49 protein-coding genes and 2 tRNA genes are annotated in these 54,283 nt (G+C 71.6%); 18 read left to right on the top strand and 33 right to left on the bottom strand.

Annotation, left to right across the window (positions count from 1 at the left end):
• Positions 1-426: 426 nt before the first annotated feature.
• On the bottom strand, positions 427-1,125 hold the full coding sequence (locus tag ACHUEU_RS09895) for a demethylmenaquinone methyltransferase (RefSeq protein ID WP_394215866.1): 699 nt from the start codon (positions 1,123-1,125) through the stop codon (positions 427-429).
• Between the two features lie 128 nt (positions 1,126-1,253).
• Here ACHUEU_RS09895 and serC point away from each other — a divergent pair, with 128 nt between their 5' ends.
• Positions 1,254-2,417, top strand: coding sequence for a phosphoserine transaminase (serC, locus tag ACHUEU_RS09900; RefSeq protein WP_394215868.1), 1,164 nt, complete (start codon positions 1,254-1,256; stop codon positions 2,415-2,417).
• A gap of 76 nt (positions 2,418-2,493) precedes the next feature.
• On the opposite strand, the gene ACHUEU_RS09905 is transcribed toward serC, so the two are convergent.
• From ACHUEU_RS09905 to ACHUEU_RS09960, 12 genes are all read right to left on the bottom strand, one after another.
• On the bottom strand, positions 2,494-2,982 hold the full coding sequence (locus tag ACHUEU_RS09905) for a MarR family winged helix-turn-helix transcriptional regulator (protein ID WP_394215870.1): 489 nt from the start codon (positions 2,980-2,982) through the stop codon (positions 2,494-2,496).
• A complete protein-coding gene (locus tag ACHUEU_RS09910; protein ID WP_394215872.1) occupies positions 2,979-4,484 on the bottom strand; it encodes an NCS2 family permease in 1,506 nt (501 codons plus the stop codon). Before ACHUEU_RS09910 ends, ACHUEU_RS09905 begins: the two co-directional genes overlap by 4 nt.
• Positions 4,485-4,555: 71 nt before the next feature.
• A complete protein-coding gene (nagB, locus tag ACHUEU_RS09915; protein ID WP_394215874.1) occupies positions 4,556-5,353 on the bottom strand; it encodes a glucosamine-6-phosphate deaminase in 798 nt (265 codons plus the stop codon).
• Positions 5,354-5,597: 244 nt separating this feature from the next.
• The gene (locus ACHUEU_RS09920; RefSeq protein ID WP_394215876.1) at positions 5,598-6,971 is read right to left on the bottom strand and encodes an NAD(P)/FAD-dependent oxidoreductase; all 1,374 of its coding nucleotides are present in this window, start codon (positions 6,969-6,971) and stop codon (positions 5,598-5,600) included.
• A gap of 63 nt (positions 6,972-7,034) precedes the next feature.
• On the bottom strand, positions 7,035-7,988 hold the full coding sequence (locus ACHUEU_RS09925) for a Ppx/GppA phosphatase family protein (protein ID WP_394215878.1): 954 nt from the start codon (positions 7,986-7,988) through the stop codon (positions 7,035-7,037).
• Complete coding sequence (locus ACHUEU_RS09930; RefSeq protein WP_394215880.1) at positions 7,985-8,521, bottom strand: DUF501 domain-containing protein; 537 nt, start codon at positions 8,519-8,521, stop codon at positions 7,985-7,987. Before ACHUEU_RS09930 ends, ACHUEU_RS09925 begins: the two co-directional genes overlap by 4 nt.
• Positions 8,518-9,195 (bottom strand): FtsB family cell division protein, encoded by a 678-nt coding sequence (locus ACHUEU_RS09935; RefSeq protein ID WP_394215882.1) that lies wholly within the window; start codon positions 9,193-9,195, stop codon positions 8,518-8,520. Before ACHUEU_RS09935 ends, ACHUEU_RS09930 begins: the two co-directional genes overlap by 4 nt.
• 88 nt (positions 9,196-9,283) lie before the next feature.
• Positions 9,284-10,567, bottom strand: a complete 1,284-nt coding sequence (eno, locus tag ACHUEU_RS09940; protein ID WP_394215884.1) for a phosphopyruvate hydratase — start codon at positions 10,565-10,567, stop codon at positions 9,284-9,286.
• 66 nt (positions 10,568-10,633) lie between these two features.
• Entirely contained in the window at positions 10,634-11,491 is an 858-nt protein-coding gene (locus tag ACHUEU_RS09945; RefSeq protein ID WP_394215886.1) for a MazG nucleotide pyrophosphohydrolase domain-containing protein, read from the bottom strand.
• Positions 11,492-11,501: 10 nt separating this feature from the next.
• Complete coding sequence (gene mfd / locus ACHUEU_RS09950; protein WP_394215888.1) at positions 11,502-15,113, bottom strand: transcription-repair coupling factor; 3,612 nt, start codon at positions 15,111-15,113, stop codon at positions 11,502-11,504.
• Positions 15,110-15,724: an aminoacyl-tRNA hydrolase gene (gene pth, locus ACHUEU_RS09955; protein ID WP_394215890.1), complete on the bottom strand. Its 615-nt coding sequence runs from the start codon at positions 15,722-15,724 to the stop codon at positions 15,110-15,112. Before pth ends, mfd begins: the two co-directional genes overlap by 4 nt.
• Before the next feature lie 250 nt (positions 15,725-15,974).
• Complete coding sequence (locus tag ACHUEU_RS09960) at positions 15,975-16,580, bottom strand: 50S ribosomal protein L25/general stress protein Ctc (RefSeq protein WP_394215892.1); 606 nt, start codon at positions 16,578-16,580, stop codon at positions 15,975-15,977.
• A gap of 352 nt (positions 16,581-16,932) precedes the next feature.
• On the opposite strand from ACHUEU_RS09960, the gene ACHUEU_RS09965 reads away from it, so the two are divergent.
• Complete coding sequence (locus tag ACHUEU_RS09965; RefSeq protein WP_394215894.1) at positions 16,933-17,496, top strand: hypothetical protein; 564 nt, start codon at positions 16,933-16,935, stop codon at positions 17,494-17,496.
• Positions 17,497-17,651: 155 nt separating this feature from the next.
• Here the strand turns inward: ACHUEU_RS09965 and ACHUEU_RS09970 are convergent, their stop codons facing one another.
• The 3 genes from ACHUEU_RS09970 to ACHUEU_RS09980 form a co-directional block, all read right to left on the bottom strand.
• The gene (locus tag ACHUEU_RS09970) at positions 17,652-18,632 is read right to left on the bottom strand and encodes a ribose-phosphate diphosphokinase (RefSeq protein ID WP_394215896.1); all 981 of its coding nucleotides are present in this window, start codon (positions 18,630-18,632) and stop codon (positions 17,652-17,654) included.
• Positions 18,629-20,137 (bottom strand): bifunctional UDP-N-acetylglucosamine diphosphorylase/glucosamine-1-phosphate N-acetyltransferase GlmU, encoded by a 1,509-nt coding sequence (gene glmU / locus ACHUEU_RS09975; RefSeq protein WP_394215898.1) that lies wholly within the window; start codon positions 20,135-20,137, stop codon positions 18,629-18,631. Before glmU ends, ACHUEU_RS09970 begins: the two co-directional genes overlap by 4 nt.
• 86 nt (positions 20,138-20,223) lie before the next feature.
• Positions 20,224-20,295, bottom strand: a tRNA-Gln gene (locus ACHUEU_RS09980).
• Positions 20,296-20,601: 306 nt separating this feature from the next.
• Between ACHUEU_RS09980 and ACHUEU_RS09985 the strand changes: the two genes are divergently transcribed.
• The 3 genes from ACHUEU_RS09985 (at position 20,602) to ACHUEU_RS09995 (ending at position 23,718) form a co-directional block, all read left to right on the top strand.
• Entirely contained in the window at positions 20,602-21,210 is a 609-nt protein-coding gene (locus tag ACHUEU_RS09985; protein WP_394215900.1) for a TetR/AcrR family transcriptional regulator, read from the top strand.
• Between the two features lie 37 nt (positions 21,211-21,247).
• Entirely contained in the window at positions 21,248-21,781 is a 534-nt protein-coding gene (locus tag ACHUEU_RS09990; RefSeq protein ID WP_394215902.1) for a MarR family winged helix-turn-helix transcriptional regulator, read from the top strand.
• 65 nt (positions 21,782-21,846) lie between these two features.
• Entirely contained in the window at positions 21,847-23,718 is a 1,872-nt protein-coding gene (locus tag ACHUEU_RS09995; RefSeq protein ID WP_394215904.1) for an ABC-F family ATP-binding cassette domain-containing protein, read from the top strand.
• A gap of 17 nt (positions 23,719-23,735) precedes the next feature.
• On the opposite strand, the gene ACHUEU_RS10000 is transcribed toward ACHUEU_RS09995, so the two are convergent.
• Positions 23,736-25,454 carry an HNH endonuclease signature motif containing protein gene (locus tag ACHUEU_RS10000; RefSeq protein WP_394215906.1) on the bottom strand — a complete coding sequence of 573 codons (1,719 nt, stop codon included), beginning with the start codon at positions 25,452-25,454 and terminating at the stop codon, positions 23,736-23,738.
• Between the two features lie 726 nt (positions 25,455-26,180).
• Here ACHUEU_RS10000 and ACHUEU_RS10005 point away from each other — a divergent pair.
• Positions 26,181-26,675 carry a GNAT family N-acetyltransferase gene (locus tag ACHUEU_RS10005; RefSeq protein ID WP_394215908.1) on the top strand — a complete coding sequence of 165 codons (495 nt, stop codon included), beginning with the start codon at positions 26,181-26,183 and terminating at the stop codon, positions 26,673-26,675.
• A 78-nt stretch (positions 26,676-26,753) separates the two neighbouring features.
• Here ACHUEU_RS10005 and ACHUEU_RS10010 read toward each other — a convergent pair whose 3' ends face one another.
• Genes ACHUEU_RS10010 through ACHUEU_RS10020 form a run of 3 tightly spaced genes read right to left on the bottom strand, consistent with a single transcriptional unit; the run spans position 26,754 to position 29,538 of the window.
• Positions 26,754-27,680 carry a 4-(cytidine 5'-diphospho)-2-C-methyl-D-erythritol kinase gene (locus tag ACHUEU_RS10010; RefSeq protein ID WP_394215910.1) on the bottom strand — a complete coding sequence of 309 codons (927 nt, stop codon included), beginning with the start codon at positions 27,678-27,680 and terminating at the stop codon, positions 26,754-26,756.
• Entirely contained in the window at positions 27,680-28,567 is an 888-nt protein-coding gene (rsmA, locus tag ACHUEU_RS10015) for a 16S rRNA (adenine(1518)-N(6)/adenine(1519)-N(6))-dimethyltransferase RsmA (RefSeq protein WP_394215912.1), read from the bottom strand. Before rsmA ends, ACHUEU_RS10010 begins: the two co-directional genes overlap by 1 nt.
• The gene (locus ACHUEU_RS10020; protein ID WP_394215914.1) at positions 28,564-29,538 is read right to left on the bottom strand and encodes a TatD family hydrolase; all 975 of its coding nucleotides are present in this window, start codon (positions 29,536-29,538) and stop codon (positions 28,564-28,566) included. Before ACHUEU_RS10020 ends, rsmA begins: the two co-directional genes overlap by 4 nt.
• A gap of 330 nt (positions 29,539-29,868) precedes the next feature.
• On the opposite strand from ACHUEU_RS10020, the gene rpmF reads away from it, so the two are divergent.
• A complete protein-coding gene (gene rpmF, locus ACHUEU_RS10025) occupies positions 29,869-30,039 on the top strand; it encodes a 50S ribosomal protein L32 (protein WP_089066067.1) in 171 nt (56 codons plus the stop codon).
• Between the two features lie 123 nt (positions 30,040-30,162).
• On the opposite strand, the gene rsmI is transcribed toward rpmF, so the two are convergent.
• The gene (rsmI, locus tag ACHUEU_RS10030; RefSeq protein ID WP_394215915.1) at positions 30,163-31,002 is read right to left on the bottom strand and encodes a 16S rRNA (cytidine(1402)-2'-O)-methyltransferase; all 840 of its coding nucleotides are present in this window, start codon (positions 31,000-31,002) and stop codon (positions 30,163-30,165) included.
• A 112-nt stretch (positions 31,003-31,114) separates the two neighbouring features.
• On the opposite strand from rsmI, the gene ACHUEU_RS10035 reads away from it, so the two are divergent.
• Together ACHUEU_RS10035 and malQ are read left to right on the top strand one after the other, a co-directional pair.
• The gene (locus tag ACHUEU_RS10035; RefSeq protein WP_394215917.1) at positions 31,115-32,725 is read left to right on the top strand and encodes a dolichyl-phosphate-mannose--protein mannosyltransferase; all 1,611 of its coding nucleotides are present in this window, start codon (positions 31,115-31,117) and stop codon (positions 32,723-32,725) included.
• A 75-nt stretch (positions 32,726-32,800) separates the two neighbouring features.
• Positions 32,801-34,936 carry a 4-alpha-glucanotransferase gene (malQ, locus tag ACHUEU_RS10040; RefSeq protein ID WP_394215919.1) on the top strand — a complete coding sequence of 712 codons (2,136 nt, stop codon included), beginning with the start codon at positions 32,801-32,803 and terminating at the stop codon, positions 34,934-34,936.
• 46 nt (positions 34,937-34,982) lie between these two features.
• On the opposite strand, the gene ACHUEU_RS10045 is transcribed toward malQ, so the two are convergent.
• Positions 34,983-35,456, bottom strand: a complete 474-nt coding sequence (locus tag ACHUEU_RS10045) for an S-ribosylhomocysteine lyase (protein ID WP_394215921.1) — start codon at positions 35,454-35,456, stop codon at positions 34,983-34,985.
• 58 nt (positions 35,457-35,514) lie between these two features.
• A complete protein-coding gene (locus ACHUEU_RS10050) occupies positions 35,515-36,060 on the bottom strand; it encodes a LysR substrate-binding domain-containing protein (protein ID WP_394215923.1) in 546 nt (181 codons plus the stop codon).
• 199 nt (positions 36,061-36,259) lie between these two features.
• On the opposite strand from ACHUEU_RS10050, the gene ACHUEU_RS10055 reads away from it, so the two are divergent.
• On the top strand, positions 36,260-37,501 hold the full coding sequence (locus ACHUEU_RS10055; RefSeq protein WP_394215925.1) for an NAD(P)/FAD-dependent oxidoreductase: 1,242 nt from the start codon (positions 36,260-36,262) through the stop codon (positions 37,499-37,501).
• 177 nt (positions 37,502-37,678) lie between these two features.
• Here ACHUEU_RS10055 and ACHUEU_RS10060 read toward each other — a convergent pair.
• From ACHUEU_RS10060 to ACHUEU_RS10085, 6 genes are all read right to left on the bottom strand, one after another.
• Positions 37,679-37,751: transfer RNA gene (locus tag ACHUEU_RS10060), tRNA-Ala, on the bottom strand.
• 110 nt (positions 37,752-37,861) lie between these two features.
• Entirely contained in the window at positions 37,862-38,755 is an 894-nt protein-coding gene (locus ACHUEU_RS10065) for an inositol monophosphatase family protein (protein ID WP_394215927.1), read from the bottom strand.
• Positions 38,756-38,838: 83 nt separating this feature from the next.
• Positions 38,839-40,149, bottom strand: a complete 1,311-nt coding sequence (locus ACHUEU_RS10070; protein WP_394215929.1) for a D-arabinono-1,4-lactone oxidase — start codon at positions 40,147-40,149, stop codon at positions 38,839-38,841.
• Positions 40,150-40,209: 60 nt separating this feature from the next.
• On the bottom strand, positions 40,210-41,424 hold the full coding sequence (locus ACHUEU_RS10075; protein WP_394215931.1) for an alanine racemase: 1,215 nt from the start codon (positions 41,422-41,424) through the stop codon (positions 40,210-40,212).
• 10 nt (positions 41,425-41,434) lie between these two features.
• Entirely contained in the window at positions 41,435-42,322 is an 888-nt protein-coding gene (locus tag ACHUEU_RS10080; RefSeq protein ID WP_394215933.1) for a hypothetical protein, read from the bottom strand.
• Between the two features lie 36 nt (positions 42,323-42,358).
• Positions 42,359-42,985: a GNAT family N-acetyltransferase gene (locus ACHUEU_RS10085; RefSeq protein ID WP_394215935.1), complete on the bottom strand. Its 627-nt coding sequence runs from the start codon at positions 42,983-42,985 to the stop codon at positions 42,359-42,361.
• A 79-nt stretch (positions 42,986-43,064) separates the two neighbouring features.
• Between ACHUEU_RS10085 and ACHUEU_RS10090 the strand changes: the two genes are divergently transcribed.
• The 5 genes from ACHUEU_RS10090 to ACHUEU_RS10110 all read left to right on the top strand — a co-directional run bounded on the left by ACHUEU_RS10090 (position 43,065) and on the right by ACHUEU_RS10110 (position 46,383).
• A complete protein-coding gene (locus ACHUEU_RS10090) occupies positions 43,065-43,727 on the top strand; it encodes a 5-formyltetrahydrofolate cyclo-ligase (protein WP_394215937.1) in 663 nt (220 codons plus the stop codon).
• Between the two features lie 77 nt (positions 43,728-43,804).
• Positions 43,805-44,134, top strand: a complete 330-nt coding sequence (locus ACHUEU_RS10095; protein WP_394215939.1) for an FmdB family zinc ribbon protein — start codon at positions 43,805-43,807, stop codon at positions 44,132-44,134.
• 123 nt (positions 44,135-44,257) lie between these two features.
• Complete coding sequence (locus ACHUEU_RS10100; protein WP_394215941.1) at positions 44,258-44,890, top strand: SAF domain-containing protein; 633 nt, start codon at positions 44,258-44,260, stop codon at positions 44,888-44,890.
• Positions 44,891-44,953: 63 nt separating this feature from the next.
• Positions 44,954-45,373: a large conductance mechanosensitive channel protein MscL gene (mscL, locus tag ACHUEU_RS10105; protein WP_394215943.1), complete on the top strand. Its 420-nt coding sequence runs from the start codon at positions 44,954-44,956 to the stop codon at positions 45,371-45,373.
• A 5-nt stretch (positions 45,374-45,378) separates the two neighbouring features.
• On the top strand, positions 45,379-46,383 hold the full coding sequence (locus ACHUEU_RS10110; RefSeq protein WP_394215945.1) for an HhH-GPD family protein: 1,005 nt from the start codon (positions 45,379-45,381) through the stop codon (positions 46,381-46,383).
• A gap of 10 nt (positions 46,384-46,393) precedes the next feature.
• Here ACHUEU_RS10110 and ACHUEU_RS10115 read toward each other — a convergent pair whose 3' ends face one another.
• The 3 genes from ACHUEU_RS10115 to ACHUEU_RS10125 all read right to left on the bottom strand — a co-directional run bounded on the left by ACHUEU_RS10115 (position 46,394) and on the right by ACHUEU_RS10125 (position 50,584).
• The gene (locus ACHUEU_RS10115; protein WP_394215947.1) at positions 46,394-46,903 is read right to left on the bottom strand and encodes an amino-acid N-acetyltransferase; all 510 of its coding nucleotides are present in this window, start codon (positions 46,901-46,903) and stop codon (positions 46,394-46,396) included.
• A complete protein-coding gene (locus tag ACHUEU_RS10120; protein ID WP_394215949.1) occupies positions 46,900-47,736 on the bottom strand; it encodes a DedA family protein in 837 nt (278 codons plus the stop codon). The genes ACHUEU_RS10115 and ACHUEU_RS10120 overlap by 4 nt, the downstream gene beginning before the upstream one ends.
• A 265-nt stretch (positions 47,737-48,001) precedes the next feature.
• Entirely contained in the window at positions 48,002-50,584 is a 2,583-nt protein-coding gene (locus ACHUEU_RS10125) for an ATP-dependent Clp protease ATP-binding subunit (RefSeq protein WP_394215951.1), read from the bottom strand.
• A 232-nt stretch (positions 50,585-50,816) separates the two neighbouring features.
• Here ACHUEU_RS10125 and ACHUEU_RS10130 point away from each other — a divergent pair, with 232 nt between their 5' ends.
• Positions 50,817-51,059, top strand: a complete 243-nt coding sequence (locus tag ACHUEU_RS10130; protein ID WP_394215953.1) for a DUF6458 family protein — start codon at positions 50,817-50,819, stop codon at positions 51,057-51,059.
• A gap of 75 nt (positions 51,060-51,134) precedes the next feature.
• Here the strand turns inward: ACHUEU_RS10130 and ACHUEU_RS10135 are convergent, their stop codons facing one another.
• A complete protein-coding gene (locus ACHUEU_RS10135; RefSeq protein ID WP_394215955.1) occupies positions 51,135-51,581 on the bottom strand; it encodes an alpha-L-fucosidase in 447 nt (148 codons plus the stop codon).
• Positions 51,582-51,842: 261 nt separating this feature from the next.
• Here ACHUEU_RS10135 and ACHUEU_RS10140 point away from each other — a divergent pair, with 261 nt between their 5' ends.
• A complete protein-coding gene (locus ACHUEU_RS10140; RefSeq protein WP_394215957.1) occupies positions 51,843-53,333 on the top strand; it encodes a malate:quinone oxidoreductase in 1,491 nt (496 codons plus the stop codon).
• A gap of 81 nt (positions 53,334-53,414) precedes the next feature.
• The gene (locus tag ACHUEU_RS10145) at positions 53,415-54,200 is read left to right on the top strand and encodes a (Fe-S)-binding protein (RefSeq protein WP_394215959.1); all 786 of its coding nucleotides are present in this window, start codon (positions 53,415-53,417) and stop codon (positions 54,198-54,200) included.
• Positions 54,201-54,283 lie beyond the last annotated feature (83 nt).

The raw sequence follows: 54,283 nt of genomic DNA on the forward strand, positions 1-54,283 counted from the left end.
TCATCCGTATACTTGCCATTCAAACAAATGGCATCAATAAACAGACACGCTATTGAGATATCAAGCAACACGCGCACTCGGTGCATCGGACCCTTCCGGGCCATCCGCTCCGAGGCAACTCCGCCAGCCTACTGCGGCCCAGTTCTCCGAGTCAAATCCGTGCGGTGTGATCCGCGCCGCGATCCCCTCTCGGAAGACCAGTCATGCCTGGTCAGTGCGAGAATACTGGTCCGGCGCGCGGGCCGTTCCTGATTCCCGTTGTCCGGGGCACGAGGAAGAACATTACGCACCCCCGACACCCCCGTCAAGCCAGAACGCCCCTTTCCGACGTGGCCTCGACCACATCGTCACCAGCTGGATGTTCGTGCAGGTCACGGCGTCGAACCAGGGTCGAGGACGTCGACTGTGCCCTCGTCGGCCGGGCCGTCATGAGACGGGCACGACACCGCGGTGGAGGGCGACGATCCCGCCGCTGAGATTGCGGTACTGGGTGCGCTCCATGCCGGCCTCCCGGAACCACCCGCGCAGCTGCTCCTGGTCCGGCCACTCGAGGATCGACTCGGCGAGGTACTCGTAGGCATCGACAGTGGTCGCGAACCTGCCGGCGACCGCCGGCAGCGCGCGCAGCAGGTACTTCTCGTACACGGTGCGGAACGGCGCCCAGGCCGGGGTGGAGAACTCACAGACCAGCACTCGTCCGCCGGGACGGACCACTCTGACCAACTCGGCCAGAGCCTGGCGCGGCTCGTGCACGTTGCGCAGGCCGAAGGAGATGGACGCGGCGTCGAAGGAGTCCTCGGCGAACGGGAGGTGCTGCCCGTCGGCACCGACGAAGGGGACCGGGGCTCCGCGCCGCCGGCCCTCGCTCATCATGCCCAGGGAGAAGTCCGCGGCGACCACCCGGGCGCCGGCGTGGGCGATCGCGGCGGTCGAGGTGCCGGTGCCGGCCGCGAGGTCGAGGACCTGGGCACCGGGGTCGATCTCCAGCGCCTGGACCATGAGGTCGCGCCACATCCCGACCTGTCCCATCGCGGCGACGTCGTTCATCAGGTCGTAGCGCTTGGCGATGCCGTCGAACATCGTGGCGACGTCGTACGGCTGCTTCTCCAGATCAGCACGGCTCATGCTCTGATCCTCCCACGTCCGGTGAGCGCCCACGGACGGCTCTCGGCCGATCGCCGCTCCGCTGGAAGAATGGTCGCGGCGCCCCTCCGGTCGGCGCCCTCGGCCCACCCATCATGAGGAGTCTCCGAATGACCGCAGCCAGCACCGCTCGCACCGATGCCCTCCGCGCCCTGTCCATCCCCCAGCAGCTGCTGCCCGGGGATGGTCGCTTCGGCTCCGGTCCCTCGCGCATCCGGTCGGAGCAGATGGAGGCGCTGCGATCCGTCTCGACCACGGTGATGGGCACCTCGCACCGCCAGGCGCCGGTGAAGGATCTCGTCGCTCGGGTGCGCGCGGGTCTCGCTGAGCTGTTCTCCCTGCCGGAGGGCTATGAGGTGGTGCTCGGCAACGGCGGGTCCACGGCCTTCTGGGACGTGGCCGTCTTCGGGCTGATCGAGCGCCGCTCGCAGCATCTCGTGCTGGGGGAGTTCTCCCAGAAGTTCGCCGCAGAGTCCGCCGGGGCTCCTCATCTCGCAGAGCCCGAGGTCCTGCGTTCGGCGCCGGGATCCGTGCCGCAACCGGTCGCCTCCGCCGAGGTCGACGCCTACGCCTGGCCGCACAACGAGACCTCGACCGGCGTGATGGTGCCGGTGCGGCGTCCCGAGGGGGCGGGGGATGACCAGCTGGTGCTCGTGGATGCGACCTCGGTCGCCGGTGCGGCGAGCGTCGATGTCACGCAGACCGATGCGTACTACTTCGCCCCGCAGAAGGCCTTCGCCTCCGACGGCGGGCTCTGGCTGAGCCTCCTCTCCCCCGCCGCGATCGAGCGCGCCGAGCGGCTGGCCCGGGACACCTCGCGGTGGATCCCGTCCTTCCTCTCGCTCACCAGCGCGATCGACAACTCCCGGAAGGACCAGACCCTGAACACGCCCGCGGTCGCCACCTTGGTGCTGCTGGCCGAGCAGATCGAATGGATGCTCGCACAGGGCGGCCTGGTGTGGGCCGACGAGCGCACACGCACCACCAGCGGGATGCTGCAGGCCTGGGCCGCACGGCGGGAGGAGATCACGCCGTTCGTCGCTGATCCGGCCGCGCGCTCCCAGGTGGTGACCACCCTGGATGTCGACGAGTCGATCGATGCCACGGCCATCACCTCGGTGCTGCGCGCCCACGGCGTGGTCGACATCGAGCCGTACCGGAAGCTCGGCCGCAACCAGCTGCGCATCGCGACCTTCCCCGCCGTCGGCGAGGAGGATGTGGCAGCGCTGATCGCGGTGCTCGACCACCTGCTGGACAGCACCGGGGGCGCCTGAGGCGACCCCGATCAGGGACGAGCGGACCGCCCGTCGCCGCGGTCCGGCCGTCCCACCGCGGCGCGGCCGCGAGCGGTCATTCCCGCGCCGGGAGGAGCAGCTCGCGCAGCACCTGGGAGGCACCGCGCAGGGCAGCTCGCTGCGCGGGCGTGGCACCGTCGATCCGCTCGCGGAGCCAGGTGTGGCGGTGCTCCCGGCCCGCGAGCACCAGCTGCTCTCCCTCCTCGGTGAGGGTGACCCTGACCTGGCGCCCGTCCACGGGGTGCGTGGCTCGGCGCACCAGACCGGACTGTTCGAGCCGTCCGAGGCACCGGGTCATCACCGGCGGGCTCACGTGCTCGAACTCCGCGAGCGCACTCGGCGTCGACTCCCCTCTCCGGTGGAGGTAGGCGAGGACCGAGAACTGCGCAGCGGAGACCTCCTCCGAGGCGGTGTGGGAGCGCAGGATCCGGGAGGAGACCAGCAGCACCCGCTGCAGCTCGGCGGCCAGCTCGGCCGCTTCCTCGCCCTCGGCCGCGGAAACGTTCGGCTCCGCCGTCGCGTCCCCGGCCTCGCGCGGGCTCACAGCAGGACGCCCTCGATCGCACCGCGCAGGAAGTACACGACGAACAGCAGCGCGATGAGGTACATCAGCCAGTGGACCTCGCGGGCCTTGCCGCGGACCACCCGGATGAGCACGTACATCACGAAGCCGGCGCCCATCCCGACGGTGATTGAGTAGGCGAAGGGCATCAGGATGATGGTGAGGAAGGCGGGCACCGCGACCTCGACGTCGGTGAAGTCGATATCGGTGATCTGGGTCATCATCAGGAAGCCGACCATCACCAGTGCCGGGGTCGCCGCCTCGTAGGGGACCATCGCGACCAGCGGCGAGAGGAAGGTCGAGAGCAGGAAGAGCGTGCCGACGACCACGGCGGCGAGCCCGGTCCGCGCGCCCTCGGCAACGCCCGAGGTGGATTCGACGAAGCTCGTGTTCGACGAGACGCCGCCGACGCCGCCCGCGATCGCGGCCACCGAGTCGACGACCAGGATGCGCTGCGAGTGGGGGATGTCGCCGCCCTCCTCGAGGAGGTCCGCGGCGGCGGCGACCCCGACCATCGTGCCCATCGTGTCGAAGAAGTCCGCCAGCAGCAGGGAGAAGACGATGACCGTGGCGCCGATGATGCCGGCGGCGGTGATCCCGCCGATCGGGTCGACCGTGAAGAGCGTGGCGAAGTCGGGCAGCCGGACCGGCGAGCCCGTGATCGCCGGGACGTTCATCGCCCAGCCGCCGGGGTTGCCGGGCTCCGTGCCCTCGGCCGGGGCGAAGGCACCCAGGTGCAGCACTCGCTCGATGACCAGGGAGAGCACGGTCGCGCTGACGATCGCGATGAGGATCGCGCCCGGCACCTTGCGGATCCACAGCACCAGCATCGCCAGCAGCCCGGCCACGAACACGACGGTGGGCCATCCGGTCAGCGACCCGTCGTTGCCCAGCTGCACGGGCGTCCCGGCAGCGGTGGTCACGAACTTCGCGTTGAACAGCCCGAGGAAGGCGATGAACAGGCCGATGCCCACCGCGATGGCGGTCTTGAGGAACGGCGGGACCGCGTTGAAGACTGCCCTGCGGAAGCCGGTGAGCACCAGCACCAGGATCACGACGCCTTCGAGCAGCACCATGCCCATGGCCCCGCCCCAGGTCATGCCCGGCAGGGGGACGACGGAGTAGGCGAGATAGGCGTTGAGCCCGAGACCGGCGGCGAGCGCGAGGGGGAACTTCGCCCAGGCTCCCATCGCCAGGCTCAGCAGACCGGCGATCAGCGCCGTGCCGGCGGCGACGGCCGGCAGGTTCGGCTCGGTGCCCCCACCGAGATACATCCCGGTGGAATCCGGGACCGTCCCGATGATCAGCGGGTTCAGCACCACGATGTAGCACATCGAGAAGAAGGTGACGAGACCGCCGCGGATCTCGCGGCCCACCGTGGAGCCCCGCTCGGAGATCGCGAAGAAGCGGTCCAGTCCCGACCGGGGCGAGGTGTCGACCACCGTGGGGAGCGCGGACGGGGAGGAGGGGTCGGCCTGCTGCATGGGAGAGATCGTATCCGCCCGCGGCCCCGGGCACCCTGCGGTGTCCGGGAGGTGCGCGTGCCCGCCCGGGCTCAGCGCTGCGCGAGGAGCGGGTGCTCTGCCTCGAGCCGTCGCGAGTAGCGGTAGTAGTCCGCGAGCTCGAGCTTCGAGGCGGCCGCTTCGTCGACCACCACGGTCACGTCCGGGTGCATCTGCAGCACGGTCGCGGGCCAGCGGGCGCTGATCGCGCCCTCGACGAGCTGGGCGACGGCCTCGGCCTTGCCCTCGCCCGTGGCGGTCAGCACGATCCGTCGCGCCTCGAGGATGGTGCCCAGCCCCTGGCTGAGCGCCCGGACCGGGACGTCGTCCGCGGTGGCGAAGTAGCGGGCGTTGTCCTCGATGGTGGAGCGTGCGAGGCCGATCACCCGGGTGCGGGAGCCGAGCGAGCTGCCGGGCTCGTTGAAGGCGATGTGCCCGTTGGACCCGATCCCGAGAATCTGCAGGTCCACTCCCCCGGCGTCGCGGAGCCGACGATCATAGGACGCCGCTTCGGCGACCGGATCGGCCGAGGCGCCGTCCGGGGAGACGACGGCGGCGTCGTCGATGTCGATGTGCGACGTGAAGTTCTCGCGGATGAAGTGGTGGTAGCTCTGCTCGTGACCGGCCGGCAGGCCGATGTACTCATCGAGCAGGAACGCTCGGCAGTGGGCGAAGGAGAGCCCCTCCTCGCGGTGGCGACGGATCAGCTCGGCATAGGCGGGGACCGGGGAGGAGCCGGTGGCCAGGCCCAGGACCGTGCCCGACTCCCCTGCCTCCTGCAGTGTGCGGACGAAGACGTCCGCGACGACCTCCGCGCCCTTCTCGGCGTTCTCCACGATGTGGATCTCCATGCGGTCCTGCCCTTCTGTCCCGGTGCCGCGCCACGGCCCACCGTTGATCGTTCCTGCATGTTCTCGCGTACATCCGAGCATACCTGGTCACGCGGTGCTCGCCCGGGTGTGCGTCGGCTCATGAGACGGCCGGCTCCCGTCGCCGTGCGCGCACACGCACGAACGCTGCCGCACAGCGCGTGTACGGCAGCGTTCGCTCCCCCGGGGCGGGTGCTCCTGCCTCAGGCGGGAGGACCCGCTCGGCTCACTTCTTCTTGCCGGTGTTCGCGGCGTACTCGAAGGCCGCGCGCGGGGTCTCGGCCTCGGGGATGCCGATGATGTCGCGGCGCGAGATCAGGTTGGTCGCCCAGCCCGCGATCACGGAGGCCTTCCGGCCGAGGGTCGGCATCGCGTACACGTGGTACGAACGGGCCATCACCCATGCCGGCAGGCCGCGGACGTCGATCTCCTTGTCACCCAGCTGCAGCAGGGCCACGCCCTTGTACATGCCGAGGGTGGCCATCACACCGAGGTTCCGGTGGTAGTAGTCCACCAGCGGGCGACCCTGGACGGAGCGCGCGATGTTGTCGGCCACGCGCTTGGCCTGACGGACCGCGTGCTGCGCATTCGGCGGGCAGAACTTGCCCTCGCCCGAGGCGAGGTCCGGCACGGCGGCGCAGTCACCGGCGGCGAAGACGTTGTCCAACGGGCCCTCGGCGCCGTTGACGCGGAGGTCCGCGAGCGATTCGAGCTTGCCCATCAGCGGGCCGCGCTCGGTGACGATCGGGAGATCGGAGACCTCCGGGTCCGCGAGCACCGGGGCCGGCTTCACGCCGGCGTTCCAGACCAGCAGGTCGGACTCGAACTCATCGCCGTCGCTGGTCTTGATCACGCCGTTCTCGGCGGAGTTGAGGAAGGTCTCGAGCTTGACCTCGATGCCGCGCTCGCGCAGCTGGTTCAGCACGTAGGCGCGCTGGTCCTCGGCGAGCTCGGGGAAGATGAACGGTGCGCCGTCGACCAGCACGAAACGGATGTCCGAGGCGTGGAGGTCGGGGTAGTAGCGCAGCGCATCGCGGACCAGGTCCTCGGTCTCGGCGACGGCCTCGCCGCCGGCGAAGCCGCCACCGATGAAGGTGAAGGTGAGCAGACGCTTGCGGACCGCGGGATCCTTGGTGGTCGCGGCCTCGGCGAGGTTCGCGAGGATGCGGTCGCGCACAGCGGTCGCCTCCTCGATCTGCTTGAAGCCGATCGCGTTCTCCGCGAGGCCGGGGATGGGCAGCAGACGGGGGACGGCGCCGAGGCCGACCACCAGGTAGTCGTAGGCGATCTCGAGCTGCTCGTCCTCCTCGAGGTCCACGACCACGGTGTTCTCGGTGCTGCGGATCGCGGAGACCGCACCGGTGACGACCTTGGCCCCGGGCAGGACCTTGCGCAGCGGCGCGAGGACGTTGCGCGGGTCGATGCTGCCGGCGCCGACCTCGGGGAGGAACGGCGCGTAGGTCATGTACGGACGCGGGTCGACGACGGTGATCGCGACCTCGGCACCGAGGGTCTTGCGCAGCTCGGATGCGGTCGTCGAGCCGACGGATCCGCCTCCGAGGATGAGGACATGGGGCTTGCCGCCGAAAGTATTAGTCATATCTACAGAGTAGAACTGCGGACGCCCGGATACAAAAGCGACCGCCCCGTGAGCAGGTCGAGGTCAGGGCACCCGGTCCAGCAGATGCAGAGCGATCCCGTCGAGGATGTCGTGCTCGCTGGTGCGGGCGGACGTGAGCGTCCCGGCCGCCGCGACACGGTCGGCGATGCGCGACCAGATCAGCGCACCGGCACCGATGACGTCCACGCGACCTGGATGGATGGCCCTCCGTCGGGAGCGCTCGGCGCGGGTCTCGGTGAGCAGTGTGCGGCAGATGTCGCCCAGTCCGTCGATCGTCAGGGACGCCCCGTGCGTGACGTCGGGACGATAGTCCTGGATGCCGGCCGCCACGGCCGTGACGGTCGTCACGGTTCCGGCGACGCCGACCAGCGAGGTCGCCCGGTCCAGGGGCACCTCGAGGGCGGCCCGGTCCAGGTGGGCGTCGATCTCGGCGGTGGCGGCGTCGATCTCGGCCGCGGTGGGCGGATCGGTGACCAGATGGCGCTCGGTCAGTCGCACCGAGCCCATGTCCATGCTGATCCGGTGGGTCGGGGTCCCCTCGCCGAGCACCAGCTCGGTGGAGCCCCCGCCGATGTCCACGACCAGCCTCGGCCCCGCGGGCAGGTCCGCGATGGTGCTGACGGCTCCGCGGAAGGAGAGTGCCGCCTCCTCGCCTCCGCTGATCACCTCGGGCACGATCCCGAGGATCTCGTGGATCCCGTCGATGAAGAGGTCGCGGTTGGCGGCGTCCCGGGTCGCGGAGGTGGCGACGAAGCGGATGTCCTGCGTGGCGACGCCATGGTGCTCGATCAGCGCGCGGTACCGGCGGGCGGCCTCCAGCGTCCGTTCGACGGCGACCGGGTCGAAGCGTCCGGTGCGGTCCACGCCCAGTCCGAGCCGGACCATCTCCAGCCGGCGCTCGAGGTCGACGAGGGCCCCGGAGGCCTCGTCCCGGCGAGCGATGAGCAGGCGGATCGAGTTGGTGCCGCAGTCGATCGCGGCGACGGGGGCGCTCATCGGGTCGCCTCTCCGTCCTCGCAGCGGCAGAGCAGCTCGGGCAGCGTGCCATCGACCAGGAGCAGCACCTCGTCGGCGATCGGATTGGTCCCGGGCCCCTCGGCGAGGGCCTGACCGGCCAGGGCGTGCAGGCACTTGACCCGGGTGGGCATGCCGCCGGCGCTGACGTGCCGGACCTCCTCGGCATCGCCGATCTCCGCGCGGCGGGCGAGGTAGCGCTCATGCGCACCGCGGTAGGCGCGGGCGAGCGCGGGATCCTGTTCCACCCGCTCGGTGAGCTGGGCCATCAGGCCGGTCGCCTCCAGGCGCGAGATCTCCAGCGTGAGCCAGGGGAGGGTCAGGTAGAGAGAGGTGGGGAACGGGGTGCCGTCCTCGAGCCGCGGGGAGGTGCGGACCACGGCGGGTCGACCGCAGCCGCAGCGTCGGGCGATCGAGATGACGCCGCGCATCTCCCGTCCGAGCTGTGCGCGCATCACCTCGTGGTCCTGTGCGGTGGCCGGGGACTCGAAGGGAAGGGGGGGAAGCGTGCTCACTGGTCGGTGTCCTGATCGGTGGTGTCGGCGGGGTCCTGCTCGGAGACGTCGTCGTCGGTCGCCCCCGTCTCGTCGGGGAGGTCCTCGGGGGTGAGTCGGCTGGAGCCCTCCACGCTCTCCCAGAGCATGGAGAACCACTCTCCCTCCTTCGCGGCCTCCTCGGCCTGCTCGGCCTCGGTGAGGGGGACGTCGTGCCCGGAGGTGTCGGTGAGCCGGTACTGGGTCTCCCCCGGCATCGCGAACAGCAGCCGCTCGCGGGCACGGGCGGCGACGTAGGTGGGGTCCTCCCAGCGGGACACCTGCTCGCGCAGTGCCTCGACCTGCTGCTCCTGCCGGGAGACCTGGCTCTGCAGCTCGGAGAGCTGCTGCCGCTGGGCGACATAGGTGTTGACCGTGGGCACCAGCGCGGCCAGGGCGATCACGATCAGGGCCACCAGCGCGAGCGTGCGACGGGTGATGGTGATGCCGGGGCCGTCCTCCTCCCCCGCGCTGGGCGGGGTCGCGGCGGGCCGGGAGGCCGCGGCGGGTCCTCGCGAGCGCGAGGCCCGGGCGGCCCCGCCCCGCGGGGTGCCGGCGGCAGGTCGCGAGGTGGTCCGTGCCGCGGAGCGCCTGCCCCCGGACGCAGGGACCGGGCGCCTCGTCGATCGCGGGGCGCCCGGTCGTCTGCTGCTCATGGCACGAGGTTACAACCTCACCCTGCGGACTCCGGCATCATCCTGGATGCCGGCTCCCCACGTACCCGTTCCACGCAGTGCGGGGAGATCAGGCCGTGAAACGCGGGAATGCCGCGGCGCCCGCGTAGCGTGCGGCCTCGCCGAGCTCCTCCTCGATGCGGAGCAGCTGGTTGTACTTGGCCACGCGCTCGCCGCGGGCCGGGGCGCCGGACTTGATCTGGCCGCAGTTGGTGGCCACGGCGAGGTCGGCGATGGTGGTGTCCTCCGTCTCACCGGAGCGGTGGGACATCATCGCGGTGAAGCCGGCGCGATGCGCGAGGTCCACGGCGTCGAGGGTCTCCGACAGCGAGCCGATCTGGTTGACCTTGACCAGCAGCGAGTTCGCGGAGCCCTCGGCGATGCCGCGGGTGAGCCGCTCGGGGTTGGTGACGAAGAGATCGTCGCCCACCAGCTGGGTCCGGGTGCCGAGACGATCGGTCATGGCCTTCCAGCCCGCCCAGTCGTCCTCGTCCAGCGGGTCCTCGATGGAGACCAGCGGGTACGCGTCGACGAGCTCGGCGTAGTACTCGACCATCTCGGCGGAGGTCTTCGTCGCCCCCTCGAAGGTGTAGGAGCCGTCCGCGAAGAACTCCGAGGCCGCGACGTCGAGCGCGAGCGCAACCTCCTTGCCGGCCTCGAAACCGGCCTTGCCGATGGCCTCGACGATGAGGTCGAGGGCGGCGCGGTTGGAGTCGAGGTTCGGTGCGAAGCCGCCCTCGTCGCCGAGGCCGGTGGCCAGGCCGCGCTCCTGGAGCACGGCCTTCAGCGCGTGGTACACCTCGGCGCCGACCCGCATCGCCTCGGAGAAGGTCTCCGCACCGATCGGCGCGATCATGAACTCCTGGATGTCGACGTTGGAGTCCGCGTGGGAGCCGCCGTTGAGGATGTTCATCATCGGCACCGGCAGGAGGTGGGCGTTCGGGCCGCCGACGTACTGGTACAGCGGGGTCCCGGCGGAGTCGGCGGCGGCACGGGCCACGGCCAGGGACACGCCGAGGATCGCATTGGCGCCGACGGCGCCCTTGTTCTCGGTGCCGTCGAGCTCGAGCATGGCGGCGTCGATCGCGCGCTGCTCCTGGACGTCCATGCCCAGGATCTTCGGCTGGATGTCGGCGATCACGGCGCTGACGGCGTCCTGGACGCCCTTGCCGAGGTACCGGTCCTTGTCGCCGTCCCGGCGCTCGACGGCCTCGAAGGCGCCGGTGGAGGCGCCGGAGGGGACTGCGGCGCGGGCGAAGGTCCCGTCGTCGAGCAGGATCTCCACCTCGACGGTGGGGTTTCCTCGGGAGTCGAGGATCTCGCGGGCGTGCAGGGCATCGATCAGGGCTGCCATGGGCTGTTCCTTCCTTCGGGTGAAGTGATGTCACGGCCGGTCGGCGCTGACCGTCCAGGGACCAGTCTAGGCCGAGAGCCCCGGATCCTGCTCCGGGCCGGCGAGGCGGGTCCGGGTGCGGGCCAGCAGCGTGCGCAGCGCCGTCTCGGGATCGTCGTCCCGGGACTCGGCGGCCACGGCGAGATCCAGCAGTGCCCGGGCCACGTCGGCTCCCCACTCCGGGGCGTCCTCGGCACGGGAGACCTCGTCCGCGGCCGCCAGCAGCTCCTCGAGCCGTCCCGCCGAGCGCGCACGGTGCACCGCCTTCGCGGCGGTCTGCAGGGCCGGCAGCCGGGCGGGGATGCCGTCGAACCAGCCCTTCTCGCGGACCCCCGCGGACTCCTGCTCCGCGGCCTTGACCGCATGCCACTGGGCGATGATCTGTTCGACGTCCTCGGGGTCCGCCAGTGCCTGCTCGCGCAGCCGGCCGAAGACGTGAGGATTGCGCCGCTCCATCTTCGCGATGAACGCACGGGCCACGTCGTCGATGTCCCAGGCCGGTTCCTCCTCCTGGCCCACCCGGGCGTGGAAAAGGATCTGGAACAGCAGGTCGCCGAGCTCATCCGGGAGCGCACCGGGTCCGTGGTCCGCGGGGTCGTCGATCACCTCGAGGACCTCGTGGGTCTCCTCGAGCAGGTAGCGGGCGAGCGAGGCGTGGCTCTGCTGATGGGTCCAGGCGTCGCCGGTGGGGGCGCGCAGCGCCTCCATCACCTCCACCGCCCGCAGCAGGGCGCTGCCGCGGCCGGGGAGGTCGGCGCCGTCCCGCCGGGGGTCCGGCGCTCCGGGACCGCGCTGTGCGGGGTGCGCCTGCTCCGGGGACGGTCTCTCGGGTGCGGGACCGCGCACGGGACTCTCGGGCGCGGGGGTGCTCTGCGCGTCGCTCACAGGAGGGAGGCTACTCGGCCGTGGTCCGGACCGTGGGTGCGCTGATCGTCGCCGCCGCGGCGGGGACGAGGGTGCGCAGCACCTCCCGCGCCCACTCCAGCAGGTCGTGGTCCCGCAGCTCGGTGCCCCCGAGCCGGGAGGTCATCGGGCGCGGCACCAGCACCTGGCGCACCGCGGGCTTGAGCACGGTGCCCGGGTACAGGCGCTTCATCCGCATCGCCGCGGAGTCCGGCACCTCCAGATGCGCGAAGCGGATCATCTTGCCCTGGGCCTGGATCTCGTCGACCCCCGCGGCGCGGGCGTCGATCCGGAACCGGGCCACGTCCAGCAGCACCTCGACCGGCGCGGGCGGGGTGCCGTAGCGGTCGCTGAGCTCGGAGCGGATCTGGTCGACCTCGGAGCTCTCCCGCACGGCCGAGAGCTTCGAGTAGGCCTCCAGTCGCAGGCGCTCGGACCCGATGTAGTCGTGCGGGACGTGGGCGTCCAGCGGCAGCTCGACGCGGATCTCCTTCTCGGGCGCGGCGCTCTCGCCGCGGAAGGCCGCGACGGCCTCCCCCACCATCCGCACGTAGAGGTCGAAGCCGACGCCGGCGATGTGCCCGGACTGCTCCCCGCCCAGCAGGTTGCCGGCGCCGCGGATCTCGAGATCCTTCATCGCCACCTTCATACCGGCACCGAGATCGGTGTTGGTGGCCAGGGTGGTCAGGCGATCGTGCGCGAGCTCGGTGAGCGGCTTGGTCGCGTTGTAGAGGAAGTAGGAGTAGGCCCGCTCGCTTGAGCGCCCCACCCGGCCGCGCAGCTGGTGCAGCTGGGAGAGGCCGAACTTGTCGGCGTGCTCGACGATGAGGGTGTTGGCGTTGGCGATGTCGAGGCCGGTCTCGACGATGGTGGTGCACACCAGCACGTCGAAGTCCCGCTCCCAGAAGTCGACGATCACCCGTTCGAGCTGGTGCTCGTTCATCTTGCCGTGGGCGACCCGGACCCGCGCGTCGGGCACCAGCTCGCGCAGGTGGGCGGCGACCCGGTCGATGTCCTCGACCCGGTTGTGGATGTAGAACACCTGGCCCTCCCGCAGCAGCTCGCGGCGGATGGCCGCGGTGACCTGCTGGTCCTCCTGCGCGCCGACGTAGGTGAGCACCGGGTGGCGCTCCTCCGGCGGGGTCGCCAGGATGGACAGCTCGCGGATGCCGGTGACGGCCATCTCGAGGGTGCGCGGGATCGGGGTCGCGGACATGGACAGCACGTCCACGTTCGTGCGCAGCGCCTTGAGCGTCTCCTTGTGCTCGACGCCGAAGCGCTGCTCCTCGTCGATGATCAGCAGCCCCAGATCCTTGAACCGCACGTTCCCGGTGAGCAGACGGTGGGTGCCGATGACGACGTCGACGCTGCCGTCGGCGACACCCTCGATGGTGGCCCGCGCATCCGCCGGGTTCTGGAAGCGGGAGAGCCCCCGCACGGTGACCGGGAAGCCGGTGTAGCGCTCGGCGAAGGTGTCCAGGTGCTGCTGCGCGAGCAGGGTGGTGGGGGCGAGCACGGCGACCTGCTTGCCGTCCTGGGCCGCCTTGAACGCGGCGCGCACCGCGATCTCGGTCTTGCCGTAGCCGACGTCGCCGAGGATCAGCCGGTCCATGGGGACGGACTTCTCCATATCCGCCTTGACGTCCTCGATGGTGGAGAGCTGGTCGGGGGTCTCGACGAACTCGAAGGAGTCCTCGAGCTCCCGCTGCCACGGGGTGTCCGGGCCGAAGGCGTGCCCGGGTGCGGACTGGCGGGCGGAGTACAGCCGCACCAGCTCGTCGGCGATCTCGCGGATCGCTCTGCGGGCCTTGGACTTCGTCTTCGCCCAGTCGGCGCCGCCCATCCGGTTGACGCTCGGCTCCTCGCCGCCGACGTACTTGGTGACCTGGTCGAGCTGGTCGCTGGGCACGTAGAGCCGGTCGCCGGGCTGGCCCTTCTTGGAGGGCGCGTACTCGATGACGAGGTATTCGCGGGTGGTCCGCTTGGCGCCGACGCCCACGGCGCGGCGGGTCATCTCCACGAAACGGCCGACGCCGTGGTGGGCGTGGACGACATGGTCCCCGGGGCGCAGCTGGAGGGGGTCGACGACGTTGCGACGCCGCGAGGGCAGCTTCCGCTCCTCACCGCGACGTGCCCCGGACTTGCCGGTCAGGTCCCGCTCGGCGGAGAGGATCAGCTGCAGATCCTCGTCGACGAGCCCCTCGACGAAGGGGCCGACGGTGACCACGGCCTCGCCGGGCGCGACGGGTCCGTCGAGCTCGGCGGTGAAGACGGCGGGCAGCCCCTCGGCGCGGAGGTTCTCGGCGACGTGGCGCGCGCCGCCGGGCCCGACCATGGTCGAGATCACGGACCAGCCCTCGGTGCGGCGGCGTTCGAGGTCCTTCGCGGCGTCCCCGGGCTTGCCGGAATAGCCGGGATGGGTGGAGGAGGCGGTGGTGAGGTCGACGTCGGTGTCCAGACCGAAGGCGGCCAGCGTGAACCAGGGGCGCCCGCCCTCGCGGGCGTGTCCCTTCGCCTCGGACAGCGGCACGAAGCTCGCCGCCCCCACGTCGATCGGCAGTCCGCCGCCGGCGGCGGCGCTGGACCAGGCCGCGGCGAGGAACTCCTCGGTGGTGGCGACCAGCTCGCCGGCCCGGGCGCGCGCCTTCTCCGGGTCCAGGACCAGGAAGCGGGCGCCGGCGGGCAGCACGTCGGCCACCTGCTCCATCTCCCCGACCAGCACCGGGCTGAGGGATTCCATGCCGTCGGCGGCGATGCCGTCCGCGATCCGCAGCAGCAGATCCCGCACCCCGGGCAGCTCCTCGGCGCGGACGCGGGCGCGCTCGCGCACCGCGGGGGTGAGCAGGATCTCGCGGCAGGGCGGGGCGTCCAGCCCCCGCGGGGCGGGGTCCAGGGAGCGCTGGTCGGCGACGGAGAAGTAGCGGACGTCATCGATCTCGTCGCCGAAGAGGTCCACCCGCACCGGATGCGGCTCGGTGGGCGGGAAGACGTCGAGGATGCCGCCGCGCACGGCGAACTCGCCCCGCTTCTCGACCATGTCGACGCGGACATAGGCGGCGTCGACGAGGTCGCGCTCGATGTCCTCGAGGGGGTAGGTGTCCCCGACCGCCGCCCGCACCGGGCGCAGATCGCCCAGGCCCTTCGCGATCGGCTGCAGCAGGGAGCGCACGGGCATCAGCACCACGTACGCCGGGTCCTCGGTCTCGGGATGCGCGATGCGGCGCAGGGTCGACAGCCGCTTGGCGACGGTGTCGGCGCGCGGGGAGAGCCGCTCGTGGGGCAGGGTCTCCCAGGCCGGGAGCTCGACCAGGTGCGCGGTGCCCACCAGGGCAGACAGTGCGGCCCGCAGGTCCTCGGCGGCGCGGGTCGTCGCGGTGACGATGACCAGCGGCTGCTCGGCGGTGGCCCGCCGGGCGAGATCCGCCACCAGGAAGGGGAACAGGCCGGTGGCCGCGACGATGCTGCCGCCCTCGCCGCTCTCGGTGCCCTCGGCGACCAGGTCTCGGACGGCGGCGAGGTCACGGCCGGCGGCCAGCTGCTCCAGCAGCGGGCGCAGCGGGGGGTGCTCGGTGGTCGGCGCGGGGGCGGCGGTCTGGGTAGTCATCGGACCTCTCGGGAGTGGAAGCGCTGCTGGGCGGCGGGGAGGCCCTCGAGGATCACGGACTCGACGGCGTCGGCCGCGTCGGAGACGAGCAGCTCCAGGGACCTGCGCTCGGTGGTGCTGAAGGGGGCGAGCACGTGATCGGCGGTGTCGCGGCCGCCGATCGGTCGGCCGACGCCCACCCGCACCCGCAGGTAGTCCTTCGTGGCCAGGGCCCTGCTGATGTCGCGCAGGCCGTTGTGGCCGCCCTCGCCGCCGCCGAGCTTGAGCCGCACCACGTCGAAGGGGATGTCCACCTCGTCGTGCACGGCGACGATCCGCTCCGGCGGGATGTCGTAATAGGCGGCCAGTGCCTTGACGGGGCCGCCGGAGACGTTCATGAAGGTGGTGGTCTTGGCGAGGATGACGCGCGCATCGGCACCGGGGAGTCCGAGCCGACCCTCGAGCACGACGGCCTGGGCGCGGCGAGCCGCGGCGAAGCGGCCGCCGGCGGCTCCCGCGATATGGTCGAGGACCCTCTGACCGATGTTGTGCCGGGTCTCGGCGTACTTCGGGCCGGGGTTGCCCAGGCCCACCACCAGGTACGGGCCGGGCCGGTGTGCGCTCACGGTCATGGGCTGCTCCTCGCTGCTGCCTCGGTGCCGGCCGAAGCTGCTGCCGGCACGGCCTGATCCCGGTCGGCGCCGCCCGCCGATCCTGGTCCTCGCTGGGCGCTCCCCCGCGGGGCGGTTCCGCGACGCGGCAGGGTGCACGACCCCGGACACAGTACCGGGGCGCCGCGCTGAGCGCGACGCCCCGGTCCCTGGGGTGTGAGCAACGGAGCGGGCCGAGGGCAGGGTCCCCGCCTCGCGCGCTCCGCAGCGGTCACTCCTCCTCGGCGGGCTCCTCGGCAGCCGGCTCGGCGCCCTCGGACTCCTCGTCCTCGGACTCCTCGACGCGCGGCAGGGCCACGCTGGCGACCAGCAGCTCGACGTCGGAGATCAGCTCGCTGCCCTCGGGCAGCGAGACGTCGCCGGCGAAGACCTGGAAGCCGTCCTCGGTGCCCTCGACGTCGATCTCGACCTGCTCGGGCACGTGGAGCGCATCGACCAGGAGGGTCAGGGTCTGCAGCTCGACGAAGGCCGCGGCCGGGGCGACGGGATCGCCGGTGAGGATCACCGGGATCTCCACCTCGACCTTCTCGCCCTTGCGGACGGTGATCAGATCGAGATGGTTCAGGGAGCGCTTCAGCGGGTGGCGCTGGATCTCCTTGATGAGCGCGAGGTGCTGGGCGCCGTCCGGGAGGGAGAGCTCGAGCAGCGCGTTGGGATTGCGGGCCGCCAGAGCGGTGTCGTGCCCGGGCAGGGAGAGGTGGAGGGGGGCCTCGCCGTGTCCGTAGAGGACGGCGGGGATGCGGCTCTCGGCGCGCAGACGACGCGATGCGCCCTTGCCGAAGTTCTCGCGCAGTTCGACGTTCAGCTTCTCAGCCATGGGGGTGTGCTCCTCAACGAGGGGTGGCTCGACGATGAGCGACGCCACGGGGCACAGGGAGGGGTGACCCGCTCCCGGATTTCCGCACCGCGTCGATCACGGAGGGGCTGGCGCCCGCTCCCTCGCCGAAGTGACCCGGTGAGACTAGCACGCTCCCCGCGCAGGGACGGCGGCGACGTGAGCGGCGCCGCACCGCAGACTCCGCGCTCCCGCGCAGGGACGAACATCCCCCAGGTCACGGTGCATTTCGAATGACCTAGGTCCCCTCTCGGGACGCCTCGACGCTCCTATTCTGTACTTGTCACAACAACCCCACCGAGTCCCTCCCGGGACCGACCGAAAGGCTTCCGCCGTGACTGCCTCCACCTCCCCGTCGTCACTCCCCACCGTCGTCGCGACCGACGCCGCCGCCGTCGGCGGCGAGAAGCGGAGCTGGGGCTACAGCGCCCTCGGCATCGCCCGGATGATGGTCGGCTTCACCTTCCTGTGGGCTTTCCTCGACAAGACCTTCGGCCTCGGCTTCTCGACCTCCGCTGAGGGGGCCTGGCTCCGTGGAGGATCCCCCACCAGCGGCTTCCTGGGCGGATCGATCGCCGGCGGCAACCCGTTCGCGGGTGCCTGGGACCTGTTCCTCGCGATCAACCCGCTCACCGATGTGCTGTTCATGCTCGGTCTGCTGGGTGTCGGCGTCGCCTTCATGCTCGGCATCGGCACGCGGGTGGCGGCCGTCGCCGCGGCGGCGATGTACACACTGATGTACCTGGCAGCCTTCCCGATCGCCTCGAATCCGCTCTACGACACCCATCTGCTGATGGCGGTCGCCGTGATCGCGATGGCCGGCCTCGCCGCCGGTGACCACGTGGGCCTCGGGAAGCCGTGGCACCGGCTGGTCAAGGGCAATCGTTTCCTGATCTGAGCCGCGGCACCGGCCCCCGGGACCACGACTGCGACGTTCGGCATCCTTCCGTCTTCGGACGCGGTGCCGGCCGTCGCAGTCGAACGTCGGGCCCGCTTCGCAGGTCGCGTGCGTCCCGCCGCTCTCCTACCGTCTCGGACCCCGGAGCACGTCGATCACACCTCGCCGTCGAAGATGCTGGTCACCGAGCCGTCGTCGAAGACGGCGCGGATCGCCCGCGCGAGCAGCGGTGCGATCGACAGCTGGGTGAGCCGGTCGAACTGCTTCTCGGGCGGGACCGGCAGGGTGTTGGTGCAGATCACTTCCCGGACCGAGCTGGTCTTCAGCCGCTCGGTGGCGGGATCGGAGAGGATCGCATGGGTGGTCGCGATGACCACCGAGTCCGCCCCGTTGGCGACCAGGGCGTCCGCCGCCTGCACGATGGTGCCGGCCGTGTCGATCATGTCGTCGACCAGGATGCAGGTCTTGCCCTCGACATCGCCGATCACCCGCTTGGCCACGGCCTGGTTGGGCCGCTTGGGGTCGCGGGACTTGTGGATGAACGCGAGGTTGACGCCGCCGAGCTTCTTCGCCCACTGCTCCGCCACCCGGATGCGGCCCGCATCCGGGGAGACCACGGCGAGGTCCTCCTGGCCGTACTTCTCCTGGATGTAGGCGGCGAGGATCGGCAGCGCCATCAGGTGATCGACGGGCCGTTCGAAATAGCCCTGCACCTGCGGGGCATGCAGGTCCACGGAGATCATGCGATCCACCCCGGCGGTCTCGTACATGTCGGCCATCAGCCGCGCGGAGATCGGCTCGCGTCCGCGATGCTTCTTGTCCTGACGCGCATACGGGAAGCTCGGCGCGATCGCGGTGATCCGCTTGGCCGACGCCCGCTTGAGCGCGTCGATCATGATGAGGTGCTCCACCACCCAGGTGTTGATCGGGGCGGGATGGGACTGCAGCACGAAGACGTCCGTGCCGCGCACGGACTCGCCGTAGCGCACGTAGATCTCGCCATTGGCGAAGTCCCAGGCGTCCATCGGCAGGACCTCGACGCCGAGCTCGTCGGCGACCTCCTGCGCGAGGACCGGGTGGGCCCGCCCGGACGCGAGGACCAGGCGCTTCTCCCCGGTGGTGACGATTCCGCTCATCGCTGCTCGTGCTCCTTGTGCTCGTCGGCGGCAGTTCCTGCAGGCGTCCTGGCAGCGGACTCATCGTCAGTGCCGAGGGCCGCGCGTGCCGCGGCCTCGGCCGCAGTCCCCGCACGGCGTCGCAGGGTCCATCCTTCCATGTTCCGCTGCGAGACGGCGCTGACGCCCAGCGCCCCCGCGGGGACGTCCTTGCGCACCGTGGTCCCGGCCCCGGTCGCCGCCCCGTCGCCGATCGTGACCGGCGCCACCAGGACGTTGTCGGCGCCGACGCGCACCTGGCGGCCGACGGTGGTGCGGTGCTTGTCGACGCCGTCGTAGTTCGCCACGATCGTGCCGGCACCGATGTTGGTGCCCTCGCCGATGTCGGCATCGCCGACGTAGCTGAGGTGCGGGATCTTCGCGCTCTCGCCGATCGTCGCGTTCTTCGTCTCGACGAAGCCGCCGATCTTCCCCTCGGCCCCGAGATCCGTCCCGGCGCGGAGGTAGGAGAAGGGGCCGACGGCGGCGCGGGCGCCGACCACGGCCAGCAGCGCATGGGAGCGGACCACCTCGGCCCCGGCGCCCACCTCGGTGTCACGGAGGGTGGTGTCGGGGCCGATCACGGCCTCCTCACCGATGTCGGTGGCTCCGTGCAGCTGGACGCCCGGAAGGATCACGGCATCCTGCCCGATGCTGACGTCGGCGTCGATCCAGGTGGTGGCGGGGTCGACGATCGTGACGCCGGCGCGCAGGTGGCGCTCGAGGATGCGGCGGTTCATCTCGGCGCCGAGCTGCGCGAGCTGAACACGGTCGTTGACGCCCTCGACCATCATCACGTCCTCGGTGACCACGGCCCGCACCGCACGGCCATCGCCCCGGGCGATCGCGAGGACGTCGGTGAGGTACATCTCGCCCTGGGCGTTGTCGGTGCCGAGGCGCCCGAGCGCATCGCGCAGCACGGCGAGGTCGAAGGCGTAGATGCCGGAGTTGATCTCGTCGATCTCGCGCTGGGCGTCGTCGGCGTCCTTGTGCTCGACGATCCCGAGCACCTCGGAGCCGTCCTTGCTGCGCAGGATGCGCCCGTAGCCGGTCGGATCGGGGACGCGGGCGCTGAGCACGGTGGCGGCGGCCCCGGCAGCCTCGTGCGCGGAGACCAGCTCGCGCAGGGTGGCAGGGTCCAGCAGCGGCACGTCCCCGTAGGTGACCAGGACGGTGCCCTCGCTCGCGGTGACCTGCTCGAGACCGCACTGGACGGCGCGCCCGGTGCCGGGGATCTCGTCCTGGTCGGCGACGGTGACCTCGGCGGCATGCTCGGCGAGATGCTCGGCGACGCGGTCCCGTTCGTGACGGAGCACGACGACCAGCTCGGCGGGCCCGGTGCCCTCGGCCGCGGTGACGGCGTGCACGAGGAGCGACCTGCCCCCGATCTCGTGGAGGACCTTCGGTCTCCGGGATCTCATCCGGGTCCCGGCACCGGCGGCCAGAACGATCACGGCGGCGGGGGCGGTGGTCTCTTCGATTCCCACGTCAGCGGCTCCTCGAGGTCTTCGACGGGTGGGGCATGCGGCGGCGCCGCGGTCGTCCTGCGACATCACCATCCGGGCGATGGGCGTTCCGCCATCAGGACTCGAACCTGAAACTTCAGAACCAAAATCTGAGGTGTTGCCGATTACACCATGGCGGATCGCGACCATCGGCGCGCCGTCGATGCGTCCACCGGGCGCCGGTGGGACTGGCGGCGCCGCGGGCGCGGCCCGATCCTACCGTCCGGCCGGCGGTCGTCGGGCCCCGCTCGGGGCTCGCCCTCCCCCGGCCGCAGCGCCCATGAGCCGCGCCGGACTCCCGGGGCCGCCCCGGGCCGGCGGCGCTCACGGCCTCGCCGTCGCTCAGGGTCGTCCGGCCTCGCTCCCCGTCGCTGACCGGTGGGTCACCGGTGTGGGAGACTCCCGCCATGGTGGAGAAGGAAGTCTCTCGCGCACGGACGACGCGCATGTCCGGCACGGAGCGCCGTGAGCAGCTGGTCACGGTGGGCCGGCGGGTGTTCGCCGAGAAGGGCTTCGACATGACCACCGTCGAGGAGATCGCGGCGCGTGCGAAGGTCTCCAAACCGATCGTGTACGAGCACTTCGGCGGCAAGGAGGGCCTGTACGCAGTCGTCGTGGACCGGGAGGTCTCCACCCTGCTCAGCGATCTGGAGAACTCGCTGAAGGACCAGCGCTCCCATCCCCGGGTGCTGATGGAGCGGGCGGCGCTCACCTTCCTCTCCTACATCGACGAGAACGAGGACGGCTTCCGGATCCTGGTGCGCGACTCGCCGGTCAGCCACGCCGTCGGCACCTTCTCCTCCCTGCTCACCGATGTCGCGCAGCGGGTCGAGGAGATCCTCGCCACTCAGCTGCGTCTGCACCGCTACCCGCCGCGCGATGCCACGCTGTACGCCCAGATGCTCGTCGGGATGGTGGCGTACACCGGCCAGTGGTGGCTGGAGACGCGCAGCCCCGCGAAGGAGATCGTCGCCGCCCGCATGGTGAACCTCTCCTGGTACGGGCTCAGCGCCCTGCAGAAGCAGCCTGCGCTGCGCGAGCACGAGGCCGGCTGACCGGAGCCCGCAGCGGTCCGGCCCCTAGACTCGCCTCATGCCCACCACGCCAGACGCCGCCGCACCGCGCCACGACGAGGTCGACCGCATCGTCGCGGGCTGGCGTGCGGTGCGCGATGATCTGGACGTCGCACCGCTGGCGGTGTTCTCCCGCATCTCCCGGTTGTCACGGTATCTCGAGGTCGCCCGGCGCGGCGCCTTCGCCGACGCGGGCCTCGAGGGGTGGGAGTTCGACATGCTCTCGGCACTGCGGCGCAGCGGCGACGACGCCCTCTCCCCCGGCGCGCTGATGCACGAGACACTGGTGACCAGCGGCACCATGACCACCCGGATCGACAAACTGGTCGCCCGGGGCCTGGTGAGCAAGAACCGCAGCCCGCACGACGGCCGCGCGGTCGAGGTGCGCCTGCGCGCCGACGGCGTCGCCCGGATCGATGCGGCGATGGAGAAGCTGCTGGAGGCGGAGCAGGAGCTGCTCGAGCCGCTGGCCCCCGACGGGCGCTCCGCCCTGGCCGACACCCTGCGCTCCCTGCTGCTGACCTTCGAGGTGGACGACCCTCCCCAGCGGTGAGCTGCGGCGGTGAGACCATCGCCCCGTCCGCCCCGACCTTCCGCACTTCCTGAGGACCTCTTCGTATGGCTCATCTGCTCGGCACCCAGTCCCTGCACGTCTCCCTGCCCGATCGGGTGCTGCTGGACGACATCACCGTCGGCATCGACGAGGGCGACCGCATCGGCGTGGTGGGGCGCAACGGCGACGGGAAGTCGACGCTGCTGCGCCTGCTCGCGGGCCTCAGCACGCCCGACGAGGGCCGCGTCACCGTGCGCGGCGGGGTGCGGGTCGGGGTGCTCAGCCAGCAGGACGAGGCGACCGCGGACACCACCGTCCGCCACCGCGTGGTCGGCGATCGGCCCGAGTTCGAGTGGGCCTCGGACCCGCGGATCCGCGATGTGCTGTCCGGGCTGCTCGAGGGCATCGACCTGGGCTCGCCTCTCACCGCGCTCTCCGGCGGGCAGCTGCGCCGCGTGCACCTGGCAGAGCTGCTGGTGGGCGACTGGGACGTGCTGCTGCTGGACGAGCCGACGAACCACCTCGACGTCGAGGGCATCTCCTGGCTCGCGGAGCACCTGCGTCGCCGCTGGAGTCGCAAGGACGGCGGCCTCGTGGTCATCACCCACGACCGCTGGTTCCTGGACGCGGTCTGCACCCGGATGTGGGAGGTGCACGACGGGGTCGTCGAACCCTTCGAGGGCGGCTACGCCGCCTATGTGCTGCAGCGGGTCGAGCGTGACCGACAGGCCGCGGCGATCGAGTCGAAGCGGCAGAACCTGATGCGCAAGGAGCTGGCCTGGCTGCGCCGCGGCGCACCCGCGCGGACGTCGAAGCCGAAGTTCCGCATCGATGCCGCGAACGAGCTGATCTCCGACGAGCCGCCGGTGCGCGATTCCGTCGCGCTGACGCAGCTGGCGACCTCGCGATTGGGTCGGGACGTGATCGACGTGCTCGACGTGGACGCCGGCTATGGGGACGTGACCGTGCTGCGCGATGTCACCGTGCACATCGGCCCCGCGGACCGCATCGGGGTGCTGGGCCCCAACGGTGCCGGGAAGTCGACGCTGCTGGCCCTGATCACCGGGGAGCTGGAGCCGCAGGCCGGCCGGGTCAAGAGGGGCAAGACCGTCACCGTGCGGCAGGTGACCCAGCAGCTGGAGGGCCTGCAGGAGCATCTGGAGTCGCGGGTCAGCGATGTGGTGGGCAGGTACCGCACCACGTTCCGCTCGGGGAAGGACGAGGTCACGCCCGGGCAGCTGCTCGAGCGGCTGGGGTTCACCGCCGCGCATCAGAAGGTGAAGGTCGGAGCGCTCTCCGGCGGGCAGCAGCGACGCCTGGACCTGCTGCTGACACTGCTGGATGAGCCCAACATCCTGGTGCTCGACGAGCCGACGAACGACATGGACACGGACATGCTCGCGGCGATGGAGGACCTGCTGGACACCTGGCCCGGTCCGCTGCTGGTGGTCTCCCACGACCGCTATCTGCTCGAGCGCGTCACCGACATCCAGTACGCGGTGCTCGACGGCACGGTCCGCCACGTCCCGGGCGGGGTGGAGCAGTATCTGGAGCTGCGGGCTGCGCAGACGGCGGCAGGGGCGAGGCCGACGGGCATCGGCGGCGCAGTTGGCGGCGCAGCCGGTTCCGGTGGCGCCGGCACCGGCACCGGCACCGGCACGTCATCGGCATCCGGCGCCGCAGCCGACTCATCGGCCGCGGGGGCGGCGACCCTCTCCGGGCCGGAGTCGCATGCGGCGCAGAAGGAGCTCGGGGCCGTGGAGCGCAGAATGCAGAAGCTCGAGCGGCAGACGACCTCCCTGCACACGAAGCTGGCCGACCATGACCAGTCCGACTATGTGGGATTGGCGGAGATCACGTCACAGCTGCGCGAGGTCGAGGGCGAGATCGAGAGCCTCGAGGAGCGCTGGCTGGAGCTGTCGGAGCTGCTCGGCTGAGCGGATCCGCCGTCACGCTACGCCGCGCCGGGTTCGAGGCCGCGCCATGGCCGGTCGGTGATGAGCGTGAGGTGCGGGAAGAAGACGTGATCCCGGCGCCGCGGCGCGAGACGGTGCTGTTCCCTGTGGCGCTCTCGCACTGCCGGGTGCGGATCGATCAGCGCAAGAGCGCGGCGGAGCGGGTCCTCCGGCTCGCCGTCGGGTGGTCGGAAGCCGGGCCCGGGCCTGGGGCGAGCCGTGCCGTCAGCTCCGCGGAGCAGTCGCGCTCCCGTGCCGAGCGGGTCGAAGTTGATGCTGCGGCGGTGGGAGGTCTGCCCGTAGCGGGTGGTCCATTCGACGGTGCGGCGCGTCCCGTTCTCGTCATGGACGACGCGCGCGCTCTGCCCGGACTCCTCCTTCTGGTTGTCCGCGGCGCAGAGTCCATTGCCGTTGTCCAGGGAGGTGGGGCCACCCTGCGACCAGGGGACGATGTGGTCGTTCTGGCGGATGCTCGCATCGCAGTGGGGCGCCCGGCACGTCTGGTGGGCGATCCGGAGGAAGCGGGCGAGCGCCGGCGGGAAGCTGCGGGCAGTGGATTCGACGGCGACGAGCTGGCCGTCCTCCGGATCGGTAAAGAGCCGGCGCAGGGTCATCGCGAGCTCCGGATCCTCCGCCACGGACGCCATCGCCTCGCGCATCTCCTCGCGGATGTGCTCGAAGGGCACCGCGCCGTAGCCTTCGATGGTGGCGGCGTCGGCGTGATCGGGGGCGAGGAGGGAGCGGTCGGTGATGATCACGCCGATCTCCAGCGTGGACGGATCGATCCCCTCGCCGCGACCGATCAGCGCGTCGGCGAAGAGGTCCGCCATGATCTGCTGATGGCCCCGCCGGTCACCGTGGGCGCGGGCCTTCTCCGCGGCGATCGAGAGCCCTTTGCGAAGGCGGGCGCCGTCGAGCCCGGGCAGGCGCGCGGTGACAGTGCACATGCCGTGCTCGCCGCGGCGCACGGTAACGCTGCGCTCCTGCTTCGCCGTGCGATGTCGTTCAGCGGCGCCCTGCGGATCCAGTCCGTGCAGCACCTTCTCCGCCTCACCGCCCCATTCCTCCGGACCGCAGTCCTCGAGGTAGGGCAGGTGGGCGGTGAGGATCTGATCGACCTGTGCGCGCTGCTCGGGGCTCGCCGGCGCCATCGTGCGCCCCACCCTGTGCGCGGAACTGGGCACGATCTGTCCGCGGGCGAGTGCTGTGAGCATGCCGGGCATCGAGCGGACGAGGCGGCGACAGGAGGCCATCGACTGACCGGCGCAGGACCGGGACTGCTTCAGCGCCGTCGACACCTCGGACCGTGCGATCTTCAGCGCCTGCTCCGGCGTCTCCTCACGACGCCGGCAGTCCTCCTTGACCGCCTCCTCCAGGCGGATCAGCGCCCGTGCCTGGACCGCGGCCACCGCACCGGACAGCTCCTGCAGCCGGGACAGCACGGCGATCGTCTCGGTGGCCGACAGCCGATCCAGCGAGGCGGCACCGTCGGCACCGATCTGGGCGAGCACGGCACGGGCTGCCGCCACGTCGACGTCACCGATCCGGAGCTCGTCGACACCCGCCTCGATCGAGAGCGCGCTGCGTGCTCCGGACCCCACCGACGCCGCGGTCGACCCCTCGGGGCCTCTCCCCGAGGTCGCACGCAACGGCACGATCCCGGGAGCGTCGCGACCGACTCCCGGGAATTCCTCGCCCTCGTACGATTCGTGTGCCATGCCTCATATTTTCGCACAGAGATTCGATGAGCGGAAGGTCTCTATGGAACCTACTCATGAGTAGCTGCTCATTGTGGATAACCTCCACTGGGGAGGAACGGTGATTCGCCCCTGCCACCCCTCAACGTTCAGGCGACCACCGCAGAAGCCCATCGAATGCTGCGTCTCGCTCGAGTCCCGAGGGGTCTCCGAGGGGGACGGTGCGACCGGCCGCGAGCCTCGATCGCGAGCGAGAGAGCAGCCGGGCATGGGGACGATGTGCACGTCAGAGCGTGCGCAGGAGCAGGATCGGCAGAAGGAGCGAGACCTGACGCCCCGGGGCCGGGTCGCCGAGGGCCCGTGAATCCCCGTCTGCCACCCACGTGCTCTGAACCGCGAAGGGCACGTCTCCGTGCTCAGCGTGCACGCCCCGCTTCAGAACATTTCGCAGGACGCATGAGATCGTGAACGTTTCTTTGATCGGATGATGCTCGTGATGCACTCTCATCCATCCTCTCGGGACGATTGCAGAGATCCTGTGCAAGATATTCACGGCTCCCCTCCTGCCACCGCACCGAGGCGTTTCAGCGGCGCACTGCGCGTCGTGTGCCCACCTCCCCCTGCCTCGCCAGGGGTGATCTCCTCCACCGCCTTCTCTCCGGAGGTCGCGTCTCGGGAGCGTGTGCCGGCGGGGTCCGCGCCGTCGAGGGATTGCACGGCGTCCCGAGATCCACAGGTACTGGAGGCATGACGGATCCGCCGTTCCACCTTCGGCTCGCCACCTCCGGCGATGCCCGGGGATGTGCGTTCGTGCACCACACGGCGTGGGTCGAGACGTACTCCGAGCTGCTCCCCCGGAGGCACTGGGAGACGGACACGCTGTCACGTCGCGCGGAGAGCTGGCGGCGCCGGCTCGACGGCGGCACGGCCGTCACCGTGGCAGAGACCGGTGGACAGATCTTCGGGTTCGCCATGACGACTCCGGCGCGCACGATCGGGGCGCACGAACCCGTGCGTGAGCTCGAGCTGTCATCCCTCTATGTCCTGGCGGCTCACCACGGGAGAGGAGCAGGGCAGGCGCTGCTCGATGCGGTGCTGAGGCCCGACACCCCGGCGCAGCTGTGGGTCCTCGAGGAGAACCCTCGAGCGCGTCGGTTCTATGAGCGCAACGGCTTCGCCGCCGATAGCGCTCGCTGCCTCGAGGAGAGCCTGTCCCTCACCGAGGTTCGGCACGTCCGATGAGAGGGAGAGGTGCAGCGATCCTGGTCCCGGCCGCCGACCGCGGGGAGTGCGAGCCCGAAGACCCCGGGGATCGCGCCATCACTCCTCCTCGAGCACGCTCGCTCCGGCCGCCGACCCCCTGGCCACCAGGCACGACTCGACCAGCGACTCGCTCATCAGGCCCGCCGCGATCGAGCGGGCCTGTGCCTCGTCCTCCACCAGCACGGCGACCGTCGGGCCCGAGCCGCTGACCAGTGCGGCCAGGGCTCCGTGCTGCTCGGCGGCCTCGACGACGGGCTCCAGCCCCGGGTGCAGGGAGAAGGCAGCGGCCTGCAGGTCGTTGTGCAGCGTGTCGGCGAGCAGCTCGAGGTTGCCGCCGCTGAGGGCCTGGAGCTGGCGCTCGTCGACCGTGGGATGCGTGACCGGGGGGCGCCCGCCACCGGTGGCGATCTCCTCGAAGCGACGGAACACGGCAGGGGTGGAGAGGTGCCCGCCGGGGACGGCCAGCAGCCAGGTCCACTCCCCGTGGGTGAGCACGGTGGTGAGATCCGCTCCGTTGCCGCGGCCGAGCGCCGTATGTCCGAGCATCGCGAAGGGCACGTCGGCGCCGAGCCGGGAGCCGAGCTGCCGCAGCCCCTCGCTGCCCAGTCCCAGGCCCCACAGCCGGTCCAGGGCGACCAGGGTGGCGGCGGCATCGGCCGACCCTCCGCCCATGCCTCCCGCGATCGGGACCTGCTTGTGGATGTGGAGCGCGGCGCCGTCGCGGAGGTCGAACTCGGTGCGCAGCAGCTCCGCCGCACGAAGGGCCAGATTGGACTCGTCCAGCGGGATCTCCCCCGGCACCTCGGAATGGACCTCGAGGCTCAACTCGTCGGCCCGGGTGGCGCTGACCGTCTCGTAGATATCCACCGCCTGGAACACCGTGGCCAGGGCGTGATAGCCGCGGTCATCGACGGCGCCGACCCCCAGGGACAGGTTGATCTTCCCGGGGGCGCGCACGACCACTCGCCGGCGCGCGGTCGGCATCAGGGGATCCCCGTCTGCGCCCGGGCGATCGCGCGGAACTCCTCGATGCCCAGGGTCTCGCCGCGGGCGCCCGGGTCGATGTCGGCGCTGCGCAGGATCTGCTCGGAGCGGACCGCGGAGCCCGCCCAGCCGGCCAGCGCGGCCCGCAGCGTCTTGCGCCGCTGGGCGAAGGCGGCGTCGACGACGGCGAAGACCGTCTCGCGCTCCGCGTCGGTGCCCAGCGGCTGCTCGTGCCGGACCAGCTCGACGAGTGCGGAGTCGACGTTGGGGACCGGCCAGAAGATCTGCCGGGAGATCCTGCCCGCGTGCACGGCCCGGCCGTACCAGGCGGTCTTCACGCTGGGCCCGCCGTAGGTGCGTGAGCCCGGGCCGGCGGTGAGACGGTCCACCACCTCGGACTGCACCATGACCAGGGCGGTGCGCACCGAGGGGAAGCGCCCGAGGATGGTGAGCAGGAGGGGGGTGGCGACGTTGTACGGGAGGTTCGCGACCAGTGTCGTCGGCTCCCCGGCGCGCGGGAGCGAGGGGAGCTCCGTGACCTGCAGAGCGTCGGCGTGCACCAGGCGGAAACGCTCGTCCCCGACGCCGCGGGCGCGGAGGGTGAGCGGGAGCAACTCGGCCAGGCCCCGGTCCAGTTCGACGGCGACCACCTCGGCGCCGGCCTCGAGCAGGCCCAGGGTGAGCGATCCCAGTCCCGGCCCGACCTCGAGCACCGCCTGGCCGGGCTCCACCCCGGCGCGGTCCACGATGGTGCGGACGGTGTTGGGGTCCATCACGAAGTTCTGTCCCCGCTGCTTCGAGGGCCGGATCCCGGCGGCCTCGGCGAGCTCGCGGATGTCCCGGGCCGTCAGCAGCATCCCCGCGCTCGCGGCGTCGGGGCCGCTCATGCGGTCACGTCCTCGGGCCAGCGGTACACGTCCTGGGTGGTGGCCCGGATCGTGCGGCAGGCCTGCTCCAGGTCGGTGCCGGTCACCTCGGCGATCGTCGCCATGGTGTGCGGGATCAGGTACGAGGAGTTCGGGCGGCCCCGGTACGGCACCGGGGTGAGGAAGGGCGCGTCGGTCTCGACCATGACCTGGCCGAGGCCCACCTCGGCGAGCGCACCTCGCAGGTCTGCGGCGTTGTTGAAGGTGACGGTGCCGGCGAAGGAGAGGAACCAGCCGCGGTCCACGCACTCGCGGGCGAACTCGGCATCGCCGGAGAAGCAGTGGAGGACGGTGCGCTCCGGGGCGCCGTCGGCCTCGAGCACCTCGAGCACGTCGCGGTGGGCGTCGCGGTCGTGGATCTGCAGCGGCAGGTCCAGCTCCTTGGCGAGCGCGATGTGCGCGCGGAACGCGTCGAGCTGGGCGGCGCGGGCCTGCTCGTCCTGCCGCGAGGTGCGGAACCAGTCCAGGCCCGTCTCCCCCACCACGATCATCCCGGGCCCGCGCAGCAGCGAGGCGACCTCGGCGATCGCCTCTCCCAGGCCCGGCAGCGCCCGGCCCTCGTGGTCGTGTCCGCGCGCATGGAGCGGGGCCTCGTTCGGGTGCACGGCGACGCCGCCGCGCAGGGAGGGCGGGCAGTCCGCGGCAGCGAGCAGGGCGGCGGTCCAGCGCACGGCCTCGAGGTCCGAGCCGATGGTGATCTGCGCATCGATGCCCGCGGCCGCCGCACGCGCGACATGGTCGTGGACATCGAGCTGTTCGTCGCCGTCGGCGAAGTCGAGGTGGCAGTGGTTGTCGATCACCGGGAAGGGCAGCGGCTCGGGCGCCGGTGGCCAGGAGCGGTCGCGCCTCTTCCCGCGGGGGTCGATGTCCTCGCGGTCGCGCACCGGTGACGGGGCGGTGGGGCCGGGCGGGGTCTCGTGCGGTGAGGACATGCGACCATGGTAGAAGGGCCGACGAGCGTCCTGGACCACGGGGGTTTCCGGCGCCGGGCCGTGACCGGGCCGTATCCGCCCGGGTGGCCCCAGCACGTTCCGGTCGCGCGTCGGACGGGTCGCGAGCCTGCTCCGCCCCGCGCGGTGTGAGAGATCACGGGCAGGGAACGGGCCCGGAGGGAGCGGAGGATCCCGGGATATGGCAGGATGGGGCGTCGTTGCGCGTCCTTTCGTGCACCCGAGCGCCCCGATTCCGTTGGACCGGGTTCGGGTCGCTGCTCGGGCGGATGCCAACGCTCGTTCACCCTCCGGACCGTCAAGGAGCGTCCCATGGCAGTGCCCAAGTTCAAGATGTCCCGTGCGCGCACGCATTCCCGTCGCTCGCAGTGGAAGGCCAACAACCCCGACCTCGTGCAGGTGACGGTCCGTGGCCGCACGGCCGCCGTGCCGCGTCGCCTCGCGAAGGCGTACCAGCGCGGCCTCCTCGAGATCGAGGACTGAGTCGACGCGGGCAGTGCCCGCGCCGCAGCAAGCTCGACGACGCCCCGGTCCACTGGCCGGGGCGTCGTCATGTACGAGGCTCGTCATGTGCAAGGACGCCGTGGGATCCTGCGGCCGCCAGGTTCACCGCCGGTTCAGCGCCAGGTCGTAGAGCTCGCTCGCGCCGACGCCCGCATGGGCCCGGGCGACCTGCTTCGCCGCGGCCTTGAGCCGCTCCCCCGCCGCGGCCCGCGCCAGCACCTGCTCGACCAGGTCCTCCGCGCTCGCCGCCACCGGCTCCGCGCCCGCCACCACGATCACCACCTCGCCGAGCACCTCGCCCTCCTCCGCCCAGGTGACGAGCTCGGCGAGGGTGCCGCGCCGGATCTCCTCGTAGGTCTTGGTCAGCTCGCGGGCCACGGCCGCCGGACGCGCTCCACCGAAGGCCGCCGCCATCGAGGCGAGGGTCGCGGCGGTGCGTCGCGGCGATTCGAAGAACACCATGGTGCGCTCCTGCGTCGCGAGCGGTTCGAGCGCGCCGGCCCGCCGGCCCTCCCGGCGCGGCGGGAAGCCCTCGAAGGTGAAGCGGTCCGGGGCGATGCCCGAGGCCGCCAGCGCCGTCAGCACGGCGGAGGGTCCGGGGATCACGGTCACCCGGTGCCCGGCCTCGGTCGCGGCGCGCACCGCACGGAATCCGGGGTCGGAGACGACCGGCATGCCGGCATCGGTGACGATCAGGACCCGTTGCCCGTCCGCCAGCGCCTCGAGCAGCGTCCCGGTGCGTTCGCCCTCGTTGTGCTCGTGATACGACAGGATCGTGCCGCGGGTGACCACCTCGAGCTCCCGGACCAGGCGATGGAGCCGACGGGTGTCCTCGGCGGCGATCAGATCCGCCTCGCCGAGGGCCCGCATCAGGCGCACCGAGGCGTCCAGCGGGTTCCCGATCGGGGTGGCGGCGAGGGTCAGGACTCCGGGTTCGAGCATCCCGCCATGCTATCGATCCCTGCCGCCTCCGCTCGCCCGGACCCCTGGCGCCCCGCCGCCTCGTCCCCGACCGTTCCGCGGCCGTTTCCCCACGATGACCTAGCATGTCCGGGTGCCCACGGAGGAGGAAGCGACATCCCGCGCCCATCGCGTCGCCGTCGATGACGAGCCGCGGGCCGTGCTCGCCTCCTACCGACGGCGGCTGCGGGCGTTCGACCTGCCCGCCTCCCGGCTCGCCTGGGCCGGCGCGATGGCCGTGTTCGGGCTCGCCCTGGTGCTGCGGCTGTGGGGCCTGGGCTCGATCGGCGAGCTGATCTTCGACGAGACCTATTACGTCAAGGACGGTTTTACCCTCACCCAGCAGGGCGTGGAGATGGCCTGGCCCGAGGACCCGGACGCCGCCTTCGAGGCCGGGGACGTGGACAGCTACGAGGCCGAGGGGGCCTACGTGGTCCATCCGCCGCTGGGCAAGTGGCTGATCGGCGGCGGCATGCTGCTGCTGGGGGCGGACGATCCCTGGGGCTGGCGCCTCTCCTCGGCGGTGCTGGGCTCGATCGCGGTGCTGCTGCTGGCCCGGATCGGGCGACGGCTGCTGCGCTCGACCACCGCGGGGCTGATCGCCGGCCTGCTGCTCGCCGTCGACGGGGTGCATCTGGTGCACTCCCGCACCAGCCTGCTCGACCCCTTCCTGATGTTCTTCGTGCTGGCGGCGTTCGGCGCCCTGCTGATCGACCGCGATCGCTTCCGCGAACGACTCGCGCTGGCCAGTGCGACCCTGCACAGCAGCTCCGCGGCATCGCCCCCGCTGGGGATCTCCGGCGGCCTGCGTCCCTGGCGGCTGACGGCGGGCCTGCTGCTGGGCATGGCCTGCTCGGTGAAGTGGTCGGGGCTGTTCTTCGTGGCGGTCTTCGGGATCATGACGGTGCTGTGGGACTGGTGGGCCCGCCGCACCGCCGCCCAGCGCGACTGGCTGCTCGGCGGGCTCCTCAGGGATGCGATCCCGGCCTTCTTCGCGGTGGTGGGCACGACACTGGTCACCTATGTGATCTCGTGGTCGGGCTGGTTCGCCTCCGCGATCGGGTACAACCGTCACCTCGCGGCGGCGGAGGGTGTGGCCACCGGCAGCGGTGTCCTGGACTCGCTGCTGTCGCTGTGGCTCTACCACGTCCAGGCCTACGGCTTCCACGTCGGCCTCGACTCAGAGCACCCCTATGCGGCCAATCCGTGGGGCTGGCTGCTGCAGCTGCGGCCCACGAACTTCTACTACCGCTCCTACGACTACGGCGAGCACGGCTGCGAGGTCGCCGAGTGCGGGGCGCACATCCTCTCGGTCGGCAACCCCCTGATCTGGTGGCTCGGCACGCTCGCGGTCCTCGCGACGCTGGTGCTCGCGGTGGCGCGGCGGGACGGGCGCGCCTGGGCGGCGCTGTCGGGGATCCTCGCCGGCTATGTCCCGTGGCTGCTGTTCAGCGAGCGGACGATCTTCACGTTCTACACCGTCGCCTTCGCGCCGTGGCTGATCCTGTGCCTGGCGTACGTGATGGCGCTGGTGATCGGCTCGGCGGACGGGGACCGGGAGCGACGGTTCGCCGGCGGGCTGTTCGTCGGCTCGCTGCTGGTGCTGATCGTGCTGGTCTCAGCATTCTTCTGGCCCGTCTGGACCGGTCAGGTGCTCGATCTGGAGCAGTGGCGCTATCGCATGTGGCTGCCGTCCTGGACCTGACGCCGCGGAGCTGCTTGGCATCCGCTCCTGGAGATCCGGTCATCGCCCCCTCCCCCGGCCCGCTACGCTTGCCGCATGTCCCCGGATTCCTCAGCGCTGCGAGATCTTGCCCGCGACCTCGGCGTCAGCACCCAGTACTGGGGGTGGGACGGCACCCTCAAGAATGTCGCCGACGACACCCTCCACGCGATCCTCACCGCGCTCGGCGCGCCGGTGGCCTCCGATGAGGACATCGCGGCCGTGCGGCGCGAGCAGGAGCGCGCCCCCTGGGCCCGCACCCTGCCGCCGGTGACCGTGCTGCGCGAGGACGCCGCCACCACGGTGCCCGTCCATGTCGACCACGGCACCGCGGTCCGGGCCCAGCTCCTGCTCGAGGACGGCGGCCGCCGAGAGCTCGCGCAGGCCGAGGACCACACCGCCCCGTTCGATCTGGACGGCACCCTGCGCGGTCGGGCCCGCTTCCACCTGCCCGCCGGGCTGCCGCTGGGATGGCACCGGCTGGTCGCGGAGACCGCGCAGGGTCCCTGCGAGGCAGATGTGGTGGTGACCCCGGCGCGGGTGCGGGTCCACCAGGAGTACGCCGCGAAGCGGGCCTTCGGGCTCCAGGCGCAGCTCTACTCGGTCCGCTCCCAGCGCTCCTGGGGCATCGGCGACCTCGCCGATATGCGCGATCTGGCAGCGATCAGCGGTGCCCGCCACGGCGCGGACTTCCTGCTGGTGAACCCCCTGCACGCCTCCTACCCGACGCCACCGGTCGAGCCGTCCCCGTACCTCCCGGTCACCCGCCGCTTCACCAGTGCGCTGTATCTGCGCATCGAGGACGTGCCCGAGTACCGCGAGCTCACCGATTTCTCCCGCCAGCGGGTGGGGCTGCTGCGCGGGCAGGTCTCCGGCTGGAACGACCGCGTGGACCGTCTCGAGCGCGACGAAGTGCTGGCCGCGAAGCTGCAGGCGCTCGAGGAGCTGTTCGCGGTGCCGCTGTCCGCAGGGCGCCGGGCGCTGCTGGACGCCTACCGCGCCCGCGAGGGGCAGGGCCTGGAGGACTTCGCCCTGTGGTCCGCGATCGCCGAGTCGGTGCGCGGCACGGCCGACGAGGCCTGCCTGCAGGACCTCGATCACACCACCCTCGAGCAGGCCCGTCGGGAGCTGTCGGAGCGGATCGACTTCCATATCTGGACCCAGTGGCTGCTGGACGAGCAGCTCAGCGCCGCCCAGACCGCGGCCCGCGATGCCGGAATGCGGATCGGGATCATGCACGACCTCGCGGTCGGGGTGGAGCAGATCGGTGCGGACTCCTGGCGGCTGCGTCACGTCCTGGCCGCCGGGGCGGCCGTCGGCGCTCCCGCCGACCAGTACAACCAGCAGGGCCAGAACTGGCATCAGCCGCCGTGGCACCCCCAGCATCTGCGCGAGGCCGGCTACCGGCCGTGGCGGGACATGCTGCGCACGCTCATGCGCCACGCCGGAGCTCTGCGGATCGACCACGTGCTGGGGCTGTTCCGGCTGTGGTGGATCCCGGAGGGGCACGAGGCGGCCGACGGCGCCTACGTCTCCTACGACCACGAGGCGATGATCGGCATCCTGGTCCTGGAGGCGCAGCGCTCGGGCACCCTGGTGGTCGGCGAGGACCTCGGCACCTTCGAGCCGTGGGTGCGCGACTACCTGGTGGATCGCGGGATCCTGGGCACCTCGATCCTCTGGTTCGAGCACGACGAGAAGGGGGATCCGCTGCCGGCGGAGGACTACCGGTCTCTGTGCATGGCCTCGGTGAACACCCACGATCTGCCGCCCACGGCCGGCTACCTGGCGGGTGACCATGTGGCCCTGCGCCACGAGCTGGGTCTGCTGGAGCGGGATCTGGCCGAGGAGCTCGTGGCCGACGCCGCCGGACGCGAGCAGGTGCTGGACGTGCTGCGTCGGGACGGCCTGCTGGCCGCCGGCGGCGCGGGCGGGTCGGACATCGAGCAGACGGTGCTCGCCCTGCACCGCTACCTGGCGCGCACCCCGTCGATGCTGCTGGGCGTGTCCCTCGTGGACTGCGTGGGCGAGCGGCGCATCCAGAACCAGCCGGGCACCGATGAGGAGTACCCGAACTGGCGGATCCCGCTGGCAGATGCCGCCGGCGCCCCGGTCTCGATCGACGACATCGCGACCGACGAGCGCACGGCGCGCCTGCTGGCGGCGGTGCGCGAGGGACTGGGCCGGGGCTGACGCGCGATCAGCCGGCTCGCGGGCGCGGTCAGTCTCGTGCGCGCAGTCAGTCCGCGGTCACCCGGTCCCACACCGAGCGCTGGTCGAGGAACTCGCGGGCGGCTCCCTGCGCACCCTCGAGGCTGTGGTGGGCGCCCCAGCCGCACTGGACCTCGTTGGCGGCGGGGACCTCGTTGGCCGCCAGCAGATCGCGCAGCGTGGCCTCGAGGACCGGGGCGAAGTCCGCAACGGTGCGGTCGCCGACCAGCAGCACGTAGAAGCCGGTGCGACAGCCCATCGGCGAGACGTCCAGGACGTCCCCGGAGTGGTTGCGCATGTGCTCGGCCATCATGTGCTCGAGGGAGTGGACGGTCTCGGTCGCCAGGTGCTCGACGTTGGGCTGGGTGAAGCGCACGTCGAACTTGGTCAGCACGTCGCCGCCGGGCAGCTCCTTGCGATCGGCGATGCGCAGGTAGGGCGCGGCGACGGTGCGGTGGTCGAGGTTGAAGCTCTCGACGTTCATCCGGGGCTGCTCGGTCATCGGTGATGCTCCTTCGGGCTGTGTGCGGGAGTGCGGGTCAGGGGGTCTGCGGGGGTGCTCAGCGGCTGGAGCGGGCGGTGCGACCGCGCACGACGCCGACGAACTCCTGGCGCAGCGGGTCGTCCGCCTCGCGGGGCCAGGCGAGCGCGATGCGGGTGGGCTCCGCGTCGCGCAGCGGGCGGGAGACGGCGTCCTTGCGGTGGTGGAGCCGCGCCAGCGACAGCGGCACCCGGGTGAAGCCGACGCCCGTCGCGGCGACGGCGATCCGCTCAGCGGCGTCATCGGCGTGGGCGGTGGGGATCTCGGTCTCCCCCGCCAGGTCGTCCGGGCCGATCTCGTCGAGCAGGCTGAGCACGTTCTCGGTGCCCACCACGATCGCCGCCCGTTCTTCCCACAGCGGCACCAGGTGCAGTTCCTCGGCGGTCAGCGGCAGGCGCACGAAGCACATGTCGACCTCTCCGGCGGTCAGTGCCTCGTGCTGCCGGGAGAGCGGGACCGGGGTCAGCTCGAGCCAGGCGCCCCGGCGGCCCGACTTCCAGCGGCGCAGGAAGCGATCGGGCTCGACGCCGGGGATGAAGCCGATGCGCAGCGTGGTGGGGTGCATGCCCTCAGCCTACGACCCGCGCGGCCACGACGAGCCGGAGCTCGCCCCGGCGGAACCGGTCTCGGCAGCACGTCGATCCCGAGTGCGCCGGCACCCGGTGGACATGCCGTGTGGTGTAGCCTCCGTGTGGTGTTGCCCCATCGCTGGAGAACACTGCTGGAGAACGGGGTATTCGGTCGTGAGAGCGGGGTCGACGACGGTGTCGAAGAAGAGTCCTGGGCACATCGCCATCATCGGGGCCGGCATGTCCGGTCTCACCACGGCCTGGCACCTGCAGGAGCAGGGGGTCGAGGTCACCGTGCTGGAACGGGACGACGTCGCGGCCGGGTCGTCCTGGGGCAACGCGGGGTGGCTCACCCCCTCCCTGACCCTGCCCCTCAGCGAGCCGTCGGTGCTGAAGTACGGCCTCACCGCGATGCTCGATCCCTCCTCGCCGCTGTACGTCCCGGTGACCGCCGATCCGCAGCTGCTGAGATTCCTGGCCGGCTTCGCGCGCAACTGCACGCCGGGCAGGTGGCGGCGCGCCATGGGGATCTTCACCGAGGTCAACCGGGTCGCCCTGGACGCCTTCGACGAGCTCGACATCGCCGAGCCCACCCACCCCGCACGCCCGTTCCTGGCCGCCTTCGCCACCGAGCAGGACCGGCAGGCGATGGTGCGCGAGTTCGCCGGCATCACCCGGTCCGGCGGCGCGGTCGAGTACGACCTCCTCAGCGGTGACCAGATGCGCGAGCACGAGCCCGTCCTGGCCGACGGCGTCACCGCGGGCATCGCGCTCCACGGGCAGCGCTTCATCGATCCGCCGCGGTACCTGGCCGCGCTGGCCGCGGCGGTCGAGGACCGCGGCGGGCGGATCCGGCGCGGCGTCGACGTGGCGGACATCCGCCAGCGGGGTGCCGGGGTCGAGGTGCTGGAGCGCTCCGGTGACCCCGTGCGCGCCGATCACGTCGTCATCGCCACCGGAGCGTGGCTGGGTCGGCTCGCCCGCCGCTTCGGTGTCCGCCAGGTCGTGCAGGCCGGTCGCGGCTACAGCTTCACCGTCCATCCCGAGTCGATGCCGACCCACCCGCTGTACTTCCCCACCCAGCGGGTCGCCTGCACACCGCTGGGCGACCGCTTCCGCGTCACCGGGATGATGGAGTTCCGTCCCGCGGACGCCCCCTTGGACCCGCGTCGGATTCAGGCGATCATCAACGCTGTCCGACCCATGTACCAGGGGATCGACTGGGAGGACCGTCAGGAGGAGTGGGTGGGGTCCCGGCCCTGCACCGCGGACGGCCTGCCCCTGGTGGGCAGCACCCGGGACTCGCGGGTCAGCATCGCGGGCGGGCACGGGATGTGGGGAATCGCGCTCGGCCCCCTGACCGGCAAGATGCTCGCCAGCCAGCTGACCGGCGGTCGGCCCCCGGCGGTCATGCGGCATTTCGACCCGCTGCGCTAGCAGCTCTCCCCCGGGAGGGCGGTGCGGCGGCCCCTCGAGTGGGGTCGGCGGGCCCGTCCCCGCACCGGTCGCCCCACCCCACGATGCGCCCCATCCCACGATGCAGCGCGCACCCGTGCCGGAAAAGCCTGAGCCGCGCCATCGTTGATCAATGATGGCGCGGCTCAGGACCTGCGGTGGAGCTACGGGGATTCGAACCCCGGACCTTCTCATTGCGAACGAGACGCGCTACCAACTGCGCCATAGCCCCATGTCACGGTGCGACCAGAACAGATTAGCATCGCCGCCGCGGCGCTGTCGCATCGGGGACGGGCCCTTGACGAAGGTCACAGCAGCGACGCCTCGTCGCACGCGAGCGGCTCACCGTCCCGCGGTGCGCAGCTCCTGGAGCTCCTGCTGCAGCTCGTCCAGGACGCTCAGGCGCTCCTGCCCGGTGCAGGCCACATAGGCCGGCTGCAGGTGGTCGGGGCGCTGGACGACCTCGGTGCCGGGCCAGGTGCGCAGCGAGCCGCCGGCGCGCCGCAGGATGTGGAAGCCCGCGGCCACGTCCCAGGAGTTGATCGCGGTCAGCGCCGTCGCGTCGGCCCAGCCGGCGGCCACATAGGCGAGCTCGAGCGCGGCCGAGCCGAGGTGCCGCACCGCGGAGACCGAGTCCTCCAGAGTGCGCACCGAGCTCGCGGCGAAGGCCGGGAACTGAGCACCGGTGCGCTGGCCGGGGTATCCGGAGAGCACCAGGGAGTCGGCCGGCGCCTTGGTGGCGCGCGGGCGCAGCACCTTTCCGTTCAGGGTGGCATCGCCGTCGGCCGCGGCGAACACCTGATGCAGGACCGGGGCGTCGATGACCCCGGCGACCAGCTCGTCGTCGACGGCGACCCCGATCGAGATGCAGAACAGCGGCAGCCCGGCGGCGAAGTTGCTGGTGCCGTCGATGGGGTCGACGAAGAAGCTCACCACCGGCTCGGTGTCCACGACCCCGGCCGCGGCCTCCGCCGCGGGACGCTCACCGCCCTCCTCACCGACGATGCGTGCGGTGGGCAGCAGGCGGCGCAGCTCGGAGACGATGATCTCCTCGCTGGCGCGGTCGTGCTCGGTGACGATGTCATGGCTGGAGGTCTTGTACTCCCGGGCCAGACCGTCGCGGTCCAGCCCCCGGAGGTGCTCAGCGGCCGCAGAAGCGGCGGCGAGCGCGATGTCCAGCAGGTGCGAGGGCGAGGGGACGGCGGCGGGAGAGGTGCGGGGCACGGAGGTGTTCATCCTCGTCAGGCTAGCCCGGACCGCTCGGTCCCGGGCGGAGGGACAGGGTGCGGACGATTCGCCCCGCTGTCGTCCACCCCTGGTCAGACCAGCAGGTGGCGCAGGTACGGGCTCAGCAGCAGCCCGTCCGGGTCCGCGGCCGCGCGCACGTTGCGGAAGTCCTCGAAGCGGGGGTAGAGCTCGCTGAGCTCGGGTGCGCCCAGCCAGTGCATCTTCCCCCAGTGCGGTCGGGCCCCGAAGGCCGCGAGGGTGCGCTGCACCAGCAGCAGATAGGGACCGGCCACCTCCGTGTGATGGCGGTGGGCGGCGATGTAGACGGTGTCGCGGTCGTGGGCGGTGGACAGCCACACGTCGTCGGCCGCGGCGCGGCGGATCTCGAGCGGGAAGGTGACGCGCACACCCTCCGCGTCGAAGCGGGCTCGCAGCGCCGCGAACGCCTCCTCGAACCGCTCGGCGGGCAGCGCCCATTCGGTCTCGTGGAAGCGCACCCGCCGCGGCGCGGCGAAGACGGCGGCGGAGTCGTCGACCACTCGGGGACCTGCGAACACGTGCGAGGCGATCTCGGCGACAGGACGGCTGAGCGGCGGGAGCAGCGCAGCGCTGCGGCACAGCAGCTCCCAGGCGCCGTTGCCGAGCACCTCCTGCTGCAGCAGCTCGACGGCGCGGGCAGAGCGGTGCCGGGGCGCGTCCGGGGGCAGCCGGCGCATGGTGCGCACGGTCGCCCGGTCGGTGCGGGGGAACCAGAAGAACTCGTGATGGTCCGCGCGGGTGGAGTCGGCGAGGAAGGAGCGCACCGTCGGCCCGAGGGCCTCGGTGCTCTCGACCAGCTCGAGGCGGAAGGCGGGGACGCACTGGAGGGTGACCTCGAGGATCACGCCGATGCTGCCCAGTCCGAGCCGGGCGGCCTCGAAGAGTTCCGGGTCCTGGCTGGGCGAGGTGTCCACCACGGAGCCGTCGGCCAGCACCAGCCGCAGCGCGCGCACCATACCGGCGAATCCGGTGAAGGCCGCGCCGGTGCCGTGGGTGCCGGTCTGGATCGCGCCGGCGATCGACTGCCGGTCGATGTCCCCCATCACCGACAGCGCGAGCCCGTACGGGGCCAGCAGCTCGGCGACCGCCCACAACCGGGTGCCTCCGCGCAGGGTGACCAGACCGGTCACGGGATCCGCGGAGATCAGGCCGTGGAGCCCGTCCAGCGACAGCGTGATCCCGTCGGTCGCGGCGAGCGCGGAGAAGGAGTGGCCGCCGCCGATCACCCGCAGCGAGCATCCGCGGGTGCGAGCGGCCTGCACAGCGGCGACCACCGCTTCCTGCGAGGTGGGACGCAGCACCTGCTGCGGTGTCCACGACACGGCTCCGCTCCAGGTGCGCAGGGTCATGGTGCTCGCGGGCATCGGCCGCTCCTTCAGGACTCGGTGGGGTCGCGGTCCCTGGACTCCCGGGTGAGGGACCGCTCAGAGGAAGACTGCACCCTCTCCTCGGTACGTGGGATGGGATCCGACGATCTCGTCGCCGCGGACCAGCAGATAGCGCGCGAAGTGCTCTGCGGGCTCCCCGGCCTTCGCGTGTCGCAGCCACACCGTGTCCCCCACCCGCAGCCGCTCGGCGGCGGGGCCGAGGACGGGGGTCTGCACCTCGCCCGCCGCTTCCTGCGGGGCGAAGGAGAGACCGGGCGGATGAGCGATCGTGGGCAGGCGGTCCGGCCCCGGCACGCCGCTGGCGATCCAGCCGCCGCCGAGCAGGGTCGCCACGCCCGCGGCGGGGCGGCGCACCACGCTCACCCCGAGCAGCAGTGCCGGATGCGGAGCGAAGTCCCGGTAGCCGTCGAAGAGGCCGGGGCCGATCAGTCCGGAACCGGCCGCGATCTCCGTGACCGCCTCCTCTGCAGCGGTGGACTCGATCGAGCCGGTGCCGCCACCGTTGACGAACTCGAGGTCGGCGATCTCCCGCACCGCGGCCACCACCTCGCCGCGGCGCTCGGCGATATCCGGGCGGGACAGTCGCTTCATGGTGCGCACCGCCGCGCCGTATACCGTGGGTGCCGCGTCGGTCACGCCGGCGATGTGGCCCTCGTAGGCCATCAGCCCCACCAGCTCGAAGGCGGGTTGGGCCTGCACCTGGCGGGCGAGGGCGACGGCCTGGCCGGGGTTGCGCAGCGGTGAGCGCAGTGCTCCGAAGCGCACCCCGGGCAGCGGTGCGAAGGCGACGTCGAGCTCGAGGGCGAGCCGGATCCGTCGAGTTCCCGCTCGGGAGCGGAGATCCGCGGTGGCGTCGAGGATCAGGTCGAGCTGTGCGCGCTCGTCGACCATCAGGGTGATGGCGTCCAGCGCCTCGGGGAGCATCACGAGCCGGCGCAGCGCCCCGCGCTCGACGGTCGGGTAGGCGACGAGGACGTCGCGGGCGCCGTGCGCCACCAGCCACAGCGCCTCCGGCAGGGTGAAGGCGAGGATCCCGGCGTACTCGGGCCGGTCCAGCACCCGCTCGAGCAGACCCCTGACCCGCAGGGACTTCGAGGCGACCCGCAGCGGAGTGCCGGCGGCACGCCGGGCGAGGTCCTCCGCATTGGCGTCGAAGGCGTCGAGATCGAGCACCGCCAGCGGGCGCTCGTGACAGCCCTCACGGGCGAGCAGCGCCTCGAGATCGCCCATGTCCCGGCCCGCACCCGTCATGATCCGGCCCTCAGGCCCGACGCCGCGCGAGGATCTCGTCGAGCTGGAGGTCCTGCGCCGGGGCGAAGTCCTCATCGACGGCCTCGAGCTCCTCGACCCGTCCGCTCTCCAGCGGCACGGAGGTGGCGAGCATGCTCTGGCGGTGGGCCGCATGGCGACTGGCCAGATCATCGACCTCGCCGCGGAGGGCGTAGGTGGGCCGGGGCACCGGTCGCGGAGTCCATTCCCCCGGGCGGGACACCTGCTGCGCCGCCCGCTGGGAGGTGGTCTCCAGATCGGCATGCGGCGGCTGCTCGATCACCGCGGCGGCAGCGGTCCCCGCAGCCGGCGCCGGGGAGCGCTCGCGCTCACCGGCGGTCCGGCGCCGCGCGGTCTCGGCCCCGGCACGCTGACGGCGCAGGCGGGTGGCGGCGCGGGTGGTCCGGGCCCGACGCTCCAGCTCCACCCGGCGCAGCCCCACCAGGTACGCGGACACGCCGACGACGGCGAGCGCCGGCACCCACCACACCACCACCTGCGCGAGGGCGAGGACGACGAGGGCGGCGGTGGCCGCGAGCAGAGCGCCGAGCACGACGCCGAGGAACCGCCGCGCACGAGCACGCTCGTTCGCAGGATCGATGCGGGTGCCGGGCTCGGCGTAGAAGCGCGGGCGGCTGGTCGGATCGGTGGGGCGCAGGAGCAGACGGTCCTGGGACATGGGCGGGTTCACCTCGGTGGATGTGCGGCGGGCGTGGACGGCCGCGGAGAGGTCCCGCGCCTGGGAGGACATCTCGGCCTCGTCGGCCGCGCGGGTGCGGCCCATCACCTCACGACGGTGCGCCGTGCGCGGCAGGGCATAGGCCAGCCACAGCAGCAGCAGGATGCCGAAGAGGACGGCTCCGAGATTGATCGACTCCACACCGACACCTTAGTGACACCACTGTGATTCCCCTGGTCATGTTGTGGGCGTGTCGGCGGGAAACTCGCGCCGGAGTCGTCTCAGCACCCCGCGGCCGTCCTCCCCGGTGGCGACCTCCTCCGCGGTGAGCGCGAAGACCAGGTGATCGCGCCAGGCCCCGTCGACATGGATCGCCGACCGCCGCGCACCCTCCGGACGCAGGTGCAGCTTCTCCACCACGCGCAGGCTCGCCGCGTTCTCGGGCCGCACCGTGACCTCGATGCGATGCAGCCCGAGCTCGGCGAAGAGGTGATCGATCAGCAGCGCCACCGCGCGGGGCACCACGCCACGACCGGCCTCGTCCTGGCCGATCCAGTACCCGAGGACCGCGGAGCGCAGCGCCCCGTACTGGATGGGGCCGGCGGTGATCTGGCCGGCCAGCCGTCCCTGGACGGTGATCACCAGCGGCAGTGCGAGCCCCAGCCGTGCCTGCTCCTGGCTCCAACGGCGCAGGGTGCGGAAATCCATCGGCCGCGGGCCATGCTCGGGATCTGTCGCGTCCCAGGGACGCAGCCAGCGGGCGTTGCGCTGCCGCAGCCGCTCGAAGGCCGCACGGTCGCGACGACGCAGGGGGCGCAGCGTCAGCTCCCCGTCATGCAGTGCCAGCGGCCACACGTGAACCATCGCGTCATCGTAGACGGCGCCGGGCAGGTTCTCCTGCGCGGAGCCCCCGAGGCCCGGCCCTCTGTGCGAGTCTGGGGCCATGGACGAGGAGACGACGAGGTCACGCAAGCGTCAGCTGCGCCGGCAGCTGCGGTCCCGCCGGGCCGCCGCGTACACCGGCGAGGACGGTGCCGCTCGCCGCGCACGGGAGGCTCAGCAGCTCCTCGCGCATGCCGCGCCGCTGATCGCCGAGGTGGAGCGGGCGGTGGGCGCCGCCTCCGCGGCGGGCGCCCCGGCCCCGCTGGTCGCCGCCTTCCACCCCACGCCCTCCGAGGCGGATGTGCTGCCCCTGGCCGGCCGGCTCGCACACGCCGGTGCTCGGGTGCTGTTCCCGGCCGCTGCCGGGCAGGAGCTCGAGTGGATCTCCTGGGACGGAGACTCCGAGTTCGTGGACTCCCCCGGACGGGGCTTCGGGAAGGAGCCGGCCGGGGAGCGGCTCGGCACCCGGGCGCTCGAGGAGGCGACGCTGGTGCTGGTGCCCGCCGTGGCGGTGGACCGCTCCTGCACCCGGATCGGGCACGGAGCCGGCTACTACGACCGTGCTCTGCGCACCCTGCCAGAGGGGGCGCGGATCATCGCGGTGATCCATCCCGCGGAGCTGCTGCCGGAGGGTTCGCTGCCGTGCGAGGCGCACGATGTGCGGATCCCGGAGGTGCTCACGGCCGACGGACTCGTCTCGCTGGTCACGTCCGCTCTCTCCTGAGCGGCCCGCAGTCGTAGACTCTCTCGCGCGGTCGCCTGCGCGTGACCGAGCACTTCGACCACCCCGGAGGAACCCGCGTGCCCACGTACGTCTACGCCTGCAAGAACTGCGGATATCGTTTCGAGCAGTACCAGAGCTTCAGCGAGGACTCGCTGCGAGCCTGCCCCGAGTGCGCCCAGGACGCCCTGCGCAAGGTCTTCGACTCGGTGGGCATCGTCTTCAAGGGCCCCGGCTTCTATTCCACCGACTCCTCGACCTCGGGCTCCGCGGCCGCGGCGGCCGGTGCCGCCACCAGCGGCTCCACCAGCACCGGGGACTCGGCGAGCACGGGCGCCGCCGCGAGCACCTCCTCCGGGTCCTCCTCCACGAGCTCCCCGAGCACGCAGCCCGCCCCCGCGGCGTCCTGACCCGGCGGGACGCATCGCACGGGAGGGGCCGCCCCCGCGGCGGCCTCTCCTCCCCAGTGCACCGTCGTCCACCGTCAGAGCGCACCGACCCGCACGGACCGCCCTCCCGCCTAGCGTCGAGGCATGCTCTCCCGCTTCCGTGCACATCTGCCCGCTTGGCGCCGTGCCCTGCGTCGACGCCGCAGGCTTCTGGCCGCCCTCGCGGTCGCTGCATTCGTGGCCGCGCTGCTCCCCTCGCTGCTGCCGCCGTCGGCGCGCGGGGTCGACGTGGTCATCGCCGATGCTGCGCTCGCGCCCGGCACCGTGCTGACCCGCTCCCACCTGAGCACCACCCGCATCGCTGAGGAGCTGGTCCCCCCGGGCGCCGCACTCGAGGTCGACGCGGTGCGGGGCCGCACCATGCGGATCCCTCTGGACGCCGGAGCGCTGCTGCTGCCGGGGATGCTCGTGGCTGCCGGCGCCCCCGCGATCCCCGAAGGCTCCGTGCTGATGGCGGTGCCCGTGCCCGCAGTGCTCGTGCCGCACCTGCCGCCGGGCACGGGGGTCGAGCTGCTCTCGACGGATCCGACCCTCTTCGGAGGGACCAGCATCGACGCCCGGGTCCTGGAGGTCCCGGAGTCCGCGGCCGAGGCGCCCGTGCTGGGGCCCGGCAGCCCGGGCACGGCCGAGGTGCTCGTCACCGTCGCCCAGGATCGGGCACGAGACGTGGCCCACGCTCTGGGGGTCGGGGCGGTCGTCGTGACGGTGATCGGCTAATATCCGTCCCGGGCCGCCCAGCGGCCTCTCCTCCCTCGTCCCCCTCCCCGTAAGGATGACCCCATGAAGGGTTTCAAGAGCTTCGTCATGCAGGGCAACGTCATCGACCTGGCCGTCGGTGTCGTGATCGGCGGCGCCTTCACCGCGCTGATCGGTGCATTCGTGGACAACCTTATCCAGCCCGTGATCAACGTCTTCGGCGGCGACAACCCTGTCGGTCTCGCGTTCACGATCGTCAAGGGCAACGACGCGACCATCGTCAACATCGGCGCCGTGCTCTCCGCGATCATCGCCTTCCTGATCACGGCGGCGGTCGTCTACTTCGTCTTCGTGCTCCCGATCTCCTCCGCGCGCACGCTCGACCGCAAGCGCCGCGGCCTCCCCGCGGAGGAGGAGACCGCCGTCTCCGAGGACATCATCCTGCTCACCGAGATCCGCGACGCGCTGACCGCGCAGCGCGACGGGTCCTCCCCGCAGCCCTGAGCATCATGGACGGTGCCTCGGCACCTGATCCCACCGGCGCGGGCCGGAGCCGTCCGGCTCCGGCCCGCGCCGTCGATGCTCCCGCGCCCGCCGAGCACGGCCCCTCGCCCGCTGAGCACGGCCCGACCCAGGAGTGCGCTGTCGACGAGGAGTCCGTCGATGCCGTGATCGCCTGGTTCTCCGCGGCCGGCCGTGACCTGCCCTGGCGGCACGAGGGGATCTCGGCCTGGGCGATCCTGGTCTCCGAGGTCATGCTGCAGCAGACCCCGGTGGTGCGGGTCCTCCCCCGCTGGCAGGAGTGGATGGAGCGCTGGCCCGCCCCGGCCGATCTGGCCGCCGCCCCGACCGCCGAGGTGCTGCGCTGCTGGGACCGGCTCGGCTATCCCCGACGGGCGCTGCGGCTGCAGGAATGCGCACGCGTCATCGTGCGCGAACACGGCGGGTGGGTCCCCCGCGGCGAGGAGGCTCTGCGAACGCTGCCGGGGATCGGCGAGTACACCGCTGCCGCGATCACCGCCTTCGCCCACCGGGAGCGCGCGGTCGTGGTCGATACCAACATCCGTCGGGTGCTGGCACGGAGCGTGCGCGGCCGGGCCCTGCCGGACCGCTCCTACAGCGCTGCAGAACGCGTCGTGGCCACGCGCAGCCTGCCGGCCCCGCGCCGCCGGTCGGTGGCCTGGAACCAGGCGGCCATGGAGCTGGGCGCGCTGGTCTGCACCGCCCGCTCGCCCCGCTGCCAGCAGTGCCCCCTGGCCGACGGCAGGTGTGCATGGTTCGCTGCGGGGCGTCCGCTCCCCGCCGAGGACACTCGCCGCCGACAGGCCTTCGAGGGCACGGACCGCCAGATGCGCGGCATGATCATGGCGCTGCTGCGCCGGGACGGCTCCGCGGCGGAGGACCGGCTGATGGCGCTCGATGACCAGGACGCCGACCGGGTGCGACGAGGCGTCCGCACGCTGATAGCCGACGGGCTCGCGGTCCGCGAGGGGCCGCGGCTGCGTCTGCCCTGACGGGCCCCCGTCAGCCAGGAGCGCGAAGCGCCTTGATCATGCGGGTGTTGCCGAGCGTGTTGGGCTTGACCCGTGCGAGGTCGAGGAACTCCGCGATGCCCTCGTCCGGGGAGCGCAGCAGCTGGTGGTAGATGTCGGGGTCCACGGCCTCGCTCATCACCTCGAAGCCGTGACGGGTGAAGAAGTCCACCTCGAAGGTCAAGCAGAACACACGCTGCAGACCGAGCTGGAGCGCCCGCTCCAGCAGGGCGTCGAGCAGACGGTGACCCAGGCCGGTGCCGCGCCGGGCCTCATGCACCGCGAGCGTGCGCACCTCAGCGAGGTCCTCCCACATCACGTGGAGCGCACCGCAGCCGACCACCTCCCCGTCCTCGTCGGCGGCCACCAGGAACTCCTGGACCGCCTCGTAATAGGACACCAGGTCCTTGCCGAGCAGGACCCCGGTGTGGGTCATGGGCTCGACGAGACCGTTGATGGCACGCACATCGGCGGGCAGCGCGGGACGGATGGTGATGCTCATCGTGAGCTGTCCTCTCCCTGTGACGGGCTGAGCGGTGACTCGGCGCCGGAACCGACGGTCGGCGACCTCTGGGCGGGTCCCTCGCCGCTCGGTCCGGCCGCCTCGGCAGCGCCGGCCGAGAAGGGGGTCTCCCGCTGCTGCGCGTCCGCGGCCGCCTCCTCCGCCCCGAGACCCTCCGCTGCCTCCCGGCGCTCTGCCCGGCGGTCCAGGACCCGGTGCAGGGCGGTGATCAGCCGTTCGATGACCAGGGCCATCACCAGAGCGGCGAACAGCGCGACGGTGATGGCCACCAGGCTATGGTCGTCGAACCAGGCGCCGGCGATCGCACCGATCGCGCAGGAGTAGACGGCCCACACGAAGGTCGACAGCAGCGAGCGGGGCCAGAAATTGCGGTGGGGGTAGTGCACGGCGCCGGCGACCAGGTTCACCGCGGTGCGGCCGAAGGGGATGTAGCGAGCGGTCATCAGGAAGACCAGCGCCCGTTTCTGCAGTCCGCGGTCCGCGGCCTCGACCGCTCCGCGGCCCCGCCCCTCGCGCAGGAATCGGAAGCGTTCCCAGCCGACCTTGCTGCCGATCAGATATCCCAGGTTGTCGCCCGTCCAGGCGCCCATCCACGCCGCCAGGCCGATGACGATGATCGAGGGCCGTCCCGAGCTCGACCACAGGGAGGAGAGGGTCACGATCGTCGACTCGCTCGGCACGGAGGGGAAGAAGCCGTCGAACGCGGCGAACAGGTACACCATGAGGTGGACCCACCAGGCATCGGCGATGCCGAGGATCCAGTCCTCCATCTGCCCCGTCAGGGACAGCAGCCAGTCGATGGTCTCGCCCATGCGTCCTCTCCATCGAAGGCCCCGGCGCGTTCCCCCGGGCCTGCCGGGCTCGTCGAAGCGAGTGCCCGGACCCGATCGGCTCAGGCCCGGTGATGTCCGTGTCCCGGCAGCAGCGCCGGAGCGGGTGGTGGGGGGGGGGGGGGGGCGGGGGGGGGGGGGGGGCCGCCCCCGGCGGGGGGCGGCCCGGGGGTGGGCGGGGGCCGGCCCGCCGGGCGGGGGGGGGGGGGGGGCCGGCCCGGCCCGGGGGCGGGGCCGGCCCCACCGGTCAGGAGGTGCTGGCCTCCGCGCTGTCGGCATCCGGGGAGGTCGCACCGTCGGCATGGGTGAGGTCCTCCGCACGCGCCTGGGTCATCGAATCGATGTCGATCTCGTCGGAGATCGGCATGGGCTGACCACCCTCGGCCCGGCGGGCGAAGGTCAGCTCACCGAGCAGGCCCTCTCCCTCCGCGTCGACGACGATCTCGTCGCCGACATGGATCTGACCGAACAGGATCCGCTCCGAGAGCGTGTCCTCGATGTCGCGCTGGATGGTGCGACGCAGCGGACGTGCCCCGAGCACCGGATCATAGCCCTTCTCCGCCAGCAGATCCTTCGCGGCCGGCGTGAGGGTGATGGCCATGTCCCTGTCGTTCAGGCGGGCCTGGAGCTTGGCGATCTCCAGATCCACGATCGCGACGATCTCCTGCATCGACAGCTGCGGGAAGACCACCACGTCGTCGACACGGTTGAGGAACTCGGGCTTGAAGTGCTGCTTGAGCTCCTCGTGGACCTTCGACTTCATCCGCTCGTAATCGGTGGAGAGGTCGCCGCCCGCGGTGAAGCCCAGGGACACGCCCTTGGCGATGTCCCGGGTGCCGAGGTTGGTGGTCATGATGATGATCGTGTTCTTGAAGTCGACCACCCGGCCCTGCGAGTCGGTGAGGCGGCCATCCTCGAGGATCTGCAGCAGCGAGTTGAAGATGTCCACATGGGCCTTCTCCACCTCGTCGAACAGCACCACGGAGAACGGCTTGCGCCGCACCTTCTCGGTGAGCTGACCGCCCTCGTCGTAGCCGACGTAGCCGGGGGGCGAGCCGAACAGGCGCGAGGCGGTGTGCTTCTCGCCGAACTCGGACATGTCGAGCTGGATCAGGGCTTCCTCGTCACCGAACAGGAACTCGGCGAGCGCCTTGGCCAGCTCGGTCTTGCCGACGCCGGTGGGGCCCGCGAAGATGAACGAGCCGCCCGGTCGCTTGGGATCCTTGAGCCCGGCACGGGTGCGGCGGATCGCCCGGGAGATGGCCTTGATGGCCTCGTTCTGCCCGATGACCCGCTTGTGCAGCTCGTCCTCCATGTGGAGCAGCCGCGAGGACTCCTCCTCGGTGAGCTTCACGATCGGGATCCCGGTGGAGGCGGCCAGCACCTCGGCGATGACCTCTTCGCTGACCGTGGTCACGGCATCGGACTCGCCGTGCCGCCAGGCCTTCTCCTTCTCGTCGCGCTCGGTCTTGAGCGTCTGCTCCTCATCGCGCAGGGAGGCGGCGAGCTCGAAGTCCTGTCCGTCGATCGCCTCCTCCTTCTGCTTGCGGGTCTCCTCGATGCGGGCGTCGAACTCCTTGAGCTCGGGCGGCGCGGTGAGACGACGGATGCGCAGGCGTGCCCCGGCCTCGTCGATCAGGTCGATCGCCTTGTCCGGCAGGAAGCGGTCGTTGACGTACCGGTCGGCGAGGTTCGCCGCAGCCACCAGTGCCGCATCCGTGATGGTCACCCTGTGGTGCGCCTCGTAGCGGTCGCGCAGACCCTTGAGGATCTCGACGGTGTGGGCGACCGAGGGCTGGTCGACCTGGATCGGCTGGAAGCGGCGCTCGAGCGCGGCATCCTTCTCGATGTGCTTGCGGTACTCCTCGAGCGTGGTCGCCCCGATGGTCTGCAGCTCGCCACGGGCCAGCATCGGCTTGAGGATGCTGGCGGCGTCGATCGCGCCTTCGGCGGCCCCGGCCCCGACGAGGGTATGGATCTCGTCGATGAACAAAATGATGTCGCCGCGGGTGCGGATCTCCTTGAGCACCTTCTTCAGGCGCTCCTCGAAGTCACCGCGGTAGCGGGAGCCCGCGACCAGGGACCCCAGGTCCAGCGTGTAGAGCTGCTTGTCCTTGAGCGTCTCGGGGACGTCGCCGGCGGTGATGGCCTGCGCCAGCCCCTCGACGACCGCGGTCTTGCCGACGCCGGGCTCGCCGATCAGCACCGGGTTGTTCTTGGTGCGGCGCGAGAGCACCTGCATCACCCGCTCGGCCTCGCCGTCCCGGCCGATGACCGGGTCGAGCTTGCCGTCGCGGGCGGCCTGGGTGAGATTGCGGCCGAACTGGTCGAGCACCAGCGAACCGGCGGGCTGGCCCTCCGCGGGGCCACCGGCATTGGCCGGCTCCTTGCCCTGGTAGCCGGAGAGGCGCTCGATGACCTCCTGGCGCACGGCCGACGGCTCCGCCTTCAGGCGCGAGAGCACCTTGACGGCGGTGCCCTCGCCCTCGCGCAGCAGGCCCAGCAGGATGTGCTCGGTGCCGATGTAGTTGTGGCCCAGCTGCAGCGCCTCGCGGAGGCTCAGCTCGAGCACCTTCTTCGCCCGGGGCGTGAAGGGGATGTGACCGGAGGGGGTCTGGTTCCCCTCGCCGATGATGTCGCGCACCTGCTCGCGCACGGCATCGAGGGTCACTCCGAGGGCCTCGAGCGCCTTGGCGCCCACACCCTCGTTCTCATGGATCAGTCCGAGCAGGATGTGCTCGGTGCCGATGTAGTTGTGGTTCAGCAGCCGTGCCTCGTCCTGTGCCAGGACGACGACGCGGCGGGCGCGATCGGTGAAGCGTTCGAACATGGTCCTCCCCCGTCCGGTGGTGGTGATGGATCGAGCGTACGCGCCGCTCCCGTCGAAGCAGAGCCTGTTCGCCGCGGGCGTGACGGCTGTTCGCCGGGGGCATGATGACCCGCTCTGCCGTCGGCCGACGGTTGGCGACGCGCACTGCCGACCCGTCGGTCGGATCCCGTGGGGCGGGTCGGGCGAGTCGTATCATGGCGTGGGCCACACCCCCTTTCTCAAGGAGCACGTCATGGGCGCCATCGTCGGCGGAATCATCCTCTTCGTCCTGGGAGCCATCGCGCGCTTCGCCCTGGAGTTCGACCTGCCGGGAGTGGACTCCGCGATGCTCGGCACCATCTTGATGGTCGCGGGAGCCGTCCTGTTCCTCGTCGGGCTGCTGCTGACGCTGCGCTCGCGCAAGACCGTCGTGAACACCCAGAACGCACCCGGGCACAGCGTCTCCGAGCGTCGGGACCCCCCGCCCACCGTGTGAGGGCTGCGACCGCGTCGGGCCGGCTGCTCCGTCACCCGGCCGCGGCCTCCGGTTCCAGTCCGGTCTCCAGCACGGTCAGGGCGACGTCCGAGCCATCCTGCAGCAGGCGCGCGATACGCAGGCGGCCGGCGGTCCCGGCGAGAGGTACAGACCGAGGCCGAGGCCGTAGCGTCGCGCGGCGTCGGCCCCCTCACGGACGACGTCTCCCGTGCCGTCCTTCCACGGGGAGGAGGCGACGGAGTAGTCGGTGGTCCCCGTGGGCCACAGGCAGAATCCGTCGTGGTGCTTGGCGGTCAGCACGACATAGGCGGCGCCCAGGTCGCGAGCGACGCGGACCCATTCGTCGGCGTAGAGATCGGTCGGAGCGAAGGCCGAGGCGGGAATGGTGCCATCGCTCCACTCCGTGCCGGCGAAGGTGTTCACGCCGACGTGGAAGAACATGCCCAGCCCGGCCTTCTGCCAGGCGAGCTGCTGCGGCGTGGGGGTGAGGATCTCGGCGGGTGGGGTGTCGACCGGGGTCATCTCTGCATCCTCTCAGAGAGCGGATCACTGTCCGGGGGCGCCCGCTCCGCAGGACATGAGCTTTCGGATCCTCCCCGCGGCCGCCGTCCGCGCCCTTTCCGCGCTGGGGGCCGCCGCGTCGACCCGGTCGTGGAGACGCCGCACGACGAGTGAGGGCCGGGGTCGGACAGGCCGGAATCGCCGAGACCCCACCGTGAGGGCTAGGCTTCACGGGACCGATCGAGGGACCTGCGCCAGTGCGGGGACGAGGGACGGAGAGACATGGCAGACCTCAGGGTGGATGTCGAGCGCGCCGATGCGGTGATGATCGGGGGCGGGATCGCCAGCGCGACCCTTGCGGCCCTCCTCAGCGAGCTCGAGCCGACATGGGACATCCGCGTGCTCGAGAAGCTCGACACCGTGGGCCAGGAGTCCAGCGACGGCTGGAACAACGCCGGCACCGGCCACAGCGCCCTGTGCGAGATGAACTACACCCCGCAGGACGTGGACGGCTCCGTCAGCCCGGCCAAGGCGATCACGATCAACGAGCAGTTCCAGATCTCGCGGCAGTTCTGGGCGCATCTGGTGGAGAACGACCGGATCGGTGACCCGGGCGAGTTCATCCACACCGTGCCGCACATGAGCTTCGTGCACGGCATGGAGAACGTCGACTACCTGCGTCGCCGGCATCAGGCGCTCACCTCGAACCCGCTGTTCGATCGCATGGAGTTCACCACCGAACATGCGCAGCTGGCCGACTGGGCGCCGCTGGTCGCCGACGGCCGACCGGTCACGGAGACCATCGCTGCGACCCGCTCGACGGACGGCACCGACGTCGACTTCGGCGCGCTGACCCGTCAGATGCTCGGCTTCGCCACCCGCACCGGCACCACCGTCTCCACCGGGTCCGAGGTCGTGGATCTGCGTCGCATGGGCAGCGACTGGGGGGTGATGATCCGCTCCACCGCGGACGGTTCCATGCGCGTGGTGCGCACGCCGTTCGTCTTCGTCGGCGCGGGCGGCTACGCGCTGCCGCTGCTGCAGAAGTCCGGGATCGACGAGATCCGCGGCTTCGGCGGGTTCCCGATCTCCGGTCAATGGCTGCGCTGCACCGATCCGGAGACCATCGCCCGCCACGATGCGAAGGTGTACGGCAAGGCCGCCGTCGGCGCACCGCCGATGAGCGTCCCCCACCTCGACACCCGCTATGTGGGCGGGAAGCGGTCGCTCATGTTCGGCCCGTACGCCGGCTGGTCCCCGAAGTTCCTGAAGTCCGGTCGCTACACCGATCTGCTCGAATCGGTGAAGCCCTCGAACATCACCCAGATGATGGCCGTCGCCCCGCCGAACCTCGACCTCATGGTCTACCTCGGCTCGCAGCTGACGGCGACCCATCACCAGCGCTTCGAAGCGCTGCTCGAGTACATGCCGGCGGCGCGCGCGTCCGACTGGGAGGAGGTCACCGCCGGTCAGCGCGTCCAGGTCATCGCCCCGGATCCGTCCAAGCACGGCGTGCTGCAGTTCGGCACCCAGGTGATCACTGCCGCGGACGGCTCCATCGGAGGCATGCTCGGGGCCTCTCCAGGGGCCTCGACCGCGACCAGCATCATGCTCGGCCTGCTGGAGAAGATGTTCCCACAGCGCTTCGATGCCTGGCGACCCGCGCTGACCCGGATGGTGCCGAGCTGGGGACGGTCGCTGTCGGAGGACCCGGACGAGGCCCACCGGCTGCTCGACCACACGGCCGAAGCGCTGGGCCTGACGCACTCCTGAGCCCTTCGCACGGCCCTCCTCCTCCGGCGGAGGGGAGGCGCGCGAGAGGACCGGAACCGCAACGAGGAGGGAGGTCGGCGGATGCGCATCTCATTGATGGCCACCTGCCTGGTGGACGTGATGGCCCCGGATGTGGCCCGGGCGACCGTGATCCTGCTGGAGCGGCTCGGCCACGAGGTGGTGTTCGACAGGCGGCAGACCTGCTGCGGCCAGATGCACACCAACTCCGGCTACTACAAAGAGGCGGCGCCCATCGTGCGCTCCTTCGTCGACACCTTCGAGCCGGCGCTGGAGGCCGTCGACGCGATCGTGATGCCGTCCGGCTCGTGCGCCGGCTGCGTGCGGGACCAGCACGAACTGGTGGCCCGGCATGAGGGCGACAGCGAGCTCGAGCAGCGTGCCGCGGCGGTCGCGGCGAAGACCTACGAGCTCTCGGAGCTGCTGGTGGACGTGCTGAAGGTGACCGATGTCGGCGCGTACTTCCCGCACTCGGTGACCTACCATCCCACCTGCCACTCGATGCGCTTCCTCAAGGTGGGGGCACGGCCGCTGAAGCTGCTGCGCGCGGTCGAGGGCCTGGAGCTGCAGAACCTGCCCGACTCCGACGTCTGCTGCGGCTTCGGCGGCACCTTCTCGGTGAAGAACGATGCCACCAGCGATGCGATGGTGAGCGACAAGGCCGCGAACGTGGTGGCCAGCGGTGCCGAGTTCGTCGTCGCGGGCGATGCCTCGTGCCTGCTGAACATCGGCGGCAAGCTGCGCCGCACAGGCGCCGCCCCGCGCTCCGTGCACCTCGCCCAGATCCTCGCCTCGACCAGGGAGGACCCCTTCGTCCCGGCCGAGACGATCCTGGGCAGGGCATCGTGAACACCCGCGTCGGTCGACGAACTGCGAGGAACGAGCGGGAGGAGATGGCGCCGTGAACACCAGCGTCGGTCGACGAACTGCGA

Origin of the sequence: Brachybacterium vulturis, from assembly GCF_043641765.1 — a bacterium.
GTDB classification, from domain to species: Bacteria; Actinomycetota; Actinomycetes; order Actinomycetales; family Dermabacteraceae; genus Brachybacterium; species Brachybacterium vulturis_A.

Coding starts and splice junctions, on each gene's coding strand:
- ACHUEU_RS09895 (WP_394215866.1), bottom strand. CDS start 1,125: ATGAGCCGTGCTGATCTGGAGAAGCAGCCGTACGACGTCGCCACGATG.
- serC (WP_394215868.1), top strand. CDS start 1,254: ATGACCGCAGCCAGCACCGCTCGCACCGATGCCCTCCGCGCCCTGTCC.
- ACHUEU_RS09910 (WP_394215872.1), bottom strand. CDS start 4,484: ATGCAGCAGGCCGACCCCTCCTCCCCGTCCGCGCTCCCCACGGTGGTC.
- nagB (WP_394215874.1), bottom strand. CDS start 5,353: ATGGAGATCCACATCGTGGAGAACGCCGAGAAGGGCGCGGAGGTCGTC.
- ACHUEU_RS09920 (WP_394215876.1), bottom strand. CDS start 6,971: ATGACTAATACTTTCGGCGGCAAGCCCCATGTCCTCATCCTCGGAGGC.
- ACHUEU_RS09925 (WP_394215878.1), bottom strand. CDS start 7,988: ATGAGCGCCCCCGTCGCCGCGATCGACTGCGGCACCAACTCGATCCGC.
- ACHUEU_RS09935 (WP_394215882.1), bottom strand. CDS start 9,195: ATGAGCAGCAGACGACCGGGCGCCCCGCGATCGACGAGGCGCCCGGTC.
- eno (WP_394215884.1), bottom strand. CDS start 10,567: ATGGCAGCCCTGATCGATGCCCTGCACGCCCGCGAGATCCTCGACTCC.
- mfd (WP_394215888.1), bottom strand. CDS start 15,113: ATGACTACCCAGACCGCCGCCCCCGCGCCGACCACCGAGCACCCCCCG.
- pth (WP_394215890.1), bottom strand. CDS start 15,724: ATGACCGTGAGCGCACACCGGCCCGGCCCGTACCTGGTGGTGGGCCTG.
- ACHUEU_RS09960 (WP_394215892.1), bottom strand. CDS start 16,580: ATGGCTGAGAAGCTGAACGTCGAACTGCGCGAGAACTTCGGCAAGGGC.
- ACHUEU_RS09970 (WP_394215896.1), bottom strand. CDS start 18,632: ATGAGCGGAATCGTCACCACCGGGGAGAAGCGCCTGGTCCTCGCGTCC.
- ACHUEU_RS09985 (WP_394215900.1), top strand. CDS start 20,602: ATGTCCGGCACGGAGCGCCGTGAGCAGCTGGTCACGGTGGGCCGGCGG.
- ACHUEU_RS09990 (WP_394215902.1), top strand. CDS start 21,248: ATGCCCACCACGCCAGACGCCGCCGCACCGCGCCACGACGAGGTCGAC.
- ACHUEU_RS09995 (WP_394215904.1), top strand. CDS start 21,847: ATGGCTCATCTGCTCGGCACCCAGTCCCTGCACGTCTCCCTGCCCGAT.
- ACHUEU_RS10000 (WP_394215906.1), bottom strand. CDS start 25,454: ATGGCACACGAATCGTACGAGGGCGAGGAATTCCCGGGAGTCGGTCGC.
- ACHUEU_RS10005 (WP_394215908.1), top strand. CDS start 26,181: ATGACGGATCCGCCGTTCCACCTTCGGCTCGCCACCTCCGGCGATGCC.
- ACHUEU_RS10010 (WP_394215910.1), bottom strand. CDS start 27,680: ATGCCGACCGCGCGCCGGCGAGTGGTCGTGCGCGCCCCCGGGAAGATC.
- rsmA (WP_394215912.1), bottom strand. CDS start 28,567: ATGAGCGGCCCCGACGCCGCGAGCGCGGGGATGCTGCTGACGGCCCGG.
- ACHUEU_RS10020 (WP_394215914.1), bottom strand. CDS start 29,538: ATGTCCTCACCGCACGAGACCCCGCCCGGCCCCACCGCCCCGTCACCG.
- rpmF (WP_089066067.1), top strand. CDS start 29,869: ATGGCAGTGCCCAAGTTCAAGATGTCCCGTGCGCGCACGCATTCCCGT.
- rsmI (WP_394215915.1), bottom strand. CDS start 31,002: ATGCTCGAACCCGGAGTCCTGACCCTCGCCGCCACCCCGATCGGGAAC.
- malQ (WP_394215919.1), top strand. CDS start 32,801: ATGTCCCCGGATTCCTCAGCGCTGCGAGATCTTGCCCGCGACCTCGGC.
- ACHUEU_RS10045 (WP_394215921.1), bottom strand. CDS start 35,456: ATGACCGAGCAGCCCCGGATGAACGTCGAGAGCTTCAACCTCGACCAC.
- ACHUEU_RS10050 (WP_394215923.1), bottom strand. CDS start 36,060: ATGCACCCCACCACGCTGCGCATCGGCTTCATCCCCGGCGTCGAGCCC.
- ACHUEU_RS10065 (WP_394215927.1), bottom strand. CDS start 38,755: ATGAACACCTCCGTGCCCCGCACCTCTCCCGCCGCCGTCCCCTCGCCC.
- ACHUEU_RS10070 (WP_394215929.1), bottom strand. CDS start 40,149: ATGCCCGCGAGCACCATGACCCTGCGCACCTGGAGCGGAGCCGTGTCG.
- ACHUEU_RS10075 (WP_394215931.1), bottom strand. CDS start 41,424: ATGACGGGTGCGGGCCGGGACATGGGCGATCTCGAGGCGCTGCTCGCC.
- ACHUEU_RS10085 (WP_394215935.1), bottom strand. CDS start 42,985: ATGGTTCACGTGTGGCCGCTGGCACTGCATGACGGGGAGCTGACGCTG.
- ACHUEU_RS10090 (WP_394215937.1), top strand. CDS start 43,065: ATGGACGAGGAGACGACGAGGTCACGCAAGCGTCAGCTGCGCCGGCAG.
- ACHUEU_RS10100 (WP_394215941.1), top strand. CDS start 44,258: ATGCTCTCCCGCTTCCGTGCACATCTGCCCGCTTGGCGCCGTGCCCTG.
- mscL (WP_394215943.1), top strand. CDS start 44,954: ATGAAGGGTTTCAAGAGCTTCGTCATGCAGGGCAACGTCATCGACCTG.
- ACHUEU_RS10110 (WP_394215945.1), top strand. CDS start 45,379: ATGGACGGTGCCTCGGCACCTGATCCCACCGGCGCGGGCCGGAGCCGT.
- ACHUEU_RS10115 (WP_394215947.1), bottom strand. CDS start 46,903: ATGAGCATCACCATCCGTCCCGCGCTGCCCGCCGATGTGCGTGCCATC.
- ACHUEU_RS10120 (WP_394215949.1), bottom strand. CDS start 47,736: ATGGGCGAGACCATCGACTGGCTGCTGTCCCTGACGGGGCAGATGGAG.
- ACHUEU_RS10125 (WP_394215951.1), bottom strand. CDS start 50,584: ATGTTCGAACGCTTCACCGATCGCGCCCGCCGCGTCGTCGTCCTGGCA.
- ACHUEU_RS10130 (WP_394215953.1), top strand. CDS start 50,817: ATGGGCGCCATCGTCGGCGGAATCATCCTCTTCGTCCTGGGAGCCATC.
- ACHUEU_RS10135 (WP_394215955.1), bottom strand. CDS start 51,581: ATGACCCCGGTCGACACCCCACCCGCCGAGATCCTCACCCCCACGCCG.
- ACHUEU_RS10140 (WP_394215957.1), top strand. CDS start 51,843: ATGGCAGACCTCAGGGTGGATGTCGAGCGCGCCGATGCGGTGATGATC.
- ACHUEU_RS10145 (WP_394215959.1), top strand. CDS start 53,415: ATGCGCATCTCATTGATGGCCACCTGCCTGGTGGACGTGATGGCCCCG.